The 57,671-nt window shown below is 74.1% G+C and carries 46 protein-coding genes (1 of these 46 running past the window's edge); 19 read left to right on the top strand and 27 right to left on the bottom strand.

Annotation, left to right across the window (positions count from 1 at the left end):
- The 6 genes from CUT83_RS11360 to CUT83_RS11325 form a co-directional block, all read right to left on the bottom strand.
- Nucleotides 1–1,124 carry the 5' portion of an outer membrane protein assembly factor BamB family protein gene (locus tag CUT83_RS11360; protein WP_143688528.1) on the bottom strand. Its footprint begins 505 nt before the window's first position, so only the first 1,124 of its 1,629 coding nucleotides appear in the window; its start codon is at nucleotides 1,122–1,124; its stop codon lies beyond the left edge, outside the window.
- A 190-nt stretch (nucleotides 1,125–1,314) separates the two neighbouring features.
- Nucleotides 1,315–2,826 (bottom strand): membrane-associated oxidoreductase, encoded by a 1,512-nt coding sequence (locus tag CUT83_RS11355; protein WP_101255727.1) that lies wholly within the window; start codon nucleotides 2,824–2,826, stop codon nucleotides 1,315–1,317.
- A 90-nt stretch (nucleotides 2,827–2,916) separates the two neighbouring features.
- Entirely contained in the window at nucleotides 2,917–4,776 is a 1,860-nt protein-coding gene (locus CUT83_RS11350) for an AMP-dependent synthetase/ligase (RefSeq protein ID WP_101255726.1), read from the bottom strand.
- A gap of 305 nt (nucleotides 4,777–5,081) precedes the next feature.
- Nucleotides 5,082–6,464, bottom strand: coding sequence for an alpha-lytic protease prodomain-containing protein (locus tag CUT83_RS11345; RefSeq protein WP_101255725.1), 1,383 nt, complete (start codon nucleotides 6,462–6,464; stop codon nucleotides 5,082–5,084).
- Nucleotides 6,465–6,613: 149 nt separating this feature from the next.
- On the bottom strand, nucleotides 6,614–8,311 hold the full coding sequence (locus CUT83_RS30075) for a DNA translocase FtsK (RefSeq protein WP_158238996.1): 1,698 nt from the start codon (nucleotides 8,309–8,311) through the stop codon (nucleotides 6,614–6,616).
- A 243-nt stretch (nucleotides 8,312–8,554) separates the two neighbouring features.
- Entirely contained in the window at nucleotides 8,555–9,529 is a 975-nt protein-coding gene (locus CUT83_RS11325; RefSeq protein WP_101255724.1) for a LysR family transcriptional regulator, read from the bottom strand.
- Between the two features lie 113 nt (nucleotides 9,530–9,642).
- Between CUT83_RS11325 and CUT83_RS11320 the strand changes: the two genes are divergently transcribed.
- Entirely contained in the window at nucleotides 9,643–10,470 is an 828-nt protein-coding gene (locus CUT83_RS11320; RefSeq protein WP_240957879.1) for a methyltransferase domain-containing protein, read from the top strand.
- Here the strand turns inward: CUT83_RS11320 and map are convergent.
- Complete coding sequence (gene map / locus CUT83_RS11315) at nucleotides 10,457–11,224, bottom strand: type I methionyl aminopeptidase (RefSeq protein WP_101255722.1); 768 nt, start codon at nucleotides 11,222–11,224, stop codon at nucleotides 10,457–10,459. The two genes, CUT83_RS11320 and map, sit on opposite strands and share 14 nt — an antisense overlap.
- A 90-nt stretch (nucleotides 11,225–11,314) precedes the next feature.
- Here map and CUT83_RS11310 point away from each other — a divergent pair, with 90 nt between their 5' ends.
- Together CUT83_RS11310 and CUT83_RS11305 are read left to right on the top strand one after the other, a co-directional pair.
- Nucleotides 11,315–11,590: a helix-turn-helix domain-containing protein gene (locus CUT83_RS11310; protein ID WP_101255721.1), complete on the top strand. Its 276-nt coding sequence runs from the start codon at nucleotides 11,315–11,317 to the stop codon at nucleotides 11,588–11,590.
- A 191-nt stretch (nucleotides 11,591–11,781) separates the two neighbouring features.
- The gene (locus tag CUT83_RS11305) at nucleotides 11,782–12,291 is read left to right on the top strand and encodes a GNAT family N-acetyltransferase (RefSeq protein WP_240957880.1); all 510 of its coding nucleotides are present in this window, start codon (nucleotides 11,782–11,784) and stop codon (nucleotides 12,289–12,291) included.
- Here CUT83_RS11305 and CUT83_RS11300 read toward each other — a convergent pair.
- The 3 genes from CUT83_RS11300 to CUT83_RS11290 form a co-directional block, all read right to left on the bottom strand.
- Nucleotides 12,275–14,953 carry a multicopper oxidase domain-containing protein gene (locus CUT83_RS11300; protein ID WP_206282610.1) on the bottom strand — a complete coding sequence of 893 codons (2,679 nt, stop codon included), beginning with the start codon at nucleotides 14,951–14,953 and terminating at the stop codon, nucleotides 12,275–12,277. The two genes, CUT83_RS11305 and CUT83_RS11300, sit on opposite strands and share 17 nt — an antisense overlap.
- A gap of 146 nt (nucleotides 14,954–15,099) precedes the next feature.
- Nucleotides 15,100–16,284 (bottom strand): DUF8744 domain-containing protein, encoded by a 1,185-nt coding sequence (locus CUT83_RS11295; RefSeq protein WP_206282611.1) that lies wholly within the window; start codon nucleotides 16,282–16,284, stop codon nucleotides 15,100–15,102.
- Nucleotides 16,281–17,009, bottom strand: a complete 729-nt coding sequence (locus CUT83_RS11290) for a helix-turn-helix transcriptional regulator (protein ID WP_101255718.1) — start codon at nucleotides 17,007–17,009, stop codon at nucleotides 16,281–16,283. The genes CUT83_RS11295 and CUT83_RS11290 overlap by 4 nt, the downstream gene beginning before the upstream one ends.
- A 68-nt stretch (nucleotides 17,010–17,077) precedes the next feature.
- On the opposite strand from CUT83_RS11290, the gene CUT83_RS11285 reads away from it, so the two are divergent.
- From CUT83_RS11285 to CUT83_RS11240, 10 genes are all read left to right on the top strand, one after another.
- Nucleotides 17,078–17,899 (top strand): DUF2249 domain-containing protein, encoded by an 822-nt coding sequence (locus CUT83_RS11285; protein WP_101255717.1) that lies wholly within the window; start codon nucleotides 17,078–17,080, stop codon nucleotides 17,897–17,899.
- Between the two features lie 168 nt (nucleotides 17,900–18,067).
- The gene (locus CUT83_RS11280; RefSeq protein ID WP_206282612.1) at nucleotides 18,068–19,564 is read left to right on the top strand and encodes a multicopper oxidase domain-containing protein; all 1,497 of its coding nucleotides are present in this window, start codon (nucleotides 18,068–18,070) and stop codon (nucleotides 19,562–19,564) included.
- 5 nt (nucleotides 19,565–19,569) lie between these two features.
- A complete protein-coding gene (locus CUT83_RS11275; RefSeq protein WP_101255716.1) occupies nucleotides 19,570–20,007 on the top strand; it encodes a hypothetical protein in 438 nt (145 codons plus the stop codon).
- 362 nt (nucleotides 20,008–20,369) lie between these two features.
- On the top strand, nucleotides 20,370–21,530 hold the full coding sequence (locus CUT83_RS11270) for an MFS transporter (protein ID WP_173915058.1): 1,161 nt from the start codon (nucleotides 20,370–20,372) through the stop codon (nucleotides 21,528–21,530).
- 89 nt (nucleotides 21,531–21,619) lie between these two features.
- Nucleotides 21,620–22,093 (top strand): hemerythrin domain-containing protein, encoded by a 474-nt coding sequence (locus CUT83_RS11265; RefSeq protein WP_101255715.1) that lies wholly within the window; start codon nucleotides 21,620–21,622, stop codon nucleotides 22,091–22,093.
- A 234-nt stretch (nucleotides 22,094–22,327) separates the two neighbouring features.
- Nucleotides 22,328–26,002, top strand: coding sequence for a nitrate reductase subunit alpha (locus CUT83_RS11260; protein WP_101255784.1), 3,675 nt, complete (start codon nucleotides 22,328–22,330; stop codon nucleotides 26,000–26,002).
- Entirely contained in the window at nucleotides 26,002–27,744 is a 1,743-nt protein-coding gene (gene narH / locus CUT83_RS11255) for a nitrate reductase subunit beta (protein WP_101255714.1), read from the top strand. Before CUT83_RS11260 ends, narH (CUT83_RS11255) begins: the two co-directional genes overlap by 1 nt.
- Nucleotides 27,741–28,442, top strand: coding sequence for a nitrate reductase molybdenum cofactor assembly chaperone (gene narJ / locus CUT83_RS11250; protein ID WP_101255713.1), 702 nt, complete (start codon nucleotides 27,741–27,743; stop codon nucleotides 28,440–28,442). The genes narH (CUT83_RS11255) and narJ (CUT83_RS11250) overlap by 4 nt, the downstream gene beginning before the upstream one ends.
- Nucleotides 28,439–29,197 carry a respiratory nitrate reductase subunit gamma gene (narI, locus tag CUT83_RS11245; protein ID WP_101255712.1) on the top strand — a complete coding sequence of 253 codons (759 nt, stop codon included), beginning with the start codon at nucleotides 28,439–28,441 and terminating at the stop codon, nucleotides 29,195–29,197. Before narJ (CUT83_RS11250) ends, narI (CUT83_RS11245) begins: the two co-directional genes overlap by 4 nt.
- A complete protein-coding gene (locus CUT83_RS11240; protein WP_240957881.1) occupies nucleotides 29,194–29,568 on the top strand; it encodes a cupin domain-containing protein in 375 nt (124 codons plus the stop codon). The genes narI (CUT83_RS11245) and CUT83_RS11240 overlap by 4 nt, the downstream gene beginning before the upstream one ends.
- Nucleotides 29,569–29,656: 88 nt before the next feature.
- Here CUT83_RS11240 and CUT83_RS11235 read toward each other — a convergent pair whose 3' ends face one another.
- The 9 genes from CUT83_RS11235 to CUT83_RS11195 all read right to left on the bottom strand — a co-directional run bounded on the left by CUT83_RS11235 (nucleotide 29,657) and on the right by CUT83_RS11195 (nucleotide 40,115).
- Complete coding sequence (locus CUT83_RS11235; RefSeq protein WP_241524785.1) at nucleotides 29,657–30,304, bottom strand: vitamin K epoxide reductase family protein; 648 nt, start codon at nucleotides 30,302–30,304, stop codon at nucleotides 29,657–29,659.
- Complete coding sequence (gene narI, locus CUT83_RS11230) at nucleotides 30,301–31,125, bottom strand: respiratory nitrate reductase subunit gamma (protein WP_206282614.1); 825 nt, start codon at nucleotides 31,123–31,125, stop codon at nucleotides 30,301–30,303. The genes CUT83_RS11235 and narI (CUT83_RS11230) overlap by 4 nt, the downstream gene beginning before the upstream one ends.
- A complete protein-coding gene (narJ, locus tag CUT83_RS11225) occupies nucleotides 31,122–31,925 on the bottom strand; it encodes a nitrate reductase molybdenum cofactor assembly chaperone (protein ID WP_101255711.1) in 804 nt (267 codons plus the stop codon). Before narJ (CUT83_RS11225) ends, narI (CUT83_RS11230) begins: the two co-directional genes overlap by 4 nt.
- On the bottom strand, nucleotides 31,922–33,463 hold the full coding sequence (gene narH, locus CUT83_RS11220; RefSeq protein ID WP_101255710.1) for a nitrate reductase subunit beta: 1,542 nt from the start codon (nucleotides 33,461–33,463) through the stop codon (nucleotides 31,922–31,924). The genes narJ (CUT83_RS11225) and narH (CUT83_RS11220) overlap by 4 nt, the downstream gene beginning before the upstream one ends.
- Before the next feature lies 1 nt (nucleotide 33,464).
- The gene (locus CUT83_RS11215) at nucleotides 33,465–37,172 is read right to left on the bottom strand and encodes a nitrate reductase subunit alpha (RefSeq protein WP_101255709.1); all 3,708 of its coding nucleotides are present in this window, start codon (nucleotides 37,170–37,172) and stop codon (nucleotides 33,465–33,467) included.
- A 250-nt stretch (nucleotides 37,173–37,422) separates the two neighbouring features.
- Nucleotides 37,423–37,851: a pyridoxamine 5'-phosphate oxidase family protein gene (locus CUT83_RS11210; protein ID WP_101255708.1), complete on the bottom strand. Its 429-nt coding sequence runs from the start codon at nucleotides 37,849–37,851 to the stop codon at nucleotides 37,423–37,425.
- Nucleotides 37,852–37,966: 115 nt separating this feature from the next.
- Nucleotides 37,967–38,674: a response regulator gene (locus CUT83_RS11205; protein ID WP_101255707.1), complete on the bottom strand. Its 708-nt coding sequence runs from the start codon at nucleotides 38,672–38,674 to the stop codon at nucleotides 37,967–37,969.
- A 231-nt stretch (nucleotides 38,675–38,905) separates the two neighbouring features.
- Complete coding sequence (locus tag CUT83_RS11200) at nucleotides 38,906–39,571, bottom strand: CBS domain-containing protein (protein ID WP_420882410.1); 666 nt, start codon at nucleotides 39,569–39,571, stop codon at nucleotides 38,906–38,908.
- Nucleotides 39,572–39,653: 82 nt separating this feature from the next.
- Complete coding sequence (locus CUT83_RS11195; RefSeq protein ID WP_093849471.1) at nucleotides 39,654–40,115, bottom strand: Crp/Fnr family transcriptional regulator; 462 nt, start codon at nucleotides 40,113–40,115, stop codon at nucleotides 39,654–39,656.
- Between the two features lie 301 nt (nucleotides 40,116–40,416).
- On the opposite strand from CUT83_RS11195, the gene CUT83_RS11190 reads away from it, so the two are divergent.
- Entirely contained in the window at nucleotides 40,417–41,052 is a 636-nt protein-coding gene (locus CUT83_RS11190; RefSeq protein ID WP_101255706.1) for a hypothetical protein, read from the top strand.
- A gap of 187 nt (nucleotides 41,053–41,239) precedes the next feature.
- Complete coding sequence (locus tag CUT83_RS11185; protein WP_101255705.1) at nucleotides 41,240–42,130, top strand: universal stress protein; 891 nt, start codon at nucleotides 41,240–41,242, stop codon at nucleotides 42,128–42,130.
- A gap of 212 nt (nucleotides 42,131–42,342) precedes the next feature.
- Here CUT83_RS11185 and CUT83_RS11180 read toward each other — a convergent pair whose 3' ends face one another.
- From CUT83_RS11180 to CUT83_RS11155, 6 genes are all read right to left on the bottom strand, one after another.
- On the bottom strand, nucleotides 42,343–43,026 hold the full coding sequence (locus tag CUT83_RS11180; protein ID WP_420882408.1) for a DUF5825 family protein: 684 nt from the start codon (nucleotides 43,024–43,026) through the stop codon (nucleotides 42,343–42,345).
- Nucleotides 43,027–43,116: 90 nt separating this feature from the next.
- On the bottom strand, nucleotides 43,117–45,045 hold the full coding sequence (locus tag CUT83_RS11175) for a RiPP maturation radical SAM C-methyltransferase (RefSeq protein WP_101255704.1): 1,929 nt from the start codon (nucleotides 45,043–45,045) through the stop codon (nucleotides 43,117–43,119).
- Nucleotides 45,046–45,246: 201 nt separating this feature from the next.
- Nucleotides 45,247–47,157 (bottom strand): alpha/beta hydrolase family protein, encoded by a 1,911-nt coding sequence (locus CUT83_RS11170; RefSeq protein ID WP_240957883.1) that lies wholly within the window; start codon nucleotides 47,155–47,157, stop codon nucleotides 45,247–45,249.
- Nucleotides 47,154–48,461: an MFS transporter gene (locus CUT83_RS11165; protein WP_101255703.1), complete on the bottom strand. Its 1,308-nt coding sequence runs from the start codon at nucleotides 48,459–48,461 to the stop codon at nucleotides 47,154–47,156. The genes CUT83_RS11170 and CUT83_RS11165 overlap by 4 nt, the downstream gene beginning before the upstream one ends.
- A gap of 383 nt (nucleotides 48,462–48,844) precedes the next feature.
- Nucleotides 48,845–50,059 carry an acyl-CoA dehydrogenase family protein gene (locus tag CUT83_RS11160; RefSeq protein ID WP_101255702.1) on the bottom strand — a complete coding sequence of 405 codons (1,215 nt, stop codon included), beginning with the start codon at nucleotides 50,057–50,059 and terminating at the stop codon, nucleotides 48,845–48,847.
- Nucleotides 50,060–50,075: 16 nt separating this feature from the next.
- Nucleotides 50,076–50,546, bottom strand: coding sequence for an SCP2 sterol-binding domain-containing protein (locus CUT83_RS11155; RefSeq protein WP_101255701.1), 471 nt, complete (start codon nucleotides 50,544–50,546; stop codon nucleotides 50,076–50,078).
- 80 nt (nucleotides 50,547–50,626) lie between these two features.
- On the opposite strand from CUT83_RS11155, the gene CUT83_RS11150 reads away from it, so the two are divergent.
- Nucleotides 50,627–51,343: a TetR/AcrR family transcriptional regulator gene (locus CUT83_RS11150; protein WP_101255700.1), complete on the top strand. Its 717-nt coding sequence runs from the start codon at nucleotides 50,627–50,629 to the stop codon at nucleotides 51,341–51,343.
- Here the strand turns inward: CUT83_RS11150 and CUT83_RS11145 are convergent.
- A complete protein-coding gene (locus CUT83_RS11145) occupies nucleotides 51,329–52,345 on the bottom strand; it encodes a MaoC family dehydratase (protein WP_240957884.1) in 1,017 nt (338 codons plus the stop codon). The genes CUT83_RS11150 and CUT83_RS11145 overlap by 15 nt on opposite strands.
- On the bottom strand, nucleotides 52,342–53,700 hold the full coding sequence (locus CUT83_RS11140; protein WP_101255699.1) for a 3-oxoacyl-ACP reductase: 1,359 nt from the start codon (nucleotides 53,698–53,700) through the stop codon (nucleotides 52,342–52,344). The genes CUT83_RS11145 and CUT83_RS11140 overlap by 4 nt, the downstream gene beginning before the upstream one ends.
- 74 nt (nucleotides 53,701–53,774) lie before the next feature.
- Here CUT83_RS11140 and CUT83_RS11135 point away from each other — a divergent pair, with 74 nt between their 5' ends.
- From CUT83_RS11135 to CUT83_RS11125, 3 genes are all read left to right on the top strand, one after another.
- Entirely contained in the window at nucleotides 53,775–55,091 is a 1,317-nt protein-coding gene (locus tag CUT83_RS11135; protein WP_101255698.1) for an acetyl-CoA C-acetyltransferase, read from the top strand.
- A 180-nt stretch (nucleotides 55,092–55,271) separates the two neighbouring features.
- Nucleotides 55,272–57,191, top strand: a complete 1,920-nt coding sequence (locus CUT83_RS11130) for an AMP-dependent synthetase/ligase (RefSeq protein ID WP_101255697.1) — start codon at nucleotides 55,272–55,274, stop codon at nucleotides 57,189–57,191.
- 13 nt (nucleotides 57,192–57,204) lie between these two features.
- Nucleotides 57,205–57,671 (top strand): NAD(P)-binding protein (locus CUT83_RS11125; protein ID WP_241524784.1); only part of this gene is annotated, 467 nt, incomplete at its 3' end.

The following is a 57,671-nucleotide window of genomic DNA, read 5'->3' as shown; positions in this document are numbered from 1 at the left end:
TCCAGGATCATGATGTCGGTGATCTCGATGGAGTCGCCGGCCCGGACGCCGAACACCGGAGGGTCGACCGAGTAGATGTGGACGATCTCGGTTTCCCCGGGAGCTTTCCACTCCCAGCCCTTGCCGCCGTCCTCCTCGACCAGTTGGAGCGATTGCTTCTGCCCGTAGTCGCACTCGACCTTTGCGATGAGCCGCGAGCCACCGACGTAGGACGTGTCGCCGCAGTCGGAGTTCTCCTCCGTCTCCCACAGGCGCTTGCCGGTGTCCAGGTCGTAACCGACGGCGTCGCCGTTCCAGGCCGCGGCGACGGTACCGCCGCTGAGCGCCATCTCGGTGGAACCGAACTCGTTCATGTCCGAGTCCTCGCTGGGCAGGTCCTTGCGCCACAGCTCCTTGCCCTGGACGAGGTCGATCACCATGATCTTCTCGCACCTGCGACCCCACTGCAGTGCGGCCTTGCCGTCCGAGGAGCGGGGAGTGGCAACACATTTGGGACCGCGGGTCAGATCGATGCTCCATGCCTCCTCGCCGGTCTCCATGTCGTAGGCGGTGACGGCGTCGAACGACGCGTTGACGAGGTTCCCGCCGGCGAACCAGGTGCCGTGGCTCTCGAAGACCACCTTGTCCAGGTCGGGCAGTTCCGCGGGGCCCACCTTCCAGGCCAGTTCGGCGCGGCCCTTGCGCTCGGTGCCGCCCCCCTTCTCCCCGGCGTCGCCCTCCTTCCCGGCCTCGGAGCCGTCGCCGGTGTCCGCGTTCTTCCGGGCGGTCTTCTCGCCGTCGTCCCCGGTCAGGAACCACACCCCGCCACCGGCGAGGAGCAGGACCGCCACGACCGCGGCGACGATCGCCAGGACCTTGCCCTTCCCGCCGCCACCGCCGGTCGGCGGCTGGCCCCCAGCGCCGGGCACGGGCTGCTGCGGGTACTGCCCGTACCCGTACCCGTACCCGTACTGCCCGTGGGGCGGCACACCCGGCTGCGGGGGCCCTGCGGGCGGCTGCTGGGACGGTTGCTGCGGTTGCTGTTGCGGCGGCGCGGGGTACTGCGGGTAGCCGTAGGACGGCGGGGGCTCCTGCGGCGGGCCGAAACCCTGCGAGGGCGGCTGGTTGAACGGCGGCTGCGACATGGGCCTCTCGGTCACGCACGGGCCGGCTGCCCGGTCCCCCGGACCTTCGTGGGACGGAGCCGGACGGAAGCGGTCCACCGCTTCTCGACCTGGAACACCGGCGGTTGAAGTCGGATTCTTTCTATCACCCGCCCCGCCAGGGCCTGTTGGGGGAGCGGTTCCAGGTCCCGGCCTACCGGCGCGGGCGCGGTCACTGGCGGCCGAGGGCGCGGGTGATGCCCGCCGCCGTGGTGGTGGCCAGGATCCAGCCGGTGACGACGAGCAGGTACGCCAGCCACTGGTACGCGCCTTCGGGTGCGAAGGCGGCCTCCTGGCCGAAGCCGACGACCGGCAGCAGCAGGTCGAGGGTGTAGAAGAGGGGGTTGAAGTCGGGTGCCTCGTCTGCCTTGAGCGGGCGGGGGTGCTCCCCGGCGAAGACCAGCGTGCCGGCGAGCAGCAGCGCCAGCAGCCAGCCGGCCGCCCGCATCGGGCGGAAGCCGTAGCCGACGGTCGCGTCCTGGAGATGTCCCCAGAGCCTGGCGTACGGGGGCAGGGTGCGGCGGTGGCGGCGCAGTCTGGCGAGCTGCACGGTACGGGCGCCCGCCTCGTCGCCCGCGGTGCGGTACGCGGTGGCCAACTGCTCGTAGGTGTAGGGCAGGTAGCCCGTCTCCTCGCGTTCCAGCAGCGGCAGCCGCCGCTCGGCGGGCAGATGCGGGGTCAGCCTCCGGTAGGTGAGCCCGTCGAGCCTGACCCGTTCGGGCCACACCTCCGGGGCGGCGTCCAGCAGGTCGAGCTGGGCGCCGCGCAGGTTCACGGCGCCCTGGACCGGGGCCGTGCCGCGCAACCACAGTTCGCCGATGGTGCTGACGCTGGCCCTCAGCGCCTGCCCGGAGGGATTGGAGAGCCGCGCGGAACTCAGGACGAGCCGGCGGGGGATCGTGGCGCCACTGAGGTTGACCATGCCGCGGGCGCGCAGCCGGGCGGCGCGCAGATCGGTGCCGACCGACAGGGTCTCGGCCTCCAGTGCGAGGCCGCCCGGGTCGTGGAGTTCGGCGTCGTCGAGGTTCACCAGTCCGCCGATGGTGGCGCCGTCCAACCGCACCCGGCCGTGTGCGGTGAGTCCCGTGGCCCAGACGTCGGTGCCGACCGTCGCGTGGTTGAGCTGGAGGGCCGGTTCCGGCCGCTCTCCGGGGCCCTCCCGCTCCGGGCCCGGCGGCGGACCGCCCTGCGCACCGGGGACGCCCAGCACCGCGCCGTCGAGGAAGAACGCCCCGGTCAGCTGCGCCCCCGCGAGCCGTACGGGGCCGGTGATCCGGCAGCCGGTCATCCGCAGCACGATGTCGACGCGCAGGGTCCCGGCGGTGAGGCCGGGGAGCACCGAATCGCTCAGGACGAGGGCGCGTATCCGCGCCCCGTAGAGGTTCGGCGGCTGCTCGAAGTGGCAGGACCGCAGCCGTACGGCGTGCTCGACCGTCCCGTACATGAGGTCCAGCCGGCCGGTGACGCGCGCGCCGGTCAGCTTCAGGCCGGGCACCTCGCCGCCGGTGGTGGGGCCGTCGAGCAGCAGTGCCCGCAACACCTCGGCGCGGATCGTGCGCCCGGGGCCCCACGAGGCGCCGTCCGCCGGGTCGTCGTCCACGCTCTCGCGCAGATCGACGCCCTTGTTGAGCGGGAAGGCCCGCCACACGCGGAGCTCGGCCGGGGTGAGGTCGGTGATCTCCACCCGGCGGATGCTGCCGTGGTTCCGCCGGGGGCGTCAACTCCGTTTCCGGGAAGGGTATTCCGAGGTTCCGGTGTGGCCCGGACGCAGGGCTCAGGAGGCGTAGAGGGCCTCGATCTCGGCCTCGTACATCTTCGCGATCGCCGCCCGCCGCATCTTCAGCGACGGTGTGACCAGGCCCTCCCGCATGCTGAACTCCGCGGGCAGGATCCGGAAGGCCCGGATGGACTCCGCACGCGACACCGCGTTGTTGGCCTTGGACACCGCCCGCTGGACCTCCGCGTGCAACTCCTCGTCGCGCAGGACCTCCCGGGGCGGCAGCGGCTCCCGCTCGCGCAGCCGGAACCACTGTTCCAGCGCCTCGGGGTCGAGGGTGACCAGCGCCGCGACGTAGGGGCGGTCGTCGCCCACGACCAGGCACTGGGAGATCAGCGGATGGGCGCGGACGCGGTCCTCCAGGACCTGCGGGGCGACGCTCTTGCCGCCGCTGGTGATGATGATGTCCTTCTTGCGCCCGGTGATGACCAGATAGCCCTCGTCGTCCAGGTGGCCGACGTCCCCGGTGGCGAACCAGCCGTCCCGCAGCACCCCGGCGGTCGCCTCGGGGTCGTTGAGGTAGCCGGCGAAGACGACGTCGCCGTGCACCCAGATCTCCCCGTCGCGGGCGATGTGGATCGAGTGGCCCGGCATCGGGCGGCCCACCGTGCCGAACTTGACGCGGCCCATCGGCTGGCCGGTCACCGCCGCGGTGGTCTCGGTCAGCCCGTAGCCGTCGTAGACCGTGATCCCGGCGCCGGCGAAGATCAGACCGAGTTCGCGGCGCAGCGTGGAGCCGCCCGAGACCGCGTACCGCACCCGCCCGCCCAGCACCGCCCGCAGCTTCCGGTACACGGTGCGCTCGAAGAGCGCGTGCGAGGCCCTGAGCACGGGGCCGGGCCCGGGGCCCGTGCCGGCGTCGCGCCGCTCCACGGCCTCGGCGTAGCGCACCGCGACGTCCATCGCCCGGTCGAACACCTCGCCCTTGCCGGCCTCCAGGGCGGCCTGTCGGGCCTTGCGGTAGATCTTCTCGAAGACGTAGGGCACGGCGAAGACGAACGTCGGCCTGAAGGACGCGAGCGCGGGCAGCAGCTCGGCGGGCGCGATCTCGGGCTGGTGGCCCAGGAGCACGCCGTTGCGGACGCAGAAGACCTGCACCATCAGGCCGTAGATGTGGGACAGCGGCAGGAAGGCGAGGATGGCGGGCCGCTCGCCCTGCGCGGCGATGAGCCCGGGCCAGCCGGCGAGCAGGATGTCGCACTCGGCCGCGAGGTTGGCGTGGGTGATCACGCAGCCCTTGGGGCGGCCGGTGGTGCCGGAGGTGTAGGTGACGGCGGCGACCGAGCGCGGTGTCACCGCCAGGCGGTGGCGGTCCACCAGATCGTCGGGGACGCCGCGCCCCAGCTCGTTCAGCTCCCGCAGGCAGCCGGTGTCGAGCTGCCAGATACGGCGCAGCGACGGCGCCGCGTCGCACACCGAGCCCACCGTCATGGCGTGCTCCTCGTGCTCGACGACGACCGCCGCCACCTGCGCGTCGGCCAGGATCCAGCGCACCTGCTCGGCGGAGGAGGTGGGGTAGACGGGCACGACCTGGGCGCCGATCGTCCACAGCGCGTAGCTGAACAGCGTCCACTCGTAGCGGGTGCGGGCCATCACCGCGACCCGGTCGTCGAACCGTATGCCGTCGGCCAGCAGGCCCTTGGCCAGGGCCCTCACCTCGTCGCGGAAGGCGGCGGCGGTGACGGTGGTCCACTCACCGCCGGCCGGATCACCGCCCGCCCGGTCACCGCCCGCCGGGTCCGCACGGCGGGCGAGCTGCGCGAAGTGCGGGTCGCGTTCGGCCAGTTCGTGGACCGAGTCCGCCAGCCCTCCCTTCCGCATCGGCTCCACCACGGGCGGAAGGCTGAAATCGCGCACGGCACCCCCATCACCGAACCTCTGCCGCATCGCGTTCCGGGCGGCAGGGGGCGAAAAATACCGATGAACGCGCCCGTTGCCCAGGGCTTGATCAAAAACCGTTCTCCTGTGCGACTCCTCCGGGCGGATGCGATTCCTCCGGGCGGGCCGGGCCTCGCGACGGCGCGCGGCGCGCGAGGCACGACCGCGGCCGGAGGGCGCTCCCCCCATGGGACGCCCTCCGGCCTCGTGCCGCCCGCGCACCCGGGCGGCACGCGGCGGTGGTCAGGAACGGGATCGGACTCCGGCTCGAGTCAGGACGGTGCTCACACCCGCTGCCACAGAGCCGGGGTGTTCGGCGGCTCCCAGCCCGGCTGCGCCTGGTGGCCCTGGAGGCAGCGGTAGGTCGCGCCCCCGTAGGTCACCTGGTCGCCGGCCGAGTAGACGGTGCCGGCCTGCCAGGTGCCGCCCGGCGGGTCGGTGGGCGGGTCGGTGGGGTCGGGGTCGGGGCCGCCGCCGGTGGTCTTCAGCGTCAGGCCGTAGGCGGAGAGGATCTCGTTGACCGGCTGGTGGTACGTGGTGCCGCCGGTGCGGCAGTTGCCGGAGCCTCCGGAGGTGACGCCCTGGGCCTGGCTGCCGGAGATGTAGGAGCCGCCGGAGTCGCCGGGCTCGGCGCACACGGTGGTCCGGGTCACGCCGGTGATGGTGCCCTCGGGGTAGGTGACGCTGGTGTTGTGCTGCTGGATGGTGCCGCAGTGCCAGCCGGTGGTGGAGCCCGAGCGGCATATGGACGCGCCCACCGCCGCCTGCGTGGAGCCCGCCACCTGGACGTTGCCGCTGGAGGTCTTCACGTACGGGGTGGCGGTCCAGCTGGAGTTGGCCGCGACCCAGGCGTAGTCGTTGCCGGGGAAGGAGGAGCCCTGGAAGGTGCCCAGCGCCACCTGGTTGTAGCCCGAGACGCTGGTGCCGGTGCGGCCGCAGTGGCCGGCGGTGGCGAAGCCCTGCTGGCTGCCCCTGGTGACGGGGAAGCCGACCGAGCAGCGGCCGGAGCCGCCCATGTAGTACGCGTCGCCGCCGCGCAGGTCGTACAGCGGGCGGGGCCGCTCGGCGGACTTCACCACGCGCACCAGGCCGCCGTCCACGCCCGCGGCCTCGGCGAAGGCGCGGGCCTCGGCGGTGTCGGAGGCGCGGACGACCACGGAGTTGGTCTTCACGTCGACGTACCACACCGGCGCGGCGGTGGTGGCGTTCTTCCCGGCGGCCCGGTCCAGCGCGGCCTTGGCGGCGTCGAGTTCGGCCAGGGTGTGCTCGACGACCTCGGCCCGGGCGCCCGCCCCGGTGATGGCGGAGGCCTCGGAGGCGTCGGTGGTGGCGACGGTGAGGGTCGCGGCGTCGTCGCCCGCCACCCAGGCGCCGGCGAAGTCGCCGCCGAGCGCCAGGCGCAGTTTCCCGGCGGCCTCTCCGGCCCTGCTCTCGTTCACCAGCCGGTCCTTCGCCTCGCCGACGGTGAGGCCGAGATCGCGCTGCATGGCCTTGAGCAGGCCGGGCGGCACGGAGGACAGGGCGGACGAGGCAGGGTGGGCGTCCGCCTTCCGCGGGGCGGACGCGGCGGGGTCGGCCGTCGCGGTGCCCGGCAGCAGTCCGGTCAGGGCGAGTGCGCCGGCCGCCACGGCGGCCGCGCACGCGCCTGCGACGCGTCTGTGGAGCATGTGGTTCTCCTCGGTTTCGTCGGGGTGACCGAAACCGTAGACGCGGACGCGGTGGGGGGAGGAGCTGTCAACTCCCCTCCCCCCACCGCGTTATGGAAGCCGCCGCACCCCGTGTGGCCTGCGGATTCCATCGTGCCGCAGTGCGCGGATCAGTGCTTGCCCGCCGGGGCGAGGTGGTCCAGGGACGTGGCCAGGGCCTTGCGCCGCCCGTTCTTGGCCGGGGCAGAGACCACTTCGAGCTCCTCGAGCGCGTCCAGGGCGCGCCGGGCGGCCGTACGGGAGAGGGAGAAGCGCTGCTGCACGTAGACCATGCTGGCGTTCTGCTCGGTGACGACGGCCTGTGCGATCTCGCGGAGCGTCCCGGCGTCCATCCCGGCGGCCTCCGCCTGCCGGGCGAACGGACCACCGGCGGACTCGGCGTCGGATTCGGATTCGGCCGGTCCGGGCTCGGTGGGCGGCTCGGCGGCCGCGGCAGGCGTCTCGGCGGCCTCGGTCTCCCCGGCCGACGGGGCCGCCTGCTTCACGATGCGCGCGGCGGGCGCCTGGACAGGTTCCTCGGAGGAGCCCTCGGAGGAGCCCTCGGAGGAGTCCTCCGAGGCCGGCCCGGGCTCCGGGGTGGTGTCGTCGGCGTCCCCGGCGGGCACCGTGAGGGGCTCTGCGGCTGCGGCTGCGGCTGCGGGCGCGGACGACGCGGACTCGTCGACCTTCTCGACAGCCGGCTCCGGCTCCGGCTCCGGCTCCGGCTTTGGTTCCGGCTCCGGCGTACGGGGCGCCGGGTCCTCGGCCACGGCAGTGGCGGGCGCCTCGGCGGGCTCATCGGCTTCCGGCGCGGACGCCTCGACGGGTGCGGAGGGTTCGTTCCCGGCGGAGGGCTCCGGAGCAGCGACCTTGCCGCCGTCGGCCTCCCCAGCGGCTTCCGCGGCTTCCGCGGCTTCCGCGGTCTCCGCGGTCTCCGCGGTCTCCGCGGTCTCCGCGGTCTCCGCGGTCTCCGCGGTGGCCGGGACCGCCGGGGCGGCCTCCTCGGCCCGGGGAGCGGGGATCTCGGCGGGGGCTTCGGTCTCCGGGGCAGGCGTCTCGGCCTTCACCGTCTCCACGGTGGGGGAGGCGGGTTCGTCGGCACGGGGCTCCGGTTCCCGTGTGCTCTGCTCGGGCTCCGGTGCGCGGGGAGCCGAGTCCCGGCTCTCCTCCCGGTCGGACCGGTCCGACCGGTCGGGCTGAGGGGCGGAGTCAGTGGGACCGGAGATGAACAGACCGCCCGCCGAGAGCCGTTCCGGAGCGGTCTCCTCCACGGAGACCGCCTCCACCAGGACGGAGCCGGAGGCACTCTCCTTCTCCTCCTCGTGGTGCTCCGTCTCCTGCCTCGGCTCGGTGCGCGGCTCCGGCTCGGCGTGGACGGTGGCCTCAGCCTCCGCCGCCTCCGCCGCCTCCGCCGTCTTCTCGGCGGCCTCTCCGGCTGTCTTCTCGGCCTCGCCCTGCCCGGCGGTCCGCTCACCGGCCGCCGCGCGTGCGGCACCGCGCCCGCCCGCCGGGGCGCGGCGGCTCAGCAGGACACCGGCCCCCGCCGAGACGAGAAGGACGGCACCGCCCGTCAGGAGCGGTACGGAGCCGACAACGACCCCGAGGACGATGAGGAGCAGGCCGACCAGCCCCAGGGCCGCGAGCACAGGCGCGGCCGTCTTCGTACGGTTCTTCCCGGCGGGACGCGGAGCGTCCTCCCGTGGGGCCTCCGCCTCCGCGGCGGTCCGGCCCACTCCTCGGCAGCTTCGGCCTTCGCTCTCGTGGTGGCCGATGACCCCGTCGGTCACCGGCGCCCGCTGCTCGCAGACCGGGCATGTATCGCGACGCATTCAGCCCCCTTGTGGCACTTCCCAGGACGACGGACTGTAGCGGACCGGGGGATGTCATCGTGGGGGTGGTACCGGCACTCCGCATCCGTCCGGGCGTACGCCCCGACCAGCGGCCCGCCGGCCGCCGCACAACTCCGTTCCGCTACGGGAGCCTTGGCGGTCGGGCCGGGCGGGCCGCCGTGGCGCCGGTCAGGCGCCCCGGCGTGTCGTGCGAGGCCGTATCGTCCGACTGTCATCCCGCGGTCATCCGACCGCGGCAGGGGAAGTCGCCCCGAACCCGGAGTGGTCGGCCAGCCACCGCGTGTAACTGGCGCTGCGGGCGGCTGCCTCGGTGTGCGCCGCGCGGGCCTGGGCGACCACCGAGCCCGCGACGCCCGCCGCGGAAGAGCCCGGATGCCAGCCGACCAGATGCCGCCAGTGCAGCGGAGCCCCGGCCAGCGGGCGGGTCACCACGCCCGGGGTCGGCGGGAACGTGGCCCGGCACAGTCCCACCGCCCGTCCCACCTGTACCAGATGGACGCACGAGGCGGTGTCGGTCTCGTAGACGCGGGCGGGGGTGAACCCGGCGCGGGCGCAGACGGCGGCGAAGCAGTCCGCGAAGCAGCCGTCCCCCGGTACGTCAGCCCAGGACTCCCGGGCCAGCTCGGCCAGTTCCACTTCGCGCCGCTCGGCCAGCGGATGGTCCCGGCCCAGCATCACGAACACCGGATCGACGGCGATCTCCCGCCACACCAGCCGGTCCGCCGCGGGCGGCGGACTCTCCCCGCAGGCGCCGACCAGGGCGAAGTCCACCCGTCCCTCGACCACCAGCGCGGCGATCTCCCGTTCCGACCAGGAGGTCCGCGTGGTCACCGCGACCTGTGGATGGGACTTCGCCAGCCGGTCCACCAGGCCGCCGAGCAGCGGCCCGTGCGTACCGCCGAGCCGGAAGCGCGGCATGCCCTCCCACGCCCGCGCGAACCGTACGGCCTCCTCCTGGAGTTCGCGCACCGCGGGCAGCAGCACACAGGCACGGTCCAGTACCAGCTCGCCCAGCGCGGTCGGCCGGACCCCGAACCGGCCGCGGGTGAACAGTGCCCCGCCCAGGGCGCGTTCGATCCGCTTGAGCTGTGCGCTGAGGGCCGGCTGGGCCAGGCCCAGTGCCGTGGCCGCCCGGGTGAGGCTGCCCGCGTCCGCGATCGCCCGGATCGTCTTCAGGTGCCGCAGTTCCAGGTCCATGCCCGACAGCTTGGGCCGCCCGGTACGTGGGGGCAATACATCGGCAGAGGATTGGTACGGACCACAACTGCGGTACACGGCCGCCGAGTCGGCGCCCGGGTTAGGGTCTGCGCATGTCCGGGGCAGCGCGGAGATTCGACTCGTCCATGGCCGCCTGGCGGCAGTGGCAGCAGGCCCCCTGGGGGCGTCTGCGCTTCACCCTCGCCGAGGCCAACCTCCTGCGTCACCTGGACGGGCTCGGCGACGGTCCCCTGCGGATCCTGGACCTGGCCGGGGGAGACGGCGGCGACGCCGTCCGGCTCGCGGTCCGCGGCCACCGCGTGACCGTGGTGGACCTCGCCCCCGGGATGCTGGCAGCCGCCGGGGAGCGCGCGGAGGCGGCCGGAGTAGCCGACCGCGTCACCCGCGTCCGGGCCCGCGTCGAGGAGTTGCCGCGGGAGATCGCCTCGGGCGGCTGGGACGTCGTGCTGTGCCACAACGTCCTGCAGTACGCGGAGAGTCCAGCCGCGGCGGAGGAGATGCTGGCGGCGGCCGTGGCGCCGCTGCGGGAGGGCGGCGTACTGTCGGTGATGGCCGTCAACCGCCACTCCGCCCCGCTGGTCGCGGCCGTACGCGAACTGGACCCGGCCGCCGCGCTGGCGGCCCTCGGCCGGGACCGCGCCGACGGCCGCACCTTCGGCACGGACATGACGCTGTACACCGCCGAGGAGATCGCCTCCCGGCTGGAGGGCCTGGGCTGCCCGGGGGCGGCGCACTACGGCATCCGCAGCGTCAGCGACTACATCACCGACGACGAGCGCAAGTACGACCCGGCCTTCTACGCCGACCTGGAGCGGCTGGAACTCGCGGTCACCGACCGGCCCGCCTACCGGCACACCGCCCGCCTCTTCCAGCTGATCGCCCGCAGGGAACCCGGCGCGGGTCCGGTCAGGGCAGGGTGAGCACGCGCGGGCCCTCGTCGGTGACCGCGACGGTGTGCTCGATGTGGGCGGCCCGGCTGCCGTCGGCGGTGCGCAGCGTCCAGCCGTCGGTGTCGGTGCGGTAGGCGTCGCTCCCGCTGGCCATCAGCATCGGCTCGATGGCGAGGACCAGCCCGTGGCGCAGGGGGAAGCCGCGCCCGGGGCGCCCGCGGTTGGGCACATGGGGGTCCTCGTGCATACGGCGGCCGATGCCGTGGCCGCCGAAGTCCCGCGGCATGCCGCAGCGGGCCGCCTCGGCGACGGCGCCGATGGCGTGCGAGATGTCGCCGATCCGGTTCCCGGCGGTGGCCGCCGCGATACCCGCGTCGAGCGCCTCCCGGGTGGCCTTGACCAGTTCCAGGTCGGCGGGCCGGGGGGTGCCGACGATGAAGCTGACGGCCGCGTCGCCGGTCCAGCCGTCGAGTTCCGCGCCGCAGTCGACGCTGACCAGGTCGCCGTCGCGCAGCCGGTAGCCGTCCGGGACGCCGTGCACGATCGCGTCGTTGACGGAGACGCAGGCCACCGCCGGGAACGGGGTGGGCGCGAAGGAGGGGCGGTAGCCCAGGAAGGGGGAGCGCGCCCCCGCCTCGGCCAGGACGGCGCGCGCCGCCTCGTCCAGCTCCCGCAGGGACACGCCGACGCCCGCCGCGTCCCGGGCGGCCGCGAGGGCCCGGGCAACGACGCGCCCGGCCTCCCGCATGGCCTCCAGTGCCGCGTCGGTCTTGATCTCCACCATGCTGTGCCACTTCTCCCTGTGCGTGTCGTGCTGTCGCAACGCGCCGGGTCGGCGCGCTCCAATTCTTATACCGGTATTAGTATCACGGTCATGGTGAGAACTCCTCTGACCCCGTGGGAGCGGCAGCGCGGGGAACGGCTCGGTGCACTGCTGCGCGAAGCGCGCGGCGGGCGCAGCATGGTGGAGGTCGCCGCGGCGGCCGGGGTGTCGGCGGAGACACTGCGGAAGATCGAGACCGGACGGGCGCCGACCCCGGCGTTCTTCACGGTGGCGGCCCTGGCGGCCGTACTGGACCTTCCCCTGGACGACCTGGCCGCCGCCTGTGCCGAGAGCGGCGACGAGGACGGGCGCGCGCTGTCGGCGTGAGGTGCGGCGCTCCCTTCGGCGCGGGCATCGCGGCGACCCCGGTGAGGGCCGGGGACGGCCCGCCGAGGAGCGCGCCGACGTGCTGCCGGAGGCCGCGCGCGACGACCTGCGGCACCACGGCCCGAACCGGGACCCGGACGGGAGGGAAACCGGGAGGCGGCGGGTGCGGCGGGCCTGTGAGGATGAGGCGCGTGAACGACGGACGACCGGACTCCTGGAACATCGCGCCCCTGCCCGTCGGGCATCCCGACTCCGCGGCCCTGCTGCGCGCGTACTACGACGACATCGTCGGCCGCTACCACGGCCGCCGCGCCACCCGGGAGGAGGTCGACGCGGCGCTCGCCGAGGAGCCCAGCGACGATCTCGCCCCTCCCACCGGCCACTTCCTGGTGGGCCGGTGGGAGGGGCGGCCCGCCGGGTGCGCCGGCCTGCGCCTGCTGGAGGAGCGGACCGCCGAGCTGACCCGCCTCTTCGTGCTCCCCGGCGCACGGGGGACGGGCGGCGGCGCGCGGCTGCTGGCGGCGGCCGAACGCGCCGCCGCCGAGGTGCTGGACGCGCGGGTGGTCCGCCTGGACACCCGCGCCGACCTGGTCGAGGCCCGCGCCCTGTACGCGCGCGGCGGCTACGCCGAGATCCCCGACTACAACGGCGGGAAGTACGCCGACCACTGGTTCGAGAAGCGGCTCAGTCCGTCACCCTGAAGGCCCCCTTCGCGCCGCGTTCGGCGTCGCTCATGATGTGCGAGACGAACGGATAGGTGCCGGCCTCGGGGAAGGTCAGCTCCACGAACCCGCCGGAGGCCGGGGCCAGATCCAGCACCTGCGCGCCGCCGCTGCCCGGATCGTCCGGCCGCAGCCGGTAGGCGCCCTCCTGGTAGACGGTGTCGAACTGGCCGCCGACGACGTGGAAGGCGCTCGGCCGGTTCGGCCCGGCCGCCAGCGCCCAGATCCGTACCCGCTCGCCGGTGCGGACGGCCGGCGGGTCGTAGGCGTACTGGTTGGCGTAGCCGTTGAAGACCACGGCGTCGGGCCGCAGGGCCGCCACCTTGCCCGCGTCGGCGGTACCTCCCTGCCCGCCCAGGTACAGGTCGGACTGGACCAGCAGGAACTCCCGGTCGACCTCGGGCAGTTGCGGCGGGTCGACGATGACGGCCCCGTACATGCCGTTGGCGATGTGCAGCGACATCGGCATCGTGGAGCAGTGGTACATCCACACCCCGCTGCGCTCGGCGGTGAACCGGTAGGTCAGCGACTCGCCGGGGGCGATGGTGCGCATGGGCTTGTCGGGGGCCAGCGCCCCGGCGTGGAAGTCGATGCTGTGGCCGATCGACCCGTCGTTGACCAGGGTGATCTCGAAGGTGTCGCCGACCCGTCCGCGCAGCACCGGACCCGGCGCGGTGCCGCCGAAGGTCCACAGGGTCTGCCGCACTCCGGGGGCGACCTCGCGCACGGTCTCGCGCACCGTCAGGGTCCGGCGGTGGACGCGCGGACCGGAGTCGCCGCTGGCGGGCGGCAGCGCGGCGTCGCGGGCGGTGAAGCCGGGGGCGGGCTCGGCCATGGGATCGAAGGCGGAGGCGGCCGACTCCCCGCCGGCGCCGCCCTGTTCTCCGTGTTCGCCGTGTTCTCCGTGCTCTGCGGGGCCTTCGGGCTCCTCCTCTCCGGCTGCCCTGCCTCCGCCGCTGCCGCCGGTGGCCCGTACGCCGAACACCATGCCCATCCGCCGGTGCCCCACCACCGAGCACCAGCCCTCCAGATCGCGGCCGACGACTCCCGCGTCCAGCGTCTCCCGCTCGCCGGGGGCGAGCCGGCCGGTGCGGGCGCCGGACTCCAGCACCAGGTCGTGGCCGTCGTCGCCCTCGTTGCGCACCTCGATCACCAGGCGGTTCCCGGCGGGCACCTCGACGGAGGCCGGGTGGAACCGCATCCCGCGCATCACCACCTCCACGGTGGTGGTCTCGCCGGTGGCCCGCACACCCGCGTCCGCCGTGCCGTCCGCCGTGCCCGAGGCGGCGCGGGGCAGGACCGGCAGGGAGCGCACGTCCGCCGCGCCGCCCACCGCGACCGCCAGCACCACCGCCGCCAGCCCCGCGGCGGCGCCGCCCAGGACGCGGTGCGGGCGGGGTTCCGCGGTCCGCCTTCCGGCCGGCTTCCCGGCAGGCGGTGCGGACGGACGCGCGGAAGGCGGTGCGCCGGACGCCGAAGCACCGCCCCGGCGGGCCCGCAGCCCGCCTGCGACGGTGCGGACCAGCAGCACCAGGAAGGCGACCAGCACCCCCAGCAGCAGCACCGAGCCCACCACCCGGACCACCGACGGCACCGGCAGCAGGCACAGCGCCAGCGCGGCGTTGCCCGCGGCCAGCCGGAAGGGCCGGCCCCGCTCCAGCCCGGCGGAGGCGGCCCGTACGGCGGCAGGCCCGCCGCCGAGCACGACCGGCACCAGGAAGGTCAGCGCCCCCAGCAGGGTTTGGGCGATCCACCCGGCGGCCAGCGGCGCGGTCAGGGCCGGCACCCGCGCCGCCGCCTGCGGCCAGGAGGACGAGGTCAGCAGGATCCAGGCCAGGCCCGCCAGCGAGCCGAGCAGCCACACCCCGCCCGCGGCCACCGACCAGGTTGCGAAGGAGCGCGGCGCCTTCGCCCGCGCCTCGCGTACCCAGGGCACACCCGCCACGGCCCACCCGCCGGCGTAGGCGGCGACCCCGGCGGCGGCCAGGGGCGGCGGGCCGGCGAGTACGGCGACGACGGCCGCGCCGAGCCCGGCGAGCAGCACGGGCAGGGCACGGCGGCCCGCGCGCTCCGCCCCGTCCGCCACCTTGGTGCGCAGCATCGTGGGCCACAGGGTGATCAGCGTCCCGGCCACGGTCAGGCCCACCCAGCCCAGCAGATTGACCAGTTCATGGGCCGTCAGCAGCCGTGCGTGGAGGCCGCCGGACAGATCGCCGCGGGCCATGACCACACCCAGCGCGGCGCCCACGGGCAGCAGGCAGGCGGCGGCCACGTAGTAGCGCACGGTCATGGTGAAGCGGCCGGGCAGGGCGCGGCGCGTCAGCCGCACCAGCCACACCGCGTGGGCCGTCACCGCGCCCGCCACGGCCGCCCCGCCCGCCAGGACGGCCGGCCACACCCCGGCGGCCATCCCGCCGATCACGGCGGCGGCACCGGCGTTGAGGCAGACCAGCCGCCACGCGGCCGGGGCCCCTCGGTTCGCCTCCGGCAGCCGCAGCACCGAGGCGGCGAAGTGCCCCGACCAGATGACGATCGCGTTGCTCACCGCGCCGAGCAGCAGCAGATGGGCCATCAGCCAGCGGGCGGACGGCAGGAAGTGGTGCCCGGCCGCCGCGGCGGCGAACAGTGCCAGCCACAGCACCACCACCGCGTTCGCGCCCAGGTGCCAGGAGGCGCGAGGCGAACGCCCGGCGGGCGGCGGGGGCGGGCCGCCGGGAGAACCGGGAGAACCGGGAGAGCCGGGAGAACCGGGAGAACCCGGAGAGGGGGAGCGGGGCGAGAGGAGCGTCACCGGGAGACCTCCGGGGCGGAGGGGGCGGACGAGGCGGACGGCTCGGGTGGTCCGGTCCGGGAGCGCCGGGCGGCGGCCACCGACGAGGACACCGCCACCGCCGCGAACAGCAGCACGGCGGCGATGTTGAGGGCCCCGCCCAGCCGCCAGGCCCACTCCACGCCCCGCAGGTCGCCCATCAGGACGCGCAGGGCCAGCGAGAGGTGCAGCAGCCAGGCCGGTACGGCGAGGGCGGGATGGTAGGGCAGGGGGCGGCGCAGCACCGCGGGCAGGATCACCGGAGCGTGGGCCATGATCATCGACAGTACGAAGCCCAGGAACACGCAGTGCACCACCGCGTCGTACCGCGGCCCGCCTGCGATCGGCCCGTACACCAGCCACAGCACCCCGGCCAGGCCCAGCCAGGCGTAGCCGGCCAGCAGGCACGCGGCGCCGAAGCGGGGCAGCCCGGTGGAGCGCAGCGTCCGGCGGGCGACGTCGTACGCGGTGAGCCAGCCGACCAGGGCGAGCAGCGCGGCGCCCAGCAGCAGAGTGCCGGCGGCGGGCCACAGCAGGGCGGCGACGGCCCCGGCGAGCACGGCGCCGGAGCAGGCGAGGAAGGAGTGCTCGGCGCGGGGCGGCAGCAGGCCCACCCGGGACAGCTCCAGCCGCTCCCCGGCGATGGTCAGTACCAGGAAGGCGGCCAGCCAGGGCAGCAGCCGGGGCACGTCGAGTCCACCGAGCCACAGCAGCGCGGCGCCCAGCGCGGCCACCGCGCCCCCGGCCTGCACGGCCAGGGCCGGGCCGGGCTGACGTCGCCACAGCCGGACGTAGACCGCGAGCAGGACGGCGGCGCCGGCGACGAGCAGCAGCCCGCCCGGACGGAGCCCGCCGGGCGTGATCAGCAGCAGGCCGCCCGCGCCCAGGCAGGCGGGGGAGAGGTACCCCCAGCGGGCGCCCAGGGCGACCGCCCGCTCCAGCGAAACCAGCGTCCCGGCGAAGCCGAGCACCAGCAGCACCCCGTGCACGCGCGGCAGCCGGTCGGCGTCGACGGGGGCGGGCAGGCCGAGCAGCAGCAGGGCGGCGTCGAGTCCGGCGAGCAGGGCCAGCCCGGCCGGCAGCAGCAGGACGGCGCGGCGGGCGCCCGTACGCCGGGCCGCGGCGGCGGAGGCACGGGCGGGCGCCGCTCCGGGGCCGGTCACCGGTCCCCTCCGGCGGCGTCGTCCCCCGACGGCCCGTGCGGTCCGGCGTCCAGACTCAGCCGGCAGGCGTCCGGTTCGGCGAAGGGGTGCAGCGCCACCTGCTCCGCGTCCCCGCCCAGAGCGGCCAGCCCTGCCCTGACCAGGCCCTCGTGGACGGCGCAGACCACGCCGGGGTACTCGCGGGCGGCCTCGACGAAGGGGCAGCGCGGCAGCCGCACCTCGCGTGCGGTCCCGTCGGGCCCGTCCGGCTGCGGGGCGAAGCCGATCTCCTCCAGCAGCACCAGCACCCTTGCGCGCGCCTCCCCGGGGTCGCGGGCGGGCTCCTGCCCGGCGAGCAGGGCGCGGCCCCACTCCTCCCCGGCGGCCAGGGCGTCGGCGCGCGGGTCGGGGCTGGTGCGGGCGATCCGCGCGGCGAGGACGGTGGCCAGCCCGGCGTACTCGCGCACGGCGGACTGCTGCGGGGCCCGGGCCCGGTAGAGCCAGGCGGGCCGGCCGCGGCCGGCGGCCGGAGCGCGCTCGCGAGCGGCCAGACGGGCGTCGACCAGGGCGTCGAGGTGCTCGCGGACGGTGTTGGAGTGCAGCCCGCACTCCGCCGCGAGGTCGGCGGCCGTGACCGGCTCCGTCCGGCCGCGCAGATGCCGCAGGACCGCTCTGCGCTGCCGGGAGACCGGCGGATGGTCGTCCGAGCCGCCGCCCGGCAGTGGACCCTTATTTTTCACGGACATGTCCGTAGTATATTGCTCGCGTCGGCCCCGGACGACCCGGTGGGCCGCCCATCCTCGGGAGGAAAGCCATGAGCACTCTCACCCTCGCCTCCGACCCCCGGGACGCCGCGGCCGTCGAAGCCGTCGAGGCCCACCACGCCCAGCTCGCGGGCCAGTTGGCCGGCCGGGTCGCGATGCTGCTGGACGCGGCCGACCGCGACCCGGCCGCCGCCGGCCGGGCCCGCGCGGGCCTGGTCGCCTTCTGCGACCGCGAACTCCTCCCGCACGCCGCCGCCGAGGAGTCCGCCCTCTACCCCGCCGCGCACCGCACCGCCGAGGCCCGGCTGCTGGTCGACGGCATGCTCGCCGAGCACCGCAGGATCGGAGCGCTCGTCGAGGCGCTGCGCGCCCCGCTCACCCCGGCCCGCGCGGCGGCCGACGCACGGGCCCTCCAGGTCCTCTTCGAGGAGCACCTGGACAAGGAGAACCACCTGGTGCTGCCGCTGCTCGCCGCCGCGCCCGACGTCTCCCTGGCCGAGATGCTGGCCGGAATGCACGAACTGCTCGGCGGCCACGAGGAGTCCGGCCACGAGGAGTCCGGCCACGAGGAACCGGGCGGGACGGGCCAGGGCGGCGAGGAGGGCGGCTGCGGCGGAGGCTGCGCCTGCGGGGAGACGGACGCCGGGGAAGCGCCCGAACTGGACGTGCGCGAGGTCCCGCACGCCATCCGCCACGCCACGGTCTTCGGAGCGCTCGAGGCCGTCCCCGCGGGCCGGTCCATGGTGCTGGTCGCACCGCACGACCCGCTGCCCCTGCTGGCCCAGATCGAGCAGCGCGCACCCGGCGCCTTCGCGGTGGAGTACCTGGAGCGCGGCCCGCAGGCCTGGCGCCTGCGCCTCACCCACCGCTGACGCGGCCGCCCCCCGGTCCGGACCCGGGACCCCCGGGGCCGGACCGGGGGCCGAAAGGCCCGGCGCGAGGGACCTTCGCCGCCCGAACGCCGGTACGCCCCGGAACGACAATCGGCCTCGATGTCCCGATCATCCGCCGCGACCGCGACGGGACCCTGAGGAGCGCACGTGACCACCCCACCCCCGGCCGAGGCGGCCGACGCCCCGCCACCGGGCATACCCGGCCCGCCGGAATCACCCGAACCGCCCGGCCCGCCCACACAGGCCGACCGGCCGCCCGGACCCCGCGGCGGACCCCCGCCCACGAGCACCTCGCGGCGGGCCCCCCTGTTCGGAGCCGCGGCCGGCGTCCTGCTGACCGTACTGGCCGTACTGGTGGCCGGGACACCGGGCGGCGGAGCGGGGACGGCGGACGGCCGGGGCGCCGGCACCGCCGCCTCCGGGACGCGCACCGTGCGGGTGGAGTTGAGGGGCATGCGGGTCAGCCCCGCCACCGTCGAGGTCCCCTCCGGCACCCGCCTGGTCCTGGAGGTCGTCAACGAAGACGCCATGCGCCACGACCTGCGTGTGGAGGACGGCCCCGCCACCCCGATGCTCGACCGGGGCGGGAGCGCCCGCCTGGACGTCGGAACGGTCACCGCCGACCGCGCGGCCTGGTGCACCGTGGCCGGACACCGTGCCGCGGGCATGAGCATGCGCATCGTGGTACGGGAGACCGGCGCGGGCGGCGCCGGCGGCGACACCGAGCGCCCCGGCGGTACGGCGGACCCCGGCGCCCCGGCCTCGGGGGCGGCCGGGCCGGATCTGACCGCGGAGTTCTCGCCGGGCTGGGCCTCCCGTCCGGCCGCGCTGCCGCCGGCCGGCCCGGGCCGCGTCCACCGGGTGACCCTGCGCACCGTGGAGAAGGACATCGAGGTCGCTCCCGGGGTGCGGCAGCGGATGTGGACCTTCGGCGGCACCGCGCCGGGCCCCACCCTGCGCGGACGGGTCGGCGACACCTTCGAGATCACCCTGGTCAACGACGGAGCCATGGGCCACAGCATCGACTTCCACGCCGGGGCGCTGGCCCCCGACAAGCCGATGCGCACCATCGAACCGGGCCAGTCGCTGGTCTACCGGTTCACCGCCGAACGCAGCGGCGCGTGGCTGTACCACTGCGGCACCGCGCCGATGCTCCAGCACATCGCCAACGGCATGTACGGGGCCGTGGTGATCGATCCGCCCGGCCTGCCCGAGGTCGACCGGGAGTATCTGCTGGTGACCTCCCAGCTCTATCTGGGCGCCGTCGGCAGTGAGGGGCAGGTGGCGAGGATGCGCGCCAACCGCCCGGACGCCTGGGCCTTCAACGGGGTGGCCGGCCAGTACGCCCAGGCGCCCCTGACCGCGCGGGCCGGGGAGCGGGTCCGCTTCTGGGTGGTGGCGGCCGGGCCGGGCGACGGGGTCGCCTTCCACGTGGTGGGCGCGGTGTTCGACAGCGTCTACCAGGAGGGCGCCCGTCTGCTGCGCCCGGACGGTCCCGGCGGGGCCCAGGTGCTCGACCTGGCCCCGGCCCAGGGCGGTTTCGTCGAGACGGTGTTCCCCGAGGCCGGCCGCTATCCGTTCGTCGACCACGACATGCGCCGCGCCGAGGCCGGCGCCCGTGGAGTGGTGGAGGTGAGGAGGTGAACGGGGTGGACGCATGGGCCCTCGTACGCTTCGCCCACGTCATCGGGGCCGCGCTGTGGGTCGGTGGGCAACTGGCCCTGTCGCTGGTGATCCTGCCACTGGCCCGCCGGATGCTGGCCCCCGAGGCCCGGGGGCGGTTCGTCCGGGAGGCCGGACGCCGCTTCGGGAAGCTCACCGGGACGGTGTTCCTGCCCCTCCAGTTGGCCGGCGGGGTCGCGATGGCCTGGCACAAGGGGGTGACCTGGGCCTCGCTGGCCGAGCCCGGCTACGGGCGGACCCTGGCCGCCAAACTGGCCCTGTTCACCGCCGTGATGGCCGTCGCCGCGCTGCACGGCCGGGCCCACTCCCGGGGCCGTCCCGAGCTGGCCCGGGCCCTGGCGGTCACCTCCCTGGTCGGCTCGCTGGGAGTGGTGCTCCTGGCCACGGCCCTGCCCGTCACCTGACGGGCGCCGTGCCGCGGGGGCGGGCGCCGCGGGGGCGCGCCGGGGGCGCGCCGGGCGGCCCCGGAAAGGCGAGACCAATGGTCCCTTGCGGGACCTGTTGGTCCCTTACCGCCGGACAGGGGTGTGAAGACCCTTGAGGTGCGGGCATGGCACCGGCCGCTCAGGGCACCTGGGCACACACCACCGGTTCCGGCCCGCGACACGGAGTCACCATCGAGCCGGTTGAGGACGACATGACCACACTGCCGTACGAAACGGATACGGGAACCACCATGGACCGTGAGCCGCGCGGGACGACCGCGACCGCCCGTCCGACCGCCGAGGGGACCGGCACCGACAAGACCGCGAAGCGGCGCCTGCTGATGCTGACTCTCGCCACCGTCGGCTTCGCCCTGAACTTCTGGGCCTGGGCACTGCTGAGCCCGCTGGGGCCCCGCTTCCAGGAGATCCTGGAGCTGTCCTCCTTCGAGCAGTCGCTGATCGTCGCGGTGCCGGTGATCGTCGGCTCGGTGGGCCGTATCCCGGTGGGCGCGCTGACCGACCGGTTCGGCGGCCGGGTGATGTTCCCGCTGGTCTCCGCCGCGACCATCGTTCCCGTCCTCTATCTGGGCCTGTCCGGCCATACCTCCCTGGCGGGGCTGCTGATCGGCGGTTTCTTCCTCGGTATCGGCGGCACCGCCTTCGCCATCGGGGTGCCGTTCGTCAACGCCTGGTTCCCGCCCGAGCGCCGCGGCCTGGCCGTCGGGATCTTCGGCGCGGGCATGGGCGGCACCGCCATCAGCGCCCTGACCACGGTCCAGTTGGTCAAGGACCACGGAACCGCCACCCCGTTCGTGATCACCGCCGTCGCCCTCGCCCTCTACGCGGTCCTGGCCTACGCCGTGCTGCGCGACGCCCCCGGCCGCAGCGTGCCCTCCCAGCCCCTGCTCCGCCGGCTGGCCGCCACCGCCCGCCTGGGAATCACCTGGCAGGCGTCGGCGTTGTACGCGGTGGCGTTCGGCGGCTACGTCGCCTTCTCGGTCTACCTGCCGGTCTACCTCAGGACCGCCTACGGGCTGGAGCAGACCGACGCGGCCAACCGGATGGCCGGGTTCGTGGTACTGGCGGTGCTGATGCGCCCGATCGGCGGATGGCTGTCGGACCGCTTCGGCCCGGTGCGCGTCCTGGCCACCTCCCTGGCGGTGGTGGTCGTCGGGGCCGTGATGCAGTCCTTCACCCTGGACCTGGCCCCGCAGGGCACCGTGGCCTTCCTGTCGATGGCCGTCGCCCTGGGCGCCGGCAGCGGCGCGACCTTCGCCCTGGTCTCGCTGGCCGCCCCGGCGGACAAGGTCGGCTCGGTCACCGGTGTGGTGGGCGCCGCGGGAGGACTGGGCGGATTCCTGCCCCCGCTGGTGATGGGCGCGGTCTACGGGGCCACCGACTCCTACGCGATCGGCCTGACGCTGCTGGCCCTGGTCGCCGGGGCGGCCCTGGTCTACACCCTCACCGGGGTGCGGCGGGCCGTGGAGCGGCACAACGCCTGACGGCACGCCTGACGGCACGACTGACGGCGCACCACCTGACAGCGCGCCACCTGACGGTACGGCGTCCGGGAGACGAGAGGAACGAGGAGATGTGCGAGTACTGCGGCTGCCAGTCCCTGGAAGCCATCGACGAGCTGACCCGTGAGCACGACACGGTCGTCAACATGATCGGCGAGGTGCGTGCGGCCCAAAGCGACGGCGACGTCGCCCGGATGGCCCGGGCCGCCCGGAGCATCGCCGCGGTCCTCGGCCCGCACACCGAGGTCGAGGAGCACGGTCTCTTCCCCGCGATGAAGGAGGAGTTCCCCGACCACATCGCGGCACTGGAGGACGAACACCGGCGCATCGAGTCGGTGCTGGCGGAGGCCGAGGGCGGCACACCGGCCGACCCGGACTGGCCGCGGCGCCTGCGGGAGGCCCTGGAGACGCTGCGCGAGCACATCCTCAAGGAGCAGGACGGCGTCTTCCCCGCCGCCCTGTCCGTGCTGGACACCGAGGACTGGGAGGCGGTCGCCGCCGCCCGCGGCCGCGCCGGATCGGGGATGCCCGCCGCCGCGGCCTGAGGGCGCGACCGCGCCGGTGAATGATCGGAAACACTTCCGAACGGCCCGTGTGAGATCTTGCTTCCCGGGTAGTCAACGGGTCGGCACCGGAGCGGGGCGGGGAGCGCGCATGGTCGAGGCGGGCGCCCGGCCGTCCGCGGCCCGGTGCGGGAACCGACTTCCGATCCCGGGAGGGACGCGCTGGTGAGAGCGAGGAACAGGAAGACCGCGGCGGAGACGGAGCACCGTCCCGGTCTGGACGGTGAGGTGGCCGACGCCCTGGTGGGCAGCCGCCGTTTCTTCACCCGCGCCGAGGTCTCCGAGGACCGCCGGGCTCTGTACCGCATCGGCGGACGACAGGCCGACACCTTCTACCGGGACCGCTGGTCCCACGACAAGGTGGTGCGCTCCACCCACGGGGTCAACTGCACCGGATCGTGCTCGTGGAAGGTGTACGTCAAGGACGGGATCATCACCTGGGAGGCCCAGCAGACCGACTACCCGTCGGTCGGCCCCGACCGCCCCGAGTACGAGCCCCGCGGCTGCCCGCGCGGCGCCGCGTTCTCCTGGTACACCTACTCGCCCACCCGGGTGCGCTACCCGTATGTGCGCGGGGTGCTGCTGCAGATGTACCGCGAGGCGAAACAGCGCCTGGGCGACCCGGTGGCGGCCTGGGCCGACGTCGTCTCCGACCCCGAGCGCTCCCGGCGCTACAAGTCGGTGCGCGGCAAGGGCGGTCTGGTGCGGGCCACCTGGGAGGAGGCGGCCGAGATGATCGCCGCCGCCCACGTCCACACCATCAAGGAGTACGGCCCCGACCGGCTGGCCGGCTTCTCCCCGATCCCGGCGATGTCGATGGTCTCCCACGCCGCCGGAGCCCGCTTCTACTCCCTGCTCGGCGGGGCGATGCTGTCGTTCTACGACTGGTACGCCGACCTGCCGGTGGCCTCCCCGCAGGTCTTCGGCGACCAGACCGACGTCCCCGAGTCCGGGGACTGGTGGGACGCCGGCTACCTGGTCATGTGGGGCTCCAACCTGCCGGTGACCCGCACCCCCGACGCGCACTGGATGGCCGAGGCCCGCTACCGGGGCCAGAAGGTCGTCGCCGTCGCCCCCGACTACGCCGACAACGTCAAGTTCGCCGACGAGTGGCTGGCCCCGCACCCGGGCACCGACGGGGCGCTGGCGATGGCCATGGGCCATGTGATCCTCAAGGAGTTCTTCGTCGAGCGGCAGGCCGGGCGCTTCGCCGACTACGTCAAGCGCTACACCGACCTGCCGTTCCTGGTCCGCCTGGAGGAGGGCCCGGAAGGTGTGTACCGGCCGGGCAAGTTCCTGACCGCCGCCGACCTCGGCGGGGCCGAGGCGGAGGCGGAGAACGCGGAGTTCAAGACCGTCCTGCTGGACTCGGCCACCGGTGGCCCCGTGGTGCCGAACGGCTCGCTCGGCCACCGCTACGGCGAGTCCGGCGCCGGGAAGTGGAACCTGGAGCTGGGCGACACCGATCCGCTGCTCACCGCCTCCGGCGGCGGCGAGGCGGCGGTCGAGGTCGAACTGCCCCGCTTCGACACCCCCGACGGCCGGGCCGCGTCACTGCGCCGCGGCGTCCCCGTCCGCCGGATCGGCGGGAAGCCGGTCACCACCGTCTTCGACCTGCTGCTGGCCCAGTACGGCGTCGCCCGCGACGGGCTGCCGGGCACCTGGCCCACCGGCTACGACGACGCCTCCCAGCCCTACACCCCCGCCTGGCAGGAGGCCATCACCGGGGTTCCGGCGGAGAAGGCCGCCCGCATCGGGCGGGAGTTCGCCGACAACGCCGAGGAGTCCGGCGGCCGCTCCATGATCATCATGGGTGCGGGCACCAACCACTGGTTCCACTCCGACACCATCTACCGGGCCTTCCTCACCCTGACCACCATCACCGGCTGCCAGGGCGTCAACGGCGGCGGCTGGGCCCACTACGTCGGCCAGGAGAAGGTCCGCCCCATCACCGGCTACTCGGCGCTGGCCACCGCCGCCGACTGGAACCGGCCCGCCCGGCAGATGATCCAGACCGCGTACTGGTACCTGCACACCGACCAGTTCCGCTACGACCCCTTCGGCGCCGACACCCTCTCGGCGGCCTCCGCGGGCGGCACGTTCGCCGGAAAGACCACCGCCGACGTCATCGCCCAGTCCGCCCGCATGGGCTGGATGCCGTCCTACCCCACCTTCGACCGCAACCCGCTGGCCGTGGCCGAGGACGCCGCGGCGGCCGGCCGCGAGGTGGGGGAGTACGTGGTGGACGAACTCAAGGCCGGGCGGCTGCGGTTCGCCGCCGAGGACCCGGACGACCCGGCCAACTTCCCCCGGGTACTGACGGTGTGGCGGGCGAACCTGCTGGGCTCCTCCGCCAAGGGCAACGAGTACTTCCTCAAACACCTGCTGGGCACCGACTCCTCCGTGCGCGCCGAGGAGGCGCCCGAGGGGGCCCGCCCGCGCGACGTGGTCTGGCACGAGCAGGCCCCCACCGGCAAGCTCGACCTGCTGCTGTCGCTGGACTTCCGGATGACGTCCACCACCATCTACTCCGACATCGTGCTCCCGGCCGCCACCTGGTACGAGAAGCACGACCTCAACACCACCGACATGCACCCCTACGTGCACTCGTTCAACCCGGCCATCTCCCCGCCCTGGCAGACCCGCACCGACTGGGACGCCTTCAACACCATCGCCAGGGCCTTCAGCCGGCTGGCCGCCGACCACCTGGGCACCGTCCGCGACGTGGTCGCCGCCCCGCTCCTGCACGACACCCCGGACGAACTGGCCAATCCCCACGGCCGAGTACGGGACTGGAAGGCCGGCGAGTGCGAGCCCGTCCCCGGCCGCACCATGCCCAAACTGGTGACCGTCGAACGCGACTACGCGGCAGTGGCGGAGAAGATGACCGCCCTCGGCCCCCTGCTGGACAGCCAGGGCGCCACCACCAAGGGCGTCACCTTCAAACTCGACCGGGAACTGGAGTACCTGCGCAGCAAGAACGGCACCGTCCACGGCGGCGTCGCCGACGGCCGTCCCTCCATCGCCCGCGACATCCAGGCCTGCGAGGCGATCCTCGCCCTGTCCGGCACCACCAACGGGCATCTGGCCACCCAGGGCTTCCGCAGCGTCGAGGCCCGCACCGGCACCCGACTGGCCGACCTGGCCGCCGAACACGAGGGCAAACGGGTCACCTTCGCCGACACCCAGTCCCAGCCCGTACCCGTCATCACCTCCCCGGAGTGGTCCGGGTCGGAGTCCGGCGGGCGGCGCTACTCGCCCTTCACCATCAACGTCGAGCGCCTCAAGCCCTGGCACACCCTCACCGGACGCCAGCACTTCTTCCTCGACCACGACTGGATGGCGGAGCTGGGCGAGTGGCTGCCGGTGTACCGGCCGCCGTTGAACATGCACGCCCTCTTCGACGAGCCCCAGGTCGGCAGCACCGGCGAACTGGGCGTCACCGTGCGGTACCTGACCCCGCACAACAAGTGGTCCATCCACTCCGAGTACCAGGACAACCTGTTCATGCTCTCCCTCTCCCGCGGCGGGCCGACCGTCTGGATGAGCCGGGAGGACGCGCGGAAGATCGGAGTGGCCGACAACGAATGGATCGAGGCGGTCAACCGCAACGGCGTGGTCGTCGCCCGCGCGATCGTCTCCCACCGCATGCCGGAGGGCACCGTCTACATGCACCACGCGCAGGACCGGCTCATCGACGTGCCCCGCTCCGAGACCAGCGGCAGGCGCGGCGGCATCCACAACTCCCTGACCAGGCTGATGATCAAACCCTCCCACCTGATCGGCGGCTACGCCCAGCTCTCCTTCGCCTTCAACTACCTCGGCCCCACCGGCAACCAGCGCGACGAGGTCACCGTCATCCGCCGCCGCTCCCAGGAGGTGACCTACTGATGAAGGTCATGGCCCAGATGGCGATGGTGATGAACCTCGACAAGTGCATCGGGTGCCACACCTGCTCGGTCACCTGCAAGCAGGCATGGACCAACCGCAGCGGCGTGGAGTACGTCTGGTTCAACAACGTCGAGACCCGGCCCGGCCAGGGCTACCCGCGCCGCTACGAGGACCAGGAGACCTGGAAGGGCGGCTGGGAGGTCAACAAGCGGGGACGGCTGAAGCTCAGGGCCGGCGGCCGGTTCAAGAAGCTCATCACCATCTTCTCCAACCCCAAGCTGCCCGCGCTCGACGACTACTACGAGCCGTGGACGTACGACTACGAGACCCTCACCAACGCCCCCCTGCAGGAGCACAGCCCCGTCGCCCGGCCCAAGTCCCTCATCACCGGTGAGGACATGAAGATCACCTGGTCGGCGAACTGGGACGACAACCTCGGCGGGGCTCCGGAGCACGGCGGCAAGGACGTGCTGGTCGCCGAGATCGCGGACAAGGTGAAGTTCGAGTTCGAGCAGACCTTCATGTTCTACCTGCCGCGCATCTGCGAGCACTGCCTCAACCCCTCGTGCGCCGCCTCCTGCCCCTCGGGGGCGATCTACAAGCGAAGCGAGGACGGCATCGTCCTGGTCGACCAGGACCGCTGCCGCGGCTGGCGGATGTGCGTCACCGGCTGCCCGTACAAGAAGGTCTACTTCAACCACCGCACCGGCAAGGCCGAGAAGTGCACCTTCTGCTTCCCGCGCATCGAGGTCGGACTGCCCACCGTCTGCGCCGAGACCTGCGTGGGGCGGCTGCGCTACATCGGCCTGGTCCTCTACGACGCCGACCGGGTGCTGGAGGCCGCCTCCACCCCCGACGACAAGGACCTGTACGAGGCGCAGCGGAGCATCCTGCTCGACCCGAACGACCCGGAGGTGATCGCGGCGGCCGAGCGCGAGGGCATCCCCCGCGACTGGATCGAGGCCGCCCAGCGCTCCCCGGTCCACTCCCTGATCAACACCTACAAGGTGGCCCTGCCGCTGCACCCGGAGTACCGCACCATGCCCATGGTCTGGTACATCCCGCCGCTGTCCCCGGTCGTGGACGCGGTGCGCGGCACCGGCCACGACGCCGAGGACCGCGGCAACCTCTTCGCCGCCATCGACACGATGCGCATCCCCGTCGAGTACCTCGCCGAGCTGTTCACCGCCGGCGACCCGGCCCCCGTCGACGCCGTGCTGCGCAAGCTCGCCGCCATGCGCAGCTACATGCGCGACATCAACCTCGGCCGTGAGCCCGACGCCTCCATCCCGGCCGCCGTCGGCATGGGCGAGGAGGAGATGTACGAGATGTACCGGCTGCTGGCACTGGCCAAGTACGACGAGCGGTACGTCATCCCGCCCGCCCACGCCGAGCAGGCGCACGGCCTGGAGGAACTGGCCACCGAGTGCAGCCTGGACTACGAGGGCGGCCCCGGGATGGGAGGGGCCGGGCGACGGGCGGGAGGCTCCGGCCCGTTCGGGGAGGCGTCCGGCGGGCCCGACCCGGTGGCCGTGGAGAACTTCCGGATGCTCCACGCCCGCCAGACCACCGACTCCTTCACCGACCCGGCGGACAAGGCCAATCGCGTCAACCTCCTCAACTGGGACGGAAAGGGCCGCCCGAAGGGGCTGTTCCCCGACAGTCCCGGCAGCGGGGAGGCGCCCCCGAGGGAACTGATGGACGGCACCGACCCGAACGCCGAGAGCGAGCCGAAGCCATGACCCCCCGCACCACCGACCACACCCCCGAGCGCGCCACCGGGCACACGTCCGGGCACACGCCCGGACCGGAAGCCTCCCTGCCCGCACCGGCCTGGCAGGTTCAGTCGCTGCTGCTGGCCTACCCCGACGAGCACCTGGACGGCCGCCTCCGTCTGGCCCGCCGGGTCGCGGCCGCGCTGCCCGCACCGGTCGCGGCCCCCCTGCACCGCTTCCTGGACCACGCCGAGCGCACCGGCACCGCCCGCCTGGCCGCCGAGTACGTGGAGGTCTTCGACCACCGCAGACGCTGCTGCCCGTTCCTGACCTACTACGCCCACGGCGACACCCGCAAGCGCGGTGTGGCGCTGCTGCGCATCAAGCGGACGTACGCCGCCGCCGGACTGCGCCTGACCGACGAGGAACTGCCCGACCACCTGGCCGTCGTCCTGGAGTTCGCCGCCGGCGAGCCCGAGGCCGGGCGGAAGCTGCTGACCGAGCACCGCGCCGGCCTGGAACTGCTGCGCCTGGCCCTGCACGACACCGGCGCGCCCTGGGCGCACGTCCTGGACTCGGTCTCGGCCACCCTGCCGCCGCTGGGCGGCGACGAGCGCGAGGCCGTCACCCGCCTGGCCGCCGAGGGGCCGCCCGAGGAGGAGGTGGGCCTGGCGCCCTTCGCACCGCCCCAGTACATGCCCGACCCGGTGGGAGGCCGCCGATGACGCACCTGGCCCAGAACGCCGCCGGCCCCGGCGCGCTCGACATCCTGCTGTGGGTGATCCTGCCGTACGTGGCGCTGGTGATGTTCGTCGGCGGGCATGTCTGGCGCTACCGATACGACAAGTTCGGCTGGACCACCCGCTCCTCCCAGCTCTACGAGAGCAGGCTGCTGCGCATCGGCAGTCCGCTGTTCCACTTCGGCATCCTGGTGGTGCTGATCGGCCATGTCGTCGGCCTGGTCATCCCCAACAGCTGGACCGAGGCGGCGGGGGTGAGCGAGCACACCTACCATGTCTCCGCCGTCGTCATGGGCACCATCGCGGGCGTGAGCACCCTGGGCGGGATCGCCATCCTGATCTACCGGCGCCGCACCGTCGGCCCGGTCTTCAGCGCCACCACCCGCAACGACAAGCTGATGTACCTGATGCTCACCGCGGCACTGGTGCTGGGGCTGGCCGCCACGGTGGCCGCCAACATCGTCGACGACGGCTACGACTACCGGACCACCATCTCCCCCTGGTTCCGGTCGATCTTCTACTTCCAGCCCGACCCCGCGCTGATGGTCGGCGTGCCGCTGCTGTTCCAGCTCCACGCGCTCAGCGCGCTGGCCCTGTTCGCCGTCTGGCCCTTCACCCGGCTGGTGCACATGCTGACCGCTCCGCTGGGGTACCTCACCCGTCCCTACATCGTCTACCGCAGCCGGGACACGCAGCTGGGCTCGCGTGCCACCCGGCGCGGATGGGAGCGTGTCCGATGATCACTCCGCAGGGCGGTCCCGAACCGGACCGCGAGAAACACCCCGCCGGAGAGGTGGCCGGGCTGAGGGCCCAGGGCGAGTGGCTGCTGGCCGAGGCGGGGGCGGCCGGCTCCGGGCGGAAGGCGCAGACCGTCGTCAAGGTCCCCGGACTCAGCGTGACCCTGATGGCGCTGGCCGCCGGCCACGGGCTGGCCGAGCACCAGGCGCCCGGAGCCGCGACGCTGCTGTGCCTGACCGGCCGGGTGACGCTGAGCACCGTCGAGCGGGAGTGGGAGCTGGGCCCGGAGGACCTCATCGCCATCCCCGCGGAGCGCCACCGGCTGACCGCCGACACCGACGCCCTGGTACTGCTCACCGTCCGGCTGGACTGACCCCGGCGGACCGATTCCGCCGGCCGGCCCGGCGCGGACCCGCCCCGTCACCGGGCCCGAGCCGGGCCCGGTGACGGGGCGGACCGTCTCACAGCAGGCCGGTCCAGTGGTCCCAGAAGCGGGTGAGGACCAGCAGCACGACGACGGCGTACCAGGTCGCCAGGATCACGCCGTGCAGCTCCAGCACGGCGCTCAGGACGCCCCGCGCGCGGCGCGGCACCGGCAGGACGCCGTGCCGGAGGTCGTGCAGCGTCACGTACCAGAACAGCGGGACGGTGACGGCCCACACCACGGCGCAGTACGGGCAGATCCGGCCCAGCTCGTAGAGCGACTGCTGGATCAGCCAGTGGACGAGGACGACCCCGGCCAGCGCCCCGGCGTTCAGGGCCAGCCACAGCGCCCGGTGCAGCCGCGCCCCCAGGAGCAGGGCGGCGCCGAGGGCGGCGACGGCGGCGAAGGCGCCCAGGCCGAGCAGCATGTTGGGGAAGCCCAGCACACTGCCCTGCGGGCTCGACAGCACACTGCCGCAGCCGACGACGGGGCTGAGATCGCACGAGGGCCGGTAGTCCGGGTCGCCCAGCACCCGCCAGCCGTCGGCGGTCAGCTGGAAGGAGGCCAGCCAGCCGACCAGTCCGGTGAGGGTGATGACCAGGGCCGTCGCCCGGCCCGCCCCCAGGGGGGAGCGCCGCGCCCGCGCGGCGCTCCCGGACTCCTCGGGAGCCCGCTCGGCCGTCACGCCCGGCTCCCGGTGCGGCGACCGGGCCTGTTCCCGCCGGGCCTGTTCCCGCCGGGCCGGTGCCGGGGCACCCCGCCCCGGGGGGCCGGGACCGCGGCGCCGCTCCGGCTCCGGTAGACCAGATAGGGCCGGGCCAGATAGCCGACCGGGGCGGACCACACGTGCACCAGCCGGGTGAACGGCCAGGCGGCGAAGAGCAGGCAGGCGGTCAGGGCGTGGAGCTGGAACAGCAGCGGCGCGCCGGAGATCGCCTCCGGCTGCGGCTGGAGGGCGAACAGGCCGCGGAACCAGACGGAGACGGTGGAGCGGTAGTCGTACCCCGCGCCGAACACATTGTGGGCGGCGGTCGCGGCGATGCCCAGCACCACGGTGGCGGACAGCAGCGGGAAGAGGAGCTTGTCGCTGCGGTCGGTGCCCAGCCGGACCCGGCGGGTCAGCAGCCGGCGGGCGCAGAGCATGCCCAGGCCGGCCACCATGGCCACCCCGGCGACCGAGCCCGCCCACACGGCCGTCAGATGATAGGTGTGCTCGTCGACGCCGACCGCCTCCGTCCACGAGGCCGGCACGGCGAGGCCGACGACATGTCCTGCGATCACCATGAAGGCGCCCAGGTGGAACAGCGGGCTGCCCCAGCGCAGCCACCGGTGCTCCAGCAGCTGGCTGGTGCGGGAGGTCCAGCCGAACTGGTCCTGCCGGTAGCGCCAGACGTGTCCCACCGCGAACACGGCGAGGCAGACATAGGGAACGGCCACCCACAGCAGGAGTTCGGCGCCGCTCGCCGCGGCCAGGAGGACGGGTGCGGATGCGGGTGGGGCGCTCATCGGGAGCCTTCCGGGGTCGACGGGGGCGGCATGACAGTGGGCGGGGCCTGCCGGGGCGGGACGAACGCGCCCGGCGGCGCGAACTCGCCCGCCCCGTACGGGTCGAGCCCGACGTCCTCGGCGGGCGGCCCCTGGGCGGCGAGCTCGGCGACGGCCTTCAGATCGGCCTCGGTGGCGGGCGGCAGCAGGGTCAGCAGCGCGGCGAGCACGTGCCGGTAGGGGGAGCCGCCGTCGGCCAGCGCGTGGTGGATCAGCTCCAGCCCGCGCCGGTGCAGGCGCAGCGGGGCCTCGCCCGCGCGCGGCCCGGCGAGCGAGGCGTACTCCAGGACGACCGGGAGGTGGTCGGGCAGTTCGCCGCCGTCGGTGTCCCAGCCGGTGGCGCGGTAGCGCTGGGCGAGGGTCAGCAGGGCCATGCCGCGGCGGCGGGTGTCGCCGTGCAGGTAGTAGGTGAGGTAGAGGCCGCTGCGGCGCCGCAGGTCGAAGGTCTCGACGTAGTGCCGCTCCAGCGCGTCCGGCTCCTGCCCGGCGAACCACTGGGTGAACGCGGCCAGACGCTCGGCGGCGGGGGAGGGCGGCAGCGCCCCGACGGTGGCGGTGAGCACCGGCCGGGCGGCGGTGAGCGAGGCGTCCGGGTACTGCAGCAGCAGGGACATCAGCCGCAGCAGCAGGGCCCGCGTCTCCTCCTCCTCGGGCGTGAGCGGGGCGGCCGACCGGTGCGGGCGGCGCAGGGCCGCCTTCACCCGGGTGCGGACGGTGGCCGGCGGGGGGTACCCCCGGACGGAGTTCGGGAGGGGGCTCATGCGGGGTCTCCTTCCGGGGCGGCCGGGGCGCGGCGCAGGGTGGGGATGCCGAGCATCACGCGACGGCCGTCGGAGGGCCGCGGATCGCCGGAGGACTCCACGGGACAGCGGTTCTCCATCGCGGTCAGCGCCGCCGCGTCCTCCTTGTGGGCGGCCGGGACGACGTAGCGGTCGGCGTACTTGGCGACGGCCAGCAGGCGGTGCAGGTCCTCGGCCTCACCGGGGGTGAGCCCGACGGCCCTCAGGGCCGCCTCGTCGCCGGCCTCGCCGAGGGTGCGCTCGCGCATGTAGGAGCGCAGCGCGGTGAGCTTCATCAGCACCCCGCCGACCACGTCGGTGTCCCCGGCGGTGAACAGCTCGGCCAGGTACTCCAGGGGGATGCGCAGCCGGGTGACGGCCGCGAACACGTGGTCGGGGTCGTCCTGGTCGCCGCCGGCCGCGTCGACGGCGTCCAGGACGGGCGACAGCGGGGGCACGTACCAGACCATGGGCAGGGTGCGGTACTCCGGGTGCAGCGGCAGGGCCACCCGGTACCTCATGACCAGGTTGTACACGGGGGAGCGGCGGGCGGCCTCCAGCCAGTCCTCCGGGATGCCGGACGCGCGGGCCGCGGCGATCACCTCCGGGTCGCGCGGGTCGAGGAAGACACCGCGCTGGGCGTCCAGGAGGTCCTTCTCGTCGGGGGTGGAGGCGGCCTCGCCGACCCGGTCGGCGTCGTACAGGAGCAGGCCCAGGTAGCGCAGCCGCCCCACACAGGTCTCGGAGCAGACGGTGGGCTGCCCGGCCTCGATGCGCGGGAAGCAGAAGGTGCACTTCTCCGCCTTGCCGGTGGCGTGGTTGACGTAGACCTTCTTGTACGGGCAGGCGGTCACGCACATCCGCCAGCCGCGGCAGCGGTCCTGGTCGACCAGGACGATGCCGTCCTCGACCCGCTTGTACATCGCGCCGGACGGGCAGGCGGAGACACAGGCCGGGTTGAGACAGTGCTCGCACAGCCTCGGCAGGTGGAAGAGGAAGGTCTGCTCGAACTCGAACCTGACCTTCTCGGCCCAGTCCCCGCCGAGGTTGGGGTCGCCGCCGGCGTTCTCCGGGGCGCCGCCGAGCCCGTCCTCCCAGTTGGCGCCCCAGGTGATGGAGGTGGGTTTTCCGGTGAGCACCGAGCGGGGGCGGGCGACGGGCATGTCCGGTCCGGCGGGGGCGCTGACGAGGTTGTCGTAGTCGTAGGTGACCGGCTCGTAGTAGTCCTCCAGGGAGGGCAGGTCCGGGTTGGAGAACAGTGACAGCAGCCGCCTGACCCGGCCGCCGGAGCGCAGGACGAGCCGCCCGCGCCTGTCCAGCATCCAGCCGCCCTTCCACTGCTCCTGGTCCTCGTAGCGGCGCGGATAGCCGACGCCGGGCTTGGTCTCGACGTTGTTGAACCAGGCGTACTCCACGCCGCTGCGGTTGGTCCACGTCTGCTTGCAGGTGACCGAGCAGGTGTGGCACCCGATGCACTTGTCGAGGTTCATCACCATCGCGATCTGGGCCATGACACGCATCTCAGTACTCCACTTGCTGGTCGCGGCGGCGGATGACGGTGACCTCGTCGCGCTGGTTGCCGGTCGGTCCGTAGTAGTTGAAGGCGTAGGTGAACTGCGCGTAGCCGCCCGCGAGATGGGTCGGCTTGAGCAGCAGCCTGGTCAGGGAGTTGTGGATGCCGCCGCGCCTGCCGCTGACCTCGGTCTTCGGCACGTTCACGTTGCGGTCCTGGGCGTGGTGCATGTACACCGTGCCCTCGGGCATGCGGTGGGTCACCACCGCCCGTGCGGCGACGACGCCGTTGCGGTTGTACGCCTCGATCCACTCGTTGTCCTTCACGCCGATCCGCTCGGCGTCCTCCCGGGACATCCAGATCACGGGACCGCCCCGGGAGAGGTCGAGCATGTACTTGTTGTCCTGGTAGTTGGAGTGGATGGACCACTTCGAGTGCGGGGTGAGGTAGCGGACCGTGACCTCGGCCCGGCCGTCCTCGCGCAGGTGCTCGTCGCCGTAGTGCCGGGGCGTGTTCAGCGGGGGCCGGTAGACGGGCAGCTGCTCGCCGAGTTCGGCCATCCAGTCGTGCTGGACGAAGAAGTGCTGGCGGCCGGTGAGGGTGTGCCAGGGCTTGAGGTGCTCGGTGTTGATGACGAAGGGCGAGTAGCGGCGGCCGCCCGTCTCCGACCCCGACCACTCGTACGAGGTGATGACGGAGCGCGGCTGGGCGCGGGTGTCGGCGAAGGTGATCCGCTCGGCCTCGCGCTCGGCGGACAGCTCCACCAGGCCCTCGCTGCCGGTCTGCCGCTCCAGCTCGCGGAAGCCCTCGGTGGCCAGGCGCCCGTTGGTGGTGCCGGACAGGGCCAGGATCGCCTCGCACATGTCGGAGGCGGTGGCCAGGGAGGGCCGGCCGGCGGCCACCCCGTCGCGGACGGTCCCGCAGCGGCGGCGCAGGTCGCCGATCTCCCGGTCCGGGTGGACGGTGACGCCCTTGGTGGTGGTGCCCAGGGTGTCCAGCAGCGGCCCGACGGCCCGCATCTTCTGCGCGACCGCCGCGTAGTCGCGCTCGACGGTCACCAGCTTGGGCATGGTGCGGCCGGGCACCGGCTCGCACTCGCCGGCCTTCCAGTCGCGCACCACCCCGCCGGGCTGGGCGAGTTCGTCGGGGGTGTCGTGCAGCAGGGGCACGGCCAGGACGTCGGTGCGGGTGCCCAGGTGCTCGGCGGCCAGCTCGCTGAACCGGTCGGCGACGGTGAGGAAGGCGTCGTAGTCGGTGCGGGCCTGCCAGGGCGGGGCGATGGCCGGGGTGAAGGCGTGGACGAAGGGGTGCATGTCCGTGCTGGACAGGTCGTCCTTCTCGTACCAGGTGGCGGCCGGCAGCACGACGTCGGAGAGCAGGCCGGTGGAGGTCATCCGGAAGTCCATGGTGACCAGCAGGTCGAGCTTGCCCTCGGGCGCCTCCTCGCGCCAGACCACCTCCCGCGGGCGCCCCTCGGGCGGCGTCTGCTCGGAGCGCACGGCCGCGTCCGTGCCCAGCAGATGGCGCAGGAAGTACTCGTTGCCCTTGCCGGAGGAGCCCAGCAGGTTGGCCCGCCACACCGTCAGTACCCGGGGGAAGTTGGCCGGGTCGTCCGGGTCCTCGGCGGCGAACCGCAGCCGCCCGGACTTCAGCTCCTCCACGATGTGCTCGGGGACTGGCCGGCCCGCGGCCTTCGCCTCGTCCGCCAGATCGAGCGGGTTGCGGTCGAAGGCGGGGTGCCCCGGCGTCCAGCCCAGCCGCACCGCCTGTGCCAGGCAGTCCGCGAACGCCTTGCCCGCAAACCGCCCCTCGCCCAGCGGAGAGGCCAGCTCGCCGGGCCCGAACGCCTCGTAGCGCCACTGGTCGGAGTTCAGGTACCAGTACGATGTGCCGGCCATGTGCCGGGTCGGCCGCTGCCAGTCGAACGCGAAGGCCAGGTGCTGCAGCCCGGTGACGGGGCGGACCTTCTCCTGGCCGACGTAGTGGGCCCAGCCGCCGCCGTTGACGCCCTGGCAGCCGGTCATGGTCGTCAGCGCCAGGAAGGCGCGGTAGATGGTGTCGGAGTGGAACCAGTGGTTGGTGCCCGCGCCGAGGGCGATCATGGAGCGGCCGCCGGTGCGCTCGGCGTTGCGGGCGAACTCGCGGGCGATCCGGGCCGCCTGCGCCGCCGGGACGGAGGTGATCGTCTCCTGCCAGGCCGGGGTGTACGGCCGGTCCGCGTCCTCGTAACCGGTCGGCCAGTCGCCCGGCAGGCCGGGGCGCTCCACCCCGTACTGGGCGAGCATCAGGTCGAAGACGGTGGTGACGAGCTTCCCGCCGATCCGGAGCACGGGGACGCCGCGGACCATGCTGCCGCCGCCCTCGGTCGCCCCCTCGTCGAACCGGGGCAGCGCGACCGCGGCCGTCTCCCCGGCCCGCTCCAGCAGGCTCAGCTCGGGCACCACCTCACCCAGGTCCAGGTTCCAGCGCCCCTTACCGGCCTCGGCCCAGCGGAAGCCGAGCGAGCCGTTCGGCACGACGGGTTCGCCGGTGCGGCTGTCCAGCAGCACGGTCTTGGAGCCGGCGTTCTCCTCCTCGGCCTGACCGCCGCCGAGGTCGGCCGCGGTCAGGAACCCGTCCGGCACGAGCCCGTCCGCCCGCTCGCGCAGGGTGACCAGGAACGGGGCGTCGGTGAACGCGCGCAGGTAGTCCCGGAAGTAGGGCACCTCGCGGTCCACCAGGAACTCGCGCAGGATCACATGGCCCATGGCCATCGCCAGCGCCCCGTCGGTGCCCGGGTGCGGGGCCAGCCACTCGTCGGCGTGCTTGACGTTGTCGGCGTAGTCGGGACTGACGGCCACCACCTTGGTGCCGTTGTAGCGGGTCTCGGTCAGGAAGTGCGCGTCCGGCGTGCGCGTGACGGGGATGTTGGACCCCCACATGATCAGATAGCCGGCGTTCCACCAGTCGGCCGCCTCCGGCACGTCCGTCTGGTCGCCGAAGACCTGCGGCGAGGCGACCGGCAGATCGGCGTACCAGTCGTAGAACGACAGCAGGGTGCCGCCGATCAGGGAGTGGAACCGGGCACCGGCCGCGAACGACGCCATCGACATCGCCGGGATCGGGGAGAAGCCCGCCACCCGGTCGGGGCCGTACTCCTTGACGGTGTGCACCTGCGCGGCGGCGACCAGCTCGGCCACCTCGTCCCAGTCGGCGCGGACGAAGCCGCCCTTGCCGCGCGCCCGCTTGTAGGCGCGGGCCCTGGCCGGGTCGCCGGTGATCTCCGCCCAGGCCGCCACCGGGTCGCCCAGCCGGCCGCGGGCCTCCCGCCACATCTTCAGCAGCGTGCCGCGCACATACGGGTAGCGCACCCGGCTGGGGGAGTAGGTGTACCAGGAGAACGAGGCGCCGCGCGGGCAGCCGCGGGGCTCGTACTCGGGGCAGTCCGAGCCGATCGAGGGGTAGTCGGTCGCCTGGTGCTCCCAGGTGATGATCCCGTCCTTGACGTACACCATCCACGAACAGGACCCGGTGCAGTTCACGCCGTGGGTGGAGCGCACCACCTTGTCGTGGGACCACCGGTCCCGGTAGAAGCCCTCCCACTTCTCGTCGCCCGTGCCGTACACCGCGCGGCCGTCGGCCGACACCTCGCGGCGGCTGAGCAGTCGGCGCGCGGCCAGCGGCCAGTCGCGTTCACCGCGGACCGTCCGGGCCCCCGCTTTCTCGTCGTTCACCATGGCCGGAACGCTATGCGGGCCCCGGCGCGCGGGGCCGGGGCCGGAGAGCCCCCGCCGCCCGGCCGGAAGGCCCCGGCCGGGCGGCGGAACAGGGCCGGTCGGCCCCTGCCCCGGGACCGGTCGGCCGGGGTCCCCGGAGGGCGGCCCGGGAGGGTGGCCCGGGAGGGCGGCCCGGGAGGAGGAAGGGAAGGACGAGGAACGCGGGTGCCCCGGCCTCCACCGGCCGGGGCACCCGCGCGGGGCGAAAGGCTCAGACGGTCCCGGCGGGCGAGACGTCCTCCAGCAGCCGGCCGGTCACCAGCTCGGGCTCGATCCGTACATGGACCCCGTCCTCGATCGGGGCCCAGGACAGCGGCCCGGCCCGGCCCAGCCGCTCGGCCTCACCGGGATCGGTCACCAGCGAGGCACGCCCGGTGACGACCACGCTCCAGCCGGAGCGCGTCGTCTCGTCGAACCGGTCCACCTCGAAGGCGACCACGCTGGCGTCCACCGCGCGGGCCATCCGGGACGCGCCCGAGGTGCGCAGGACCACGGCCTGGTCGTGGTCCAGGAAGAAGTTGACCGGGAGGACGGCGGGCAGCGCGTTCTCGGTGTAGACGATGCGTCCCAGAGGGACCTGCGCCAGCAGGTCCAGGCACTCCCGCCGGTCGAGTTCGCGGAAGCCGTCGTGTCGGTGCATGGGTCCATGGTGCGCGCGCCGCACGGGCGGGGATAGGGCCGGACGGCCCCATCCGGGACAAAAACGGGCGGGGCCCGCCCCGGTCCGCCGGCCCCGCCGCTCGCGCGGATCCCGCTCAGCGCGTCTGCTGCCCCGGGGGGTGCGGGGCGGTCTGGGTGGCGATGACGGCGGCCTGGACCCGCCGCTCCACCCCCAGCTTGGCCAGCAGCCGGGAGATGTTGTTCTTGACCGTCTTCTCCGACAGGTACAGCTGCCTGCCGATCTGCCGGTTGGTCATCCCCTCGCCGATCAGGGCCAGGATGTCGCGCTCACGGGGCGTCAGCGAGGCCAGCGCGGCGTCCTGCGGCTCCTCGGCGGGCTCCTCGGTGTCCTGCACCCGCAGGCTGTTCATCAGCCGCGCCGTGGTCGCCGGGTCCAGCATGGACTGCCCGGAGGCGACGGTGCGCACGGCGGCGATCAGGTCCGAACCCTTGATCTGCTTGAGGACGTAGCCGGAGGCACCGGCCATGATCGCGTCCAGCAGGGCATCGTCGTCGTCGAACGAGGTCAGCATCAGACAGGCCAGCTCCGGCATCCGCGAGCGCAGCTCGCGGCAGACGGCGATGCCGTTGCCGTCGGGCAGGCGTACGTCCAGCACGGCCACGTGCGGACGCAGGGCCGGACCGCGCGCGAGGGCCTGCTCGGCCGTGCCGGCCTCGCCGACCACCTCGATGTCGGGCTCGGCGTCCAGCATGTCGTGCACGCCGCGCCGCACCACCTCGTGGTCGTCGAGGAGGAACACCCGGATCGGGTCCTGTGGTGAGAACTGCTGGGCCTGGGTCATACGGATCCTTCACGCTGTCGGTCAGGGGCGCCACGCCCCCCGCCCCATGATCCTGCCCCGACCCGCCCGTCCGGCGCCAGGGGCCGACGGCCCCGCCGCCCGCACGCGCGGCGGGAGCCCGCGTCCGGCCGCCCCCGGCGCACCGGCCGTGTCACCGAAGGCGACAGGCGCTCTCCGAAGGTAACCGGCGGTCGCGGGGGGAGGGGCGCCGGTGGTCGCCGGCGGCTCACGTCACGCGGACCGCACCAGATCGAACCCGACGTCCACCACCCCCTCCACCGACCGCGCCATCCGGGCGGCCACCGGGACCAGGGCGGTGTTGCGGATCTCACCGGTGAAGGTCACCACACCGTCCGCCACCCGCACCCCCACGCTCCGGTCACCGCCGGGGAAGAGGGGCTCGACGACCTCCCGGCGCACCTGCCGGGCGATGTCCTCGTCCGGGCGCAGGAAGACCTTCAGCAGGTCTCCGCGGCTGACGACGCCGGCCAGCAGGCCGTCGGCATCGGTCACGGGCAGGCGCTTGACGCGCCGGCGCGCCATGATCCGCGCCGCCTCGGCCAGTGTGGCGCGGGCGTGGACGCACACCGCCGGCGACGTCATCAGCTCGCCCGCGGTCACCGCTCCCACCCGGGCCAGTTCCTCCGGGCGCCGCAACTGCTCCATGCGGCTGGGGTCGCCGTCCCGGAACTCCTCCTTGGGCAGCAGATCCGCCTCGGAGACGACGCCGACGACGCGGCCCTCGCCCTCCAGCACCGGCAGAGCGCTGACCTTCCACTGCTCCATGGTCATCACGATCTGCTTGAACGGGGCGTCCCGCCCGATGGAGACGACGGTCTGGCTCATCACGTCGCCCACGGTGTGCGGGGTGTGCGAGGCGCCGTCCGCGCCATCCATGTTGTCCATGTTGTCCTTGTCGCCGGTGTTGTCCATGGGGCCCTCCTCGAGAAGTCGTCCGCCGTGCCGCGCCGGGCGCGCGTCACGGCATGGGGCCGCTGCCGTAGGGCCCGTACAGGTCCAGCAGCCGGGTGCGGGCCGCCTGCAGCCGGTGCGAGATGATCTCGGCCATCCGCAGGGCCACCGCGCGCCCCAGCACCGGGTCGGCCTCGCACAGCTGACGCACCCGGGCGGCGTCGAACTCCAGGGCCCGCACCGGGCTGAGCGCCTCGGCGCCCAACTGCCAGGTGTAGGGCGGGAAGAGCCAGGACCAGCCCAGCAGGTCGCCGTGGGAGAGGGTCTCCACCGCCGCGGGGCGGCGGCCGGGCACCCGCATGTCGAGGGTGACCGAGCCGGTGCGGATGACCCAGAACCGGTCGGCCCGGTGGCCCTCCTCGGAGATACGGGCGCCGGCGGGGAAGGAGACCTCGCGGGCGAGTTCCAGCAGCCGTTCGCGGTTCTCCGGGGGCAGCGCCCCGAGCAGGTTGTTGGCGGTGACGATCATGGCGGGCCTCCCTGGTGCCGAGTGGGCGGTGTACACGCGGGCGTCCGCTCCCGGTACGGGCGTCGTGGCGGTCCGCCGCCGCTGCCTCTACTCCCGTTGTACTCCCGTGGCCGGGAAGTGGTACCCCACCGTCATCGTCGGATTTCCCGCACCACTGGGACAGGGGCCGTACGGGGACCCCGGACGGGACTTTCGGCCCCCGTGCACGGGCCCGCGGACCCCTGCTGCCGCGGCCGCCGCCGCGAGACGGTGTGAACGTGCCCGAACGGCGGGCCGGCTTTCCGCGAAGGGGATGAGCGACATGGCAGTCCACGGCCACACGCACGGACACCGGGGGTTCCGCCTCCCGGTACGGCGCACCACCCAGACCGCACCCGCGTCCGGCGAGACGGCGGCCGCGACGGCCGTGGTCCCGGCGGCGTCGGCCGCGGCCCGCGTCCTGGCCGGGGTCCGCTTCGCGGCCGGGTTCGTCTTCCTGTGGGCGTTCGCGGACAAGGCCTTCGGCCTGGGCTACGCGACCCCCGCCGAGCGGGCCTGGACCGAGGGAGGCTCGCCCACGAAGGGCTTCCTCAGCGGTGTGGCCGTCGGCCCCCTGGAGTCGTTCTTCCACGGCATCGCCGGGGCCGCCTGGGCGGACTGGCTGTTCATGCTCGGCCTGCTCGGCATCGGCCTCGCCCTGACCGCCGGCGTCGCACTGCGGCTCGCGGCGGCCGCCGGAACCGTGATGATGGCGCTGATGTGGGCCGCGGAGTGGCCCCTGGCCCAGCACCTGTCGGACGGCAGCCCCAGCATGTCGACCAACCCGGTCGTGGACTACCACGTGATGTACGCCGCCGTCCTGATCGCCCTGGCGGTCGCGGCGGCGGGCGACACCTGGGGACTGGGCCGGTGGTGGGCCCGGCTGCCCCTGGTCCGCAGCCTCCCCTGGCTGCGGTGAACCCGCCGCCCCGCGGCGGACCACCGGCCCGCGACGCCCCCCGGGGCGCCGCGGGCCGGCCGTTTCCCCGCCGCGCGGGACACCAGGCCCGCTGGAAAGGGACCAGTGACCCCTGCCGAACGCGGGTACCCGGACCGATCATGGAAACGAAAGCGGCGGAGAGCCGCCTGTCAACGGAGGTGTTGTGATGGTACGTACGGTCACCGTGGGAGTGGACGGCTCCGCCGAGAGCCTGGCCGCCGCCGACTGGGCCGCCCGGGAGGCGGCGCGGCGCGGGGTGCCGCTGCGCCTCGTCCACGTGCGGGAGCCCGACCCCTTCACCCCTCCGGACTCCTTCGCCGACCCCGAGACCCGGCAGCACTGGGCCCAGCGGATCCCGCGCGAGGCGGCGAACGACCTCGCCCGCCGTCACCCGGAGCTGGAGATCACCACCGACCAGCTCACCGGCCGTCCCCCCGAGGTGCTGACCGCGGTCGCCGAGCAGGCCGAGGTGCTGGTCATCGGCACCCGCGGCCTGGGGCCCGTGGCCGGCTTCCTGGTCGGCTCCGTCGGCCTGGCCACCGTCGCCCGGGTGAAGTGCCCGGTGGTGCTGGTGCGGGCCGGGACGTCGAAGGAGGGCGAACCGGAGGGCGCGGAGCCTCCCGCCACGCCCCGCGACGTCGTCATGGGACTGGAGCTGTACCGGCCGGCCGACGAGCTCATCGAGTTCGGCTTCGACGCCGCCGCCCGGCGCGGCGCCGCGCTGCGGGTCATCCACGGCTGGAACCCGCCGCTGGTCTACGGCGTCGACCCCGTCGCCGTCGACCCCCGCCTGGCCACCGACCTGGCCCAGGAGAGCTCCCGCAACCTGAACGAGGCGCTGAGCCACTGGCGGGAGAAGTACCCGGACGTCGAGGTGAAGGCGCAGGCCGTGGTGGGCCGGGCCGCCCGCCATCTGACGGAGGCCTCCGAGGACGCCTCACTGGTCGTCGTCGGCCGCCGCATCCGCCGTTCGCCGATCGGCTTCCACACCGGGCCGGTCGCCCACGCGGTCATGCACCACTCCAAGGCGCCCGTCGCCGTCGTCCCGTTCGGCTGACGGACACCCGCCGCCACGGCGCGCGCACCCGGGGCCGCGATCCTCCGGTGAACACCGGACGCCCGCGGCCCCGGGTACGCCGTGTGGGCGCCACGCCTTCAGGGCGGGCGCGCGGAGTGGGACGAGTACGGCCGTACGGCTGCGCTCCCCGTTCCGCCGCCGGACCACCCTGCCGCACCGGGGCGCCATGGCATCGCGGCACCTCAGCGCCGTCAGATCACCATGGCCTCCTGGATCCACCGCCGCACCCGGTAGGGCAGCCACAGCACCAGGGGCCCCACATCGGCCACCAGGCGTTCCTCGCGGAACTCCGCCAGGATCGGCGCGGGCACGTCACCGGCGCGTGCGCCGTAGGCGAGCGCGGTGATGGCCGCGTGGTACTCGGGCCCGTCGGCGGTGAAGCGGCGCAGATCCCCCCAGCGGCGGTCGCGTATCTGCACGAAACCCGGGCCCTGCCGCCACAGGCACTTGCACAGGTAGTGCCCCTCGCGCCACCGGGCCAGCGCACCGGCCGCGTCGTCCGGCCCCTCCAGCTCACCGGGCGGCTGGAGGTGGCCCAGGACCTCCCAGCCGCCGGAGGACTCCGGGGCCAGCCGCAGCCGCCACTCGACGAACACCGCGCGTGCGGTGAGGTCGCGCACCAGGCACAGGTCGCGGACGGCGCGGGCCGCGGCACCGGGATCGCCGGTGGCGGCGAGGTCCACCGTGCCCGGCAGCCGCACCCGGCGGACGCCCGACTCCCACAGCCGGTCCACCGCGGCCGCGACCGGGCCCTCGACGCGCATATCGTCCATGCGCATGCCGGGCAGCGCGCACGCCCGCGGGTCGTAGTCGCGCCAGGCGGCGACGGTCAGCGGCGCCGGGCCGCCGGGGTTCTCCGTGATCGTCGTGCTCACTCGTGCCCTCTTTCTCGTTCGCCTGCCCGGCCGGTGGCCGGTGGTTTGTGGTCTGTGGCCTTCGGCGGTCTCCGGCGGCCCGTGGAACCCTCAGACACCGGCCGTCGGCCGCGCCGCCGGTGTGGGGCCGCCCTCCCGCGGGGCTGCGTGCAGATGGCGCATGAAGTCCAGCCTCAACAGATCCTCGTTGACCGCCGCGGGGGCCACGTGGACGTACTGGCCGCCTTCGGCGAAGACCAGGCCGAGTTCCAGCCAGCGCTTCAGCAGCCTCTCCACGGCGTCCCCCTCCACGGCGTACCGCAGCCGGGCGGTGAGTTTGCGGGTGAGGGCCGCGGGGGCGTGCGGTTGGTCCAGCAGTCGGAAGGCGGCGATCTCCAGTGGGTCGGTCAGCTCCAGCGCGCCCCAGTCGAACAGCCTCCGGCGGCTGACCAGCACGATCCGGTCGCCCAGGTCGGCGTGGGTGAGCCTGCTGTCGGCATGGGCCTTCTTCCAGGCGGCCAGCGCCTTGTTGAGCGACTTCACGGTGTCCTCGCCGATGCCGCGCTCCGGGGCCTTGAACACATAGGCCAGGTCGTACAGCTCCTCCTCGGGCAGGTCGTAGGTGAAGCGGTAGTGCTCTTCGGCGCGCAGCCCGGAGAAGCCGAGCTCGGGGCGGGTGAAGTACGGGCTGAAACGCTCGATGGCGATGCGTGCGGACAGGTCGACCGGCGGGTTCAGGTGTTCCAGCGCCGGTATCTGGGCGATGACCCCCTCGTAGTCGGCGGCCGTCTCGCCGGGGAAGCCGTGGAGGTAGTTCCAGGAGACCGACAGGCCGGTCTCGGCGCCGTCCCGCAGCATCCGGACGTTCTGGCAGCCGCTGACCCCCTTGTCCATCAGCCCCAGCACCCGGCTGTTGAGGCTCTCGATACCCGGCTGGACGTAGATCAGGCCCGCGTCCGCGAGGGTGCGCAGCTGGGATCGGCGCATGTTCGCCTTGATCTCGATGTGCAGCCGCAGGTCGTACCCGCTGTCGATGATGCGGGGCAGCACCGTGTTGAGGTAGCCCATGTCGAGGATGTTGTCGACGACGTACATGTCCAGCACCCGGTGCCGGCGGGCCAGTTCCATGATCTCGTCGTGGAAGACCTCCGGGCTCTTGCTGCGGAACTGCATGAACGAGCCGTTGAGCCCGCAGAAGGTGCAGTGGTGCTTCTCGCCCCACCAGCAGCCGCGGGCCCCCTCGACGACGAGCTTGGGCTCCACCCAGTTGCGGGCCACGGAGGCGGCCAGCCGCTCGAAGTAGCCGGTGTAGTCGGGCGGCAGGATGGCGGACGGGGGCATCGGCGAGGTGCTCATCGGGTTGGCGGTGGCGGATCCGTCCGCCCCCCGGTGGCACAGCCCCGGTATGTCCGACAGGTCCGCGCCCCCGGCCAGCGCCGTCAGCAGCCGGGGGAAGGCCACCTCGCCCTCGCCGCGCACCACATGGTCGACGAAGGGGAAGTTGCGGTGGACGGCGGCGCCCTGCTCGGCGTCGCAGTTGGCGCCGCCCATGACGGTCACGATGTGCGGGGCCAGCAGCTTGACCTGCCGGGCGGCGGCGAGCGCGGCGGTGTTCTGCTGGAAGGTGGAGGTGAAGCCAACCACGTCCGGGCCGTACGCCACGATCCGCTCGGCGGTCTCCCGGACGAACTCCGGCGCGATTCGGTGCAGTTCACGTGTCAGCCGCAGACGGGAGGACCGCAGCTTCCCGCCCATCACGGAGGTGAACTCCTCGGTCCGCCACTCGGGATCGTCGTAGAGCGCGGAGGAGAAGACCCAGTCGCCGCATCCCATGAAGTAGGAGGACAGGGCGTAGTACTCGTAGTCGTCCCCGGAGAACTCCATGCGGTCGGTGATCCAGTCGGTGAACTCCAGGTTGGCGTGCAGCACCTCGGCCCGGCCACCGGGAACCCGCTCGTCCACGCTGCGCTTGAGGATGCCGAGCGCCAGGGACGGCAGATCGATCGGTGACCAGGGCATGTTGACAAGAAGGACGCGCATGGCAGCTCCTGGGAACGGAAGATGTGGCCGGAAGCGGCCGCCCGGCCCGGCGGTGAGGGCCGGACCGGGCGGTGAGGAGTCACTCCTCCTCGGTGTCCTCCGCGGTGCGGAGCGGGATGGTGACGGTGACGCCGACGGTGGGCTTGCGGTTCTCCTCGTCGCCCGCGAGCGGGTCGTTGTTGATGACGTCCTTCTGCATGGCTACCTCCTCTCGTGGTCCACTCGGTCCCCGGCCGCCGCTGCCGGCGGCCGGCCCTGCCCCCGCCCCGGCCGGGGCGGGGAGTCGTGATCGCGGCCGGCCGCCCGGCCGGCGCCGCGCAGCTCCCGGTCCAGAAAGCCCAGCGCCCGGCGCAGCACGGCGACGTGGTCGCCGCCGAGGTAGCCGTCGTGACCGGAGTCCAGCCACATCTCCTCGTGGCGCACCCCCGAGGCGCGCAGCGCGGCCAGGTATGTGCGCACCTGCTCGGGCGGGCACTTGACGTCGTGGAGGGCCGCGGCCATCAGCAGCGGCGCCCGCACCCGGTGCGCGTAGTGGACGGGGGAGCTGCGTGCGTAGAGCTCGGGCACCTGCTCGGGGGTGCCGCCGAACAGCGCCTCGTCCAGGGCGCGCAGGGCCGGCGTACCGGTGCGGTGGGCGGTGGCGCAGTCGGCCAGCGGTTTGACGGCCACCCCCGCGCGCCACAGGCCGGGCCGGGTGCCCAGCGCCAGCAGGACGAGGTAACCGCCCCAGGAGGTCCCCCACAGGCCCACCGCACCGGGATCGGCCAGCCCGCGCGCCAGCACGTCGGCCCGGACCGAGACGAGGTCGGCGACCTGGGTCAGGCCCACCCCCTGGCCGTAGGCCGCGCGCCAGCGGGGCCCGTAGCCGGTGGAGCCGCGGTAGTTGACCCGGGCCACGGCGAAGCCCGAGGCGACCAGCGAGTGCACGGTCGGGTCGTAGGCGTCCCGGTCGTGGTCGGCGGGGCCGCCGTGGACGAGCATCACCAGCGGCGGACGGACGGCGGGGCGCTCGGGGAGGCTGAGCAGGGTGTGTACCTCCCCGTCCGGCCCGGGCGTCCACAGTTCGGTGTGCCGCCCGGGCACCCGGACGGCGGGCGCTTCCGCGGCCGGCGGCGGGGCCCCGGAGGCGGAACGGGCGTGCGGTGGGGTGGCGGTGTCGGTCCACAGGTAGTGCACGTCCCCGTCCGGCCGGGGCACGGCGTCCAGGACGCTGCCGCGGGGCACCGGCACGGGGGTCAGGGCCTGCCGGTCCAGGTCGGCGGTGAACAGCAGGCTGCGGCCGCGGCGGTCCTGGCGTACCAGGATCCGGCGCCCCCGGGGGTACCAGCGGGCGGTGATCTCGGTGTCGAAGGCGCACCACCGGTGCGGGCGCACCCCGTCCCCGGCACGCCAGGTGGCGGTCTCGTAGCGGTCGCCGTCCTGCCGCACCAGCAGCAGCTCCGCCCCGCCGTCCTCACCACCGCCCTCCTCGCCGCCGGGGGAGGCGGGGACGGCGGGGGCGAAGCCCAGCGCCCACAGCCCGCCGCCCCGGCCGGACAGCTCCGTCACCGTCGCGCCGGAGGCGGTGTGGACGGTGACGGCCCGGTCCGAGGAGGCCGAGCGGGTGACGGCCAGCAGCCGGCCGTCCGGGGAGAGCCCGCACAGGACCGCGTGCCCCTTTGCCCGCAGAACCGGCCGGCCCGGGCCGCCGCGCCGGCCGAGGTGGACCGTCAGACCGCTTTCGTCGCCGAGCCCGACGGCGACCGTCCCGCCGGCGCCGACCGCCAGCCCGCGCGGGGTCCCGGCGGGCAGACCGGTCAGGCCGGGCCGTACGGGGCCGCCGTGGAAGTCCTGGTGGAGCCAGCGGCCGCGACCGGTCTCGTCCTCGTCGAACCACCAGACGGCGGCGTCGGCGTCGATGGCGCAGTGCAGGGTGCCGCGCGGGCGGTCGGTGACCTGCCGGGTGCGGCCGGTACGGGCGTCGAGGGCGAAGACCTCGCAGCGGCCGCCGGCGTCACCGGTGAGCACCATCAGCGCGGGGTCGCCGGGACAGACCTCCGGCAGCACCGGCCGGTAGACGCGGTAACCGGGTGCGGGACGGCCCGCGTCCGGCGCGGAGGCGACCGTGTTCACAGCGCCCCCTTCGCCGTCGCGGCCGGCCCGGGCGAGGGCGCGGACAGGGCGCCGCGGGCCACCGCCAGGGTGGTGCCCGCGGCGAGCAGGGCCAGCAGCACCGCACACCCCGCGATCGTCGGCGCGGCGCCGGCCCGGGCCACGGCCGTCCCGGCGGCCAGGGGTGCCACCGCCGCGGCGATCCCCGCCGCGGTGGCCAGCGCCGTTCCGGTGCGGGCCAGCAGCTCGGGCGGCGTCACCCGCAGCACCCGGGTCTGGAGCACCACCACGGCGGCCGGGACCAGCAGGGAGACGGCGCCGAACAGCAGCCCGTAGGACCACGGGCCGTTTCCGGCCGCCAGCCCGGCGGCGGCCGGCACGATCAGCCACGAGACCGCCACCAGCGTCCGCGGCGCGGTCAGCCGCCGGACCACGGCGGGTGCGGCCAGCGCCCCGGCGAGGCCGGCGGCGCCCGCGACGGAGAACACCAGCCCCACGGCGGCCGGGCCCCGTCCGCTCTCCTGGAGGGCGAAGACGACCGTGTAGTGGAGCGCGACCAGCAGCCCGCCGGCGGCGGCCGTCCACACCAGCACCAGGCGCAGTACGGGGGAGCGCAGGACCAGGGAGAGACCCGCTCCCGCCTCGGAGGCGAAGGCCCCCCACCGGGCCCGCGAAGGGCGTGTGTCCCGCGCCCGCGCCCGCGCCCCCGCCGGGGCGAGGTCCGAGCGCATGCCGCGCACGCACAGCGCGGCGACGAGGTAGGACAGGGCGTCCGCCAGGAACGGCAGCCACCGGGCGGCCTGGTAGAGCAGCCCGCCCAGCAGTGGCCCCAGCACCAGGGCGCCCTGCTCACCGGCCTGGAGCCGCGAGACCACCCTCGGGTGGTCGTCCGCGGGGCAGACCAGGGCCACGGCGCCGCGGGCCGCCGCCTCCTGGCAGGAGGTCGCGACGCGCTCGACGAGGACCGCGGCGAACAGGTGCGCCGGATGGAGGGAGCCCAGTGCCAGGGCCGCGGCGAGCGACCCCAGCGCGGCGGCGGACACCGCGGCGCAGAGGATCATCACGCGGCGGCGGGCGCCCCGGTCGGCGGGCACGGCGGCGAACGGGCCCAGCAGCAGCCCCAGGGCGGTGGAGGCCCCCGCGACGGCTCCGACGAGGGCGGGGGAGTACCCCAGGCCCAGCAGGAGCAGGGGGAGGGCGAGACCGGAGATCTGGGTGCCCAGGGCGTCGGCGCTGTTGGCCCACCACAGCAGCCGTACGTCGTGGCCCGGAGCGGAAGTCCGGTGCCCGGCGGCCGCCGGGTCCGCGGCCCCGGTCCGCCTCACCGGGCGGGCCGGGGGCGCGGCGCGGGGGGCGGGGTGGAAAGCAGCGCGGGAAACCGTGTGGAAGGCCGCGCGGAAAGCCGTGCGCCCAAGCGGGTCAACGCGGGTAAAGCGCTCGTCTCCCGTAACGCCGGTTCTCGTTCCACGCGCAGTCCCTCCACTCGATCTCCACGTGGTGTCCGTGAAGGTCGGGTCCGATGGTCGACATGCGAAGAAAACGTGTGCGAATCACAGCGGGCGGGAGTCTAGCCACGAGGTGACGCGGGTCACAAGAGGCCTGTGGAAAAGGCGAGTTGGGGCCGCGGAACGGAACGCGCCCGTCCGCGCCCCGGGCGGCCGGGAGCGCGGACGGACGATGCTGTGGAGCGGTGGGGACCGGCGCCGCGTCAGCGGATGTGGCGGCCGGAGACCGCGCGGGCGATCACCAGGCGCTGGATCTCGCTGGTGCCCTCGAAGATCGTGTAGATCTTGGCGTCCCGGTACATCCGCTCCACCGGATGCTCCCGGCTGTACCCGGCGCCGCCGAGGACCTGTACGGCCTTCTCGGTGGCGGCGACGGCCAGTTCGCCGGCGCGCAGCTTGGACATCGAGCCCTGGGCCGCGTCGAAGGCGCGGCCGTTGCGGGCCATCCAGGCCGCCTGCCAGATCAGCAGGCGGACGGCCTCGATCTCGGTCCGCAGATCGGCCAGGGCGAAGGCGACGGCCTGGTTCTCGACGATGGGGCGGCCGAAGGCGACGCGGCCGCCCGCGTACTCCAGGGCGTACTCGTAGGCGGCGCGCGCGATGCCGAGCGCCTGCGCGCCCACGGTGGGCCGGCTGACCTCGAAGGTCGCCATGGCGGCCTGCCCCTTGGCCCGTCCGCCCTCGCGGGCGCGGGCCAGGCGCGCATCCAGCTTCTCCCTGCCGCCCAGCAGGCAGTGGCCCGGCACCCGCACCTCGTCCAGGAAGACGTCGGCGGTGTGCGAGGCCCGCAGGCCCAGCTTCCTGATCTTGCGGCCGGACTCCAGACCGGATGTGCCGGGCGGGACGATGAACGCCGCCTGGCCGCGTGCGCCGAGCTCCGGCTCCACCGAGGCCACCACCACGTGCACGTTCGCGATGCCGCCGTTGGTGATCCAGGCCTTCTGGCCGCTGATCACCCATTCGTCCTTCGCCTCGTCGTACCGGGCGCGGGTGCGCATGGCCGAGACGTCGGAGCCGGCCTCGGGCTCGGAGACGCAGAAGGCCGCCACCTTGGGGTCGTCCTCGTCGCCGAAGCACTGTGGGACCCACTCGGCGAGCTGGTCGGGGGTGCCGGCGGAGAAGATGCCCGCCACCGCCAGCGAGGTGCCGAACAGGGCCATGCCGATGCCGGCGTCGCCCCAGAACAGCTCCTCATTGGCGATCTGGAGGGACAGGCCCGAGGGGTCGCCGTACATGTCGGCCAGGGACTCGAAGCCGTACAGGCCGATCTTCGCCGCCTCCTGTATGACGGGCCAGGGGGTCTCCTCCCGCTCGTCCCACTCGGAGGCGGCCGGGCGCACGACGTCGGCGGCGAAGCCGTGCACCCACTCGCGCAGGTCGCTCTGCTCCTCGGTGAGGTCGAGGCAGAAACCGCTCATGATCCGCGTTCGCTCCTCACGCCTTGGGGATGTCGAAGTATCGGGTCAGGCCGGAGGCCAGGCCGACGTCGCCGGCCAGCTTCAGTCTGCGCGTCATGAACATCGTCACGGGGCTGGCGTTGCCGGAGACGAGCCTGAGGAACTCGGCGTCGCCCATGGTCAGCGTCACACGCGGGTCGGCCTCGCCGCGGCCCTCGCGGACCGTGCAGGTGCCCTCGGAGATGGTGATCTCGCGGACGACCTCGGTCTCCCCGGTGACCTTCCAGCGGATCACGGCGTCCAGCGATCCGGCCCGCTCGGGGCGGAACTGCCGCTCCATGCGCCGGAAGACCTCGCCGAGCACGCGCATCCGCAGTTCGCCGCGCATGATCTCGGCGATCTCCCTGGTGGACAGGCCCTTGACGATCCGCGCGAACTCCTCGGGGGAGACGGTGGTGAAGTCGAGGGCGGCGAGGTCGGCCGGTTCCCGGCTGACGCCGTTGGTCATGGGGTTCCCCTTCACTCTTCTTACTCAAGAGTAAATTTACTGGTGAGTAAGATTACGACGTGGTAGGTAGGCTGGCAAGAGTGAGCGGCGAACGCAGGCGACGGGTGCCCCGGAGGATCCGGGAACAGCAGATCATCGACGTGGCGGTCCAGGTCTTCGCGAGGCGCGGATACCACCCCGCCTCGGTGGACGAGATCGCCGAGCTGGCGGGTATCTCCAAACCGATGGTCTACCTCTACCTCGACTCCAAGGAGGGCCTGTTCCTGGCCTGCCTGCGCCGCGAGGCCGAGCGGCTGGTGGCGGCCTTCCAGGGCGCGGCGCGCGATGTGCGCACCCCGGAACTGCGGCTGTGGGCGGGACTGTCGGCGTTCTTCGCCTTCGTGGCCGAGCACCGGGACAGCTGGGTCGTCCTCCACCGCCAGGCGTCGCAGCTCAGCGAGGCCATCACCGCCGAGGTCGCCCAGGCCCGTCGCGCGGTCATGGCCGAGGTCGCGGGTCTGGTCCGGGACGGGATCGGCGAGGCCCTCGGGCCGGTCCCGGTCGCCGACGAGGAGGCCGACTTCGTGGCCCACGCGCTGGTGGGAGCGGCGGACTCGCTCACCGACTGGATGGAGCGCCACCCCGGGGAGTCTCCCGAGCGGGTCACCCGGCGCCTGATGAACATGGTGTGGGTGGGCATGCGCAACGTGCTGGCCGGGGAGATCTGGACGCCCCCGGCGGGGTCCGGTGCCCCGGACCCGGAACCCGCCGGGGGCCCCAGGGCGCCGGGGGCGCCGGAGCGCTCAGTCCAGGAGTGAGACCTCGCCGCGCAGATGCTCGCGCCCCGCGTCGCCGTCCCCGCGCAGGGTGAAGTCCCACAGCACGCCGTCGTCGGCGGACGCGGCCGGGCCCGCGGCACGGAAGCGCACCGCCGAGGGCAGCGGGACCGGGGCCCGGAAGGAGACGTCCACCCGGCAGGCGCCGGGCAGCTGCTCCTCCAGCGCCGCCAGGCAGCGGGCCTTGGTCCACATGCCGTGCGCGATGGCGCGCGGGAAGCCGAACAGCCGCGCGGTGAGCGGGTGCAGATGGATCGGGTTGCGGTCACCGGAGACGGCGGCGTACGCGCGCCCCGCCGAGCCGGGCACCTCCCAGCGCTCCTCCAGCACCGGACCGCCCGGGTCGCCCGCTCCACCGGACGGGGCCCCACCGGACGGGGCCCCACCGGACGGGGCCCCACCGGAGCGGGCTCCGGCGCCCGGCGCGGGACCGGCCGCCGCGCGCCCCCGGCGCAGATACGTGCTGACCGACCGCCACACCGTACGGGCGCCGTCGTCGGCCTCGGCCGTCACATCGAAGGCGGTGCCCTTCGGGTGCGGCCGCAGATCCCCGGCCCAGACCCGGTAGGTGAGCCGCTCCCCGGCCTCGACCGGCCTGTGCCGGTCGATCCGGTTGGCGATGTGGACCAGCCCGAGCAGCGGCAGCGGGAAGTCCCGCCGGGTCATCAGCGACATCGCCAGCGGGAAGGCGACGATGTGCGGATACGTCATGGGCAGCCGGGAGGCGCCGGCGAAGCCGCAGACCCCGGCGTAGCGGCGCAGCCGCCCGGGGTCGGCCGCGACATCGCGCAGCACCAGCCGCCGCGCCGGCACCGGACGGCCCCGCCCGCCGCCGGGCTTGGGCAGCACCGCGCGGACGTACAGCCCGGCCGTGCCCGGCGCGGACGGCAACTCCAGCGTCTCCGGCTCCCCGCGGCCGGCGCTTCCCGTGCTCCCTGCGCTCCCCGCGTCCTCCGCGCCCTTCATGTCTCCCACGTCCTTCACGCTCCCAGCAGGGACTGGCCGCACACCCGCAGCACCTGTCCGCTGACCCCGCCGCTGCCGGGCGAGGCGAGATAGGCGACGGCCTCGGCCACGTCGACGGGCTGTCCGCCCTGCTTCATGCTGTTCATACGGCGGCCCGCCTCCCTCACGAACAGGGGCACCGCCGCCGTCATCCTCGTCTCGATGAAGCCCGGGGCCACCGCGTTGACGGTGACGCCGCGTTCGGCCACGACCGGGGCGAGGGCCTGGACCAGCCCGATCAGACCGGCCTTGCTCGCCGCGTAGTTGGTCTGCCCGACGTTGCCCGCGATGCCGCTGATGGAGGAGGTGCACACGATCCGGCCGCCCTCGCGCAGCACCGGCTCCCCGGAATCCCGCGGCTCCAGCAGGCGTTCGGTCAGGCGCTCCACCGCGGTGAGGTTGACCGCGATCACCGAGTCCCACTTCGCGGCGTCCATCCGGCCCAGGGTCTTGTCGCGGGTGATGCCCGCGTTGTGCACCACGACGTCCACGCCGCCGTGACGGTCGATCAGATGCTCCGCCAGGGCGTCGGCGGCGCCGTCGGCGGTGATGTCCATCTCCAGCGCGTCCCCGCCGATCCGCCCGGCCAGCTCGCGCAGCTCCCCGCCCTGGCCGGGCACGTCCAGGCAGACCACCGTCGCCCCGTCCCGGGCCAGGGTCTCGGCCACCACCGCCCCGATGCCGCGCGCCGCTCCGGTGACCACGGCCGTCCTCCCCTGAAGCGGGCGCTCCCAGTCGGCCGGCGCGGCACTTCCCGCGACCGGTTCCCCGATCCGCAGCACCTGGCCGGAGACGTAGGCGGAACGGGGCGAGAGCGCGAAGCGCAGTGTGGACTCCATCGCGTCCTCCGCGCCGGGCGCGACGAGCAGCAGGTGCGCGGTCGCCCCGCGCCGCAGCTCCTTGCCGACCGAGCGCACGAAGCCCTCCAGCGCCCGCTGGGCGGCGGCCTGCCGCACCCCGCCGGCCGCCTCGGGCGGGGTGCCCAGGACCACGACCCGGCCGCAGGGGGCCAGCGAGCGGATCCGCGGGTGGAAGAAGTCGTGCAGGGCGCGCAGCCCCTCGCTGCCGTCGATGCCGGTGGCGTCGAAGACCAGTGCGGCGGGGGCGTCCTGCGAACCGGAGGAGCCGCCAAAGGCGCCCGGCAGCGCGGCCACCAGCTCGCGCAGCGGCCCGGTCAGCCGGCCGCCCCCCGCGCCGTCCACGACCACCGGGCCGGACAGGACGGGGCGGCCCGGGCGGTGGCGCTCCAGGATCTCCGGGCGCGGCAGCCCCAGGCGCCGGGCGAGGAGCGCCCCGGGTCCGGAGGCCGTCAGTTTCTGGTAGCGATCCACCATTGATTTCTCCTTACGCATGAGTAAGTTTACTCCGAAGTAAGTAGAGGGGTTTCCTACCACAAGGAGTGGTGGCCATGGCAACGGCCGTCCGCCGCGTCGCGATCGTCGGCAGCAACCGCATCCCCTTCGCCCGGGCGGACGGGCCCTACGCCACCGCCTCCAACCAGGAGATGCTCTCCGCCGCCCTGGCCGGCCTGATCGAGCGCCACGGCCTGCGCGGCGAGGTGCTGGGGGAGTTCGCCGCGGGAGCGGTCCTCAAGCACAGCCGGGACTTCAACCTCGCCCGGGAGGTGGTCCTCGGCAGCACGCTGGACCACCGCACCCCCGCCTACGACGTCCAGCAGGCCTGCGGAACGGGCCTGGAGACCGTCATCCTCGTCGCCAACAAGATCGCCCTGGGGCAGATCGAGTGCGGCGTCGCCGGCGGCGTGGACACCGCCAGCGACGCCCCGCTGGGCGTCAACGACGACCTGCGGAAACTGCTGCTCAAGGCCCGCCGGGCCCGCTCCCTGCCCCAGCGCCTGGGCGCCCTGGCCGGTCTGCGCCCCCGGCACGCCGTCCCCGACATCCCCCGCAACGCCGAACCGCGCACCGGCCTGTCGATGGGCGAGCACGCCGCCCGCACCGCCGCCGAGTGGGGCATCGCCCGTGCCGACCAGGACGCGCTGGCCGCCACCAGCCACCGGCGCCTGGCCGCCGCCTACGAACGCGGCCTCCTCGACGACCTGGTCACCCCCTTCCGGGGCCTGGAGCGCGACCAGAACCTGCGCCCGGACAGCACACCGGAGAAACTCGCCCGCCTCAAGCCGGTGTTCGGCCAGGGCGAGGGGGCCACCATGACCGCCGGCAACTCCACCCCGCTGTCCGACGGCGCCTCCACCGTGCTGCTGGCGAGCGAGGAGTGGGCCACCGAGCGCGGCCTGCCGGTACTGGCCTACCTCACCCACTCCCGCGCCGCCGCCGTCGACTTCGTCGACGGCCCCGACGGACTGCTCATGGCGCCGGCGTACGCCGTCCCGAAGCTGCTCCAGGGCGCCGGGCTGAAGCTGGGCGACCTCGATCTGTACGAGATCCACGAGGCGTTCGCCTCCCAGGTCCTGGCCACCCTCGCCGCCTGGGAGGACGAGGACTTCTGCGTCCGCCGCCTGGGCCTGCCCGGCCCGCTGGGCACCGTCGACCGCGACCGGCTCAACGTGGCCGGCTCCTCCCTCGCCGCCGGGCACCCCTTCGCCGCCACCGGCGGCCGGATCGTGGGCACCCTCGCCAAGCTGCTCCACGAGAAGGCCGCCGAGCGCGGCGGGCCCTCCGAAGGAGGGGAGCCGACCGTACGCGGCCTGATATCGATCTGCGCCGCGGGCGGACAGGGCGTGACCGCGATCCTCGAACGCTGACCGCCGGGCCCGTACGAGCCACCGCCACCCGTACGGGCCCGCCCCTTGTCCCCGGCCCGGCACCGGGCCCGACGACCCCGGGCCCGGCCGGCCCCGCTCCCCGAACCGAAGCCGGTCCACACCTCCCACCCCCCACACCGGCCAGTGCAGTCCTCCCCACGCCGCGAACAGGAGCCGACCATGGGCGTACGCAAGGATCTGAAGAGGGCGAAGCAGCGCAGCGAACTCGCCGACCGCGTGACGGTGGAGCTGGTCCGGGAGGACGGCGCCGTACGCGAGGCGCGCTCCTCCTGGCGCACCCCGCCGCCCGCCGACCGGGGCACCACCGCCGACATCCCCTTCACCCGCGCCGAGCAGGACCCCGACGCGGTGGTGCTGCGCCGCCGGGAGGCCGGCCGGTGGGTCCCGGTCACCGCCGCGGCCTTCGCCCGAGAGGTGAACGCGGTCGCCAAGGGGCTGATCGCGGCCGGACTCCAGGCAGGCGACCGGGTCGCGCTGATGTCCCGCACCCGCTACGAGTGGGAGCTGTTCGACTTCGCGATCTGGGCGGCCGGCGGGCAGACCGTACCGGTCTACCCCACCTCGTCGGCCGACCAGATCGAGTGGATCCTGCGCGACTCCGGCGCCCGCTTCCTGGTCGTGGAGACCGGGGAGAACGCCGTCACCGCCGCGGCCGCCGCGGTCTCCGTCCCCGAACCGCCGCGCACCTGGCGGATCGAGGCCGGGGCCGTCGCCCAACTGTCCGACCTGGGAAGGGAGGTGGGCGACGAGAAGGTGACCGAGCGCCGCGCCGGCCTGACCTCCGGCACCGTCGCCACCATCTGCTACACCTCCGGCACCACCGGCCGCCCCAAGGGCTGCGTGCTGACCCACGGCAACCTCCAGGCCGAGGCGTACAACACCGTGCAGCTGCTGCACCCGGTCTTCGAGGCGGCCACCGGCAAGGAGGCCTCCACGCTGCTGTTCCTGCCGCTGGCCCACATCCTGGGCCGCACCATCCAGATCGCCTGCCTCCAGGCGCGCATCGAGATCGGCCACTGGCCCAGCATCAAGCCCGACGAACTGCGGCCCGAACTCAAGCGGTTCCGTCCCACCTTCCTCGTCGGCGTGCCCTACCTCTTCGAGAAGATCCACGACACCGGACGCGCCACGGCGGAGAAGATCGGCCGCGGCTCCTCCTTCGAGCGGGCCGACCGCATCGCCGTGCGCTACGGCGAGGCCTTCATGGACACCTTCCGCGGCGCCGGGACTGGCCCCGGCCTCAAACTCTCCCTCGCCCGGGGCCTGTACGACCTGCTGGTCTACCGGCGCGTCCGCAAGGAACTCGGCGGCAGGCTCCACTACGCCATCAGCGGCGGATCCCCCCTGGACCGCCGCCTCAACCTCTTCTTCGCCGCCTGCGGCATCATCGTCTACGAGGGCTACGGCCTCACCGAGACCACCGCCGCCGCCACCCTCGTCCCGCCCCTGGACCCGCGCCCGGGAAAGGTCGGGCAGCCCATCCCCGGCACCGCCGTGCGCATCGCCGACGACGGCGAGGTGCTGATCAGGGGCAGCGTCGTCTTCGCCTCCTACTGGAACAACCCGCAGGCCACCGCCCAGTCCCTGCGGGACGGCTGGTTCGCCACCGGAGACGTCGGTTTCCTGGACGAGGAGGGCTACCTCACCATCACCGGCCGCAAGAAGGACATCATCGTCACCTCCGGCGGCAAGAACGTCTCCCCGGCCGTGCTGGAGGACCGGCTGCGCAGCCGGCCGCCGATCGGTCAGTGCATGGTCGTCGGCGACAACCGGCCCTATGTGGCGGCGCTGATCACCCTCGAACCCGACGCCCTGGAGCACTGGCTGTCGGTGCGCAAGCGCCCCCTCGACACCCCCTTCGCCGAACTGGAGAAGGACCCCGAACTCCTCGCCGACGTCCAGCGCGCCGTGGACTACGCCAACGAGGCGGTCTCCCGGGCGGAGTCGATCCGCGGCTTCGCCCTGGTCGAGGGGGAGTTCACTGAGGACAACGGCCTGCTGACCCCGTCGCTGAAGATCAAGCGGCATGCCGTGGCCGCCGTCCACGCGGACCGGATCGACGCCCTCTACCGGAAGTGAGAGGGGGACGGCCATGAGCGACCACCACAGCGACCGCGGAACCGACCGCGAACCCGGCCGTGAGACCGACCGCGAACCCGGCCGTGAGACCGAGCGCGCTTACGACTACGACGTGATCGTGGTCGGTTCCGGTTTCGGCGGTTCGGTGTCCGCGCTGCGGCTGACGGAGAAGGGCTACCGGGTCGGGGTGCTGGAGGCGGGGCGGCGCTTCACCCGCGAGACGCTGCCGAGGAACTCCTGGGACCTGCGGAACTACCTGTGGGCCCCGGCGCTGGGCCTGTACGGCATCCAGCGCATCCATCTGATGGACAAGGTGATGATCCTGGCCGGCGCCGGGGTGGGCGGCGGTTCGCTGAACTACGCCAACACCCTCTACGTGCCGCCGCCGGCCTTCTTCGCCGACCGCCAGTGGGGGCACATCACCGACTGGCAGGAGGAGCTGAAGCCGTACTACGACCAGGCCAGGCGGATGCTGGGCGT

It is taken from the genome of Streptomyces barkulensis (assembly GCF_002843305.1).
Taxonomy (GTDB): Bacteria; Actinomycetota; Actinomycetes; order Streptomycetales; family Streptomycetaceae; genus Streptomyces; species Streptomyces barkulensis.
The sequence above is the reverse complement of the archived record's forward strand: the minus strand, read 5'-3'. Positions and strand labels throughout refer to the sequence as shown.

Bases quoted from the DNA above. Each gene is read 5' to 3' on its own strand.
- CUT83_RS11205 (WP_101255707.1), bottom strand. From the start codon at position 38,674: ATGACCCAGGCCCAGCAGTTCTCACCACAGGACCCGATCCGGGTGTTC.
- CUT83_RS11130 (WP_101255697.1), top strand. From the start codon at position 55,272: ATGGGCGTACGCAAGGATCTGAAGAGGGCGAAGCAGCGCAGCGAACTC.
- CUT83_RS11185 (WP_101255705.1), top strand. From the start codon at position 41,240: ATGGTACGTACGGTCACCGTGGGAGTGGACGGCTCCGCCGAGAGCCTG.
- CUT83_RS11345 (WP_101255725.1), bottom strand. From the start codon at position 6,464: ATGCTCCACAGACGCGTCGCAGGCGCGTGCGCGGCCGCCGTGGCGGCC.
- CUT83_RS11285 (WP_101255717.1), top strand. From the start codon at position 17,078: ATGAGCACTCTCACCCTCGCCTCCGACCCCCGGGACGCCGCGGCCGTC.
- CUT83_RS11195 (WP_093849471.1), bottom strand. From the start codon at position 40,115: ATGATCGTCACCGCCAACAACCTGCTCGGGGCGCTGCCCCCGGAGAAC.
- CUT83_RS11325 (WP_101255724.1), bottom strand. From the start codon at position 9,529: ATGGACCTGGAACTGCGGCACCTGAAGACGATCCGGGCGATCGCGGAC.
- CUT83_RS11215 (WP_101255709.1), bottom strand. From the start codon at position 37,172: ATGGTGAACGACGAGAAAGCGGGGGCCCGGACGGTCCGCGGTGAACGC.
- CUT83_RS11140 (WP_101255699.1), bottom strand. From the start codon at position 53,700: ATGGTGGATCGCTACCAGAAACTGACGGCCTCCGGACCCGGGGCGCTC.
- CUT83_RS11320 (WP_240957879.1), top strand. From the start codon at position 9,643: ATGTCCGGGGCAGCGCGGAGATTCGACTCGTCCATGGCCGCCTGGCGG.
- CUT83_RS11160 (WP_101255702.1), bottom strand. From the start codon at position 50,059: ATGAGCGGTTTCTGCCTCGACCTCACCGAGGAGCAGAGCGACCTGCGC.
- narJ (WP_101255713.1), top strand. From the start codon at position 27,741: ATGACCCCCCGCACCACCGACCACACCCCCGAGCGCGCCACCGGGCAC.
- CUT83_RS11210 (WP_101255708.1), bottom strand. From the start codon at position 37,851: ATGCACCGACACGACGGCTTCCGCGAACTCGACCGGCGGGAGTGCCTG.
- CUT83_RS11190 (WP_101255706.1), top strand. From the start codon at position 40,417: ATGGCAGTCCACGGCCACACGCACGGACACCGGGGGTTCCGCCTCCCG.
- narH (WP_101255714.1), top strand. From the start codon at position 26,002: ATGAAGGTCATGGCCCAGATGGCGATGGTGATGAACCTCGACAAGTGC.
- CUT83_RS11290 (WP_101255718.1), bottom strand. From the start codon at position 17,009: ATGTCCGTGAAAAATAAGGGTCCACTGCCGGGCGGCGGCTCGGACGAC.
- CUT83_RS11240 (WP_240957881.1), top strand. From the start codon at position 29,194: ATGATCACTCCGCAGGGCGGTCCCGAACCGGACCGCGAGAAACACCCC.
- CUT83_RS30075 (WP_158238996.1), bottom strand. From the start codon at position 8,311: ATGCGTCGCGATACATGCCCGGTCTGCGAGCAGCGGGCGCCGGTGACC.
- narI (WP_206282614.1), bottom strand. From the start codon at position 31,125: ATGAGCGCCCCACCCGCATCCGCACCCGTCCTCCTGGCCGCGGCGAGC.
- narJ (WP_101255711.1), bottom strand. From the start codon at position 31,925: ATGAGCCCCCTCCCGAACTCCGTCCGGGGGTACCCCCCGCCGGCCACC.
- map (WP_101255722.1), bottom strand. From the start codon at position 11,224: ATGGTGGAGATCAAGACCGACGCGGCACTGGAGGCCATGCGGGAGGCC.
- CUT83_RS11135 (WP_101255698.1), top strand. From the start codon at position 53,775: ATGGCAACGGCCGTCCGCCGCGTCGCGATCGTCGGCAGCAACCGCATC.
- CUT83_RS11155 (WP_101255701.1), bottom strand. From the start codon at position 50,546: ATGACCAACGGCGTCAGCCGGGAACCGGCCGACCTCGCCGCCCTCGAC.
- CUT83_RS11310 (WP_101255721.1), top strand. From the start codon at position 11,315: ATGGTGAGAACTCCTCTGACCCCGTGGGAGCGGCAGCGCGGGGAACGG.
- CUT83_RS11175 (WP_101255704.1), bottom strand. From the start codon at position 45,045: ATGCGCGTCCTTCTTGTCAACATGCCCTGGTCACCGATCGATCTGCCG.
- CUT83_RS11265 (WP_101255715.1), top strand. From the start codon at position 21,620: ATGTGCGAGTACTGCGGCTGCCAGTCCCTGGAAGCCATCGACGAGCTG.
- CUT83_RS11270 (WP_173915058.1), top strand. From the start codon at position 20,370: ATGCTGACTCTCGCCACCGTCGGCTTCGCCCTGAACTTCTGGGCCTGG.
- CUT83_RS11200 (WP_420882410.1), bottom strand. From the start codon at position 39,571: ATGGATGGCGCGGACGGCGCCTCGCACACCCCGCACACCGTGGGCGAC.
- narH (WP_101255710.1), bottom strand. From the start codon at position 33,463: ATGCGTGTCATGGCCCAGATCGCGATGGTGATGAACCTCGACAAGTGC.
- narI (WP_101255712.1), top strand. From the start codon at position 28,439: ATGACGCACCTGGCCCAGAACGCCGCCGGCCCCGGCGCGCTCGACATC.